The 57,497-nt window shown below is 51.7% G+C and carries 58 protein-coding genes, 1 other RNA gene and 1 pseudogene (1 of these 60 running past the window's edge); 22 read left to right on the top strand and 38 right to left on the bottom strand.

Annotation, left to right across the window (positions count from 1 at the left end; translation table 11 throughout):
* The 3 genes in view from recJ to xerD are tightly spaced (at most 24 nt apart) and all read right to left on the bottom strand, a layout consistent with a single transcriptional unit that may run on beyond the window.
* Positions 1-1,189: the 5' portion of a single-stranded-DNA-specific exonuclease RecJ gene (recJ, locus tag AACU94_RS01705; protein WP_130217944.1), read on the bottom strand. Its footprint begins 545 nt before the window's first position; only the first 1,189 of its 1,734 coding nucleotides appear in the window; it begins with the start codon at positions 1,187-1,189; its stop codon lies off the left edge, out of view.
* Between the two features lie 5 nt (positions 1,190-1,194).
* Positions 1,195-1,905, bottom strand: coding sequence for a bifunctional protein-disulfide isomerase/oxidoreductase DsbC (dsbC, locus tag AACU94_RS01700; RefSeq protein ID WP_130207826.1), 711 nt, complete (start codon positions 1,903-1,905; stop codon positions 1,195-1,197).
* A gap of 24 nt (positions 1,906-1,929) precedes the next feature.
* A complete protein-coding gene (gene xerD / locus AACU94_RS01695; RefSeq protein WP_064529792.1) occupies positions 1,930-2,826 on the bottom strand; it encodes a site-specific tyrosine recombinase XerD in 897 nt (298 codons plus the stop codon).
* A gap of 111 nt (positions 2,827-2,937) precedes the next feature.
* Between xerD and fldB the strand changes: the two genes are divergently transcribed.
* Positions 2,938-3,459: a flavodoxin FldB gene (fldB, locus tag AACU94_RS01690; protein ID WP_130207828.1), complete on the top strand. Its 522-nt coding sequence runs from the start codon at positions 2,938-2,940 to the stop codon at positions 3,457-3,459.
* A gap of 39 nt (positions 3,460-3,498) precedes the next feature.
* On the opposite strand, the gene AACU94_RS01685 is transcribed toward fldB, so the two are convergent.
* Both AACU94_RS01685 and sdhE read right to left on the bottom strand, forming a co-directional pair.
* Positions 3,499-3,906: a protein YgfX gene (locus AACU94_RS01685; protein WP_135488816.1), complete on the bottom strand. Its 408-nt coding sequence runs from the start codon at positions 3,904-3,906 to the stop codon at positions 3,499-3,501.
* A complete protein-coding gene (sdhE, locus tag AACU94_RS01680; protein ID WP_000354046.1) occupies positions 3,887-4,153 on the bottom strand; it encodes an FAD assembly factor SdhE in 267 nt (88 codons plus the stop codon). Before sdhE ends, AACU94_RS01685 begins: the two co-directional genes overlap by 20 nt.
* Before the next feature lie 251 nt (positions 4,154-4,404).
* Between sdhE and ygfZ the strand changes: the two genes are divergently transcribed.
* Positions 4,405-5,385: a tRNA-modifying protein YgfZ gene (gene ygfZ / locus AACU94_RS01675; protein ID WP_135488815.1), complete on the top strand. Its 981-nt coding sequence runs from the start codon at positions 4,405-4,407 to the stop codon at positions 5,383-5,385.
* Positions 5,386-5,579: 194 nt separating this feature from the next.
* Here ygfZ and trhA read toward each other — a convergent pair whose 3' ends face one another.
* Positions 5,580-6,239 carry a PAQR family membrane homeostasis protein TrhA gene (gene trhA / locus AACU94_RS01670; protein WP_130217956.1) on the bottom strand — a complete coding sequence of 220 codons (660 nt, stop codon included), beginning with the start codon at positions 6,237-6,239 and terminating at the stop codon, positions 5,580-5,582.
* A gap of 163 nt (positions 6,240-6,402) precedes the next feature.
* Positions 6,403-6,714 (bottom strand): N(4)-acetylcytidine aminohydrolase, encoded by a 312-nt coding sequence (gene yqfB / locus AACU94_RS01665; RefSeq protein WP_135488814.1) that lies wholly within the window; start codon positions 6,712-6,714, stop codon positions 6,403-6,405.
* Positions 6,715-6,758: 44 nt separating this feature from the next.
* Here yqfB and bglA point away from each other — a divergent pair, with 44 nt between their 5' ends.
* Positions 6,759-8,192, top strand: coding sequence for a 6-phospho-beta-glucosidase BglA (gene bglA, locus AACU94_RS01660; protein WP_167856175.1), 1,434 nt, complete (start codon positions 6,759-6,761; stop codon positions 8,190-8,192).
* A 56-nt stretch (positions 8,193-8,248) separates the two neighbouring features.
* On the opposite strand, the gene AACU94_RS01655 is transcribed toward bglA, so the two are convergent.
* The 4 genes from AACU94_RS01655 to gcvT form a co-directional block, all read right to left on the bottom strand.
* Positions 8,249-8,992 (bottom strand): SDR family oxidoreductase, encoded by a 744-nt coding sequence (locus AACU94_RS01655; protein WP_135488812.1) that lies wholly within the window; start codon positions 8,990-8,992, stop codon positions 8,249-8,251.
* Between the two features lie 233 nt (positions 8,993-9,225).
* Complete coding sequence (gene gcvP / locus AACU94_RS01650) at positions 9,226-12,099, bottom strand: aminomethyl-transferring glycine dehydrogenase (protein ID WP_135488811.1); 2,874 nt, start codon at positions 12,097-12,099, stop codon at positions 9,226-9,228.
* A 118-nt stretch (positions 12,100-12,217) separates the two neighbouring features.
* Positions 12,218-12,607: a glycine cleavage system protein GcvH gene (gcvH, locus tag AACU94_RS01645; RefSeq protein WP_001295377.1), complete on the bottom strand. Its 390-nt coding sequence runs from the start codon at positions 12,605-12,607 to the stop codon at positions 12,218-12,220.
* A gap of 23 nt (positions 12,608-12,630) precedes the next feature.
* Positions 12,631-13,725 (bottom strand): glycine cleavage system aminomethyltransferase GcvT, encoded by a 1,095-nt coding sequence (gene gcvT / locus AACU94_RS01640; protein ID WP_135488810.1) that lies wholly within the window; start codon positions 13,723-13,725, stop codon positions 12,631-12,633.
* Positions 13,726-13,983: 258 nt separating this feature from the next.
* Between gcvT and AACU94_RS24670 the strand changes: the two genes are divergently transcribed.
* Positions 13,984-14,097 carry a hypothetical protein gene (locus tag AACU94_RS24670; RefSeq protein WP_445298347.1) on the top strand — a complete coding sequence of 38 codons (114 nt, stop codon included), beginning with the start codon at positions 13,984-13,986 and terminating at the stop codon, positions 14,095-14,097.
* A 72-nt stretch (positions 14,098-14,169) separates the two neighbouring features.
* On the opposite strand, the gene ubiI is transcribed toward AACU94_RS24670, so the two are convergent.
* The 4 genes from ubiI to ygfB are packed head-to-tail and all read right to left on the bottom strand — an operon-like array spanning position 14,170 to position 18,499.
* Entirely contained in the window at positions 14,170-15,372 is a 1,203-nt protein-coding gene (gene ubiI / locus AACU94_RS01635) for an FAD-dependent 2-octaprenylphenol hydroxylase (RefSeq protein WP_135488809.1), read from the bottom strand.
* A 22-nt stretch (positions 15,373-15,394) separates the two neighbouring features.
* Positions 15,395-16,573, bottom strand: coding sequence for a 2-octaprenyl-6-methoxyphenyl hydroxylase (gene ubiH, locus AACU94_RS01630; protein WP_135488808.1), 1,179 nt, complete (start codon positions 16,571-16,573; stop codon positions 15,395-15,397).
* A complete protein-coding gene (gene pepP, locus AACU94_RS01625) occupies positions 16,570-17,895 on the bottom strand; it encodes a Xaa-Pro aminopeptidase (RefSeq protein ID WP_130258053.1) in 1,326 nt (441 codons plus the stop codon). The genes ubiH and pepP overlap by 4 nt, the downstream gene beginning before the upstream one ends.
* 25 nt (positions 17,896-17,920) lie before the next feature.
* Complete coding sequence (ygfB, locus tag AACU94_RS01620) at positions 17,921-18,499, bottom strand: UPF0149 family protein YgfB (RefSeq protein WP_001295378.1); 579 nt, start codon at positions 18,497-18,499, stop codon at positions 17,921-17,923.
* A gap of 167 nt (positions 18,500-18,666) precedes the next feature.
* On the opposite strand from ygfB, the gene zapA reads away from it, so the two are divergent.
* The 3 genes from zapA to AACU94_RS01605 all read left to right on the top strand — a co-directional run bounded on the left by zapA (position 18,667) and on the right by AACU94_RS01605 (position 19,844).
* Positions 18,667-18,996 (top strand): cell division protein ZapA, encoded by a 330-nt coding sequence (gene zapA, locus AACU94_RS01615; RefSeq protein ID WP_001276008.1) that lies wholly within the window; start codon positions 18,667-18,669, stop codon positions 18,994-18,996.
* Positions 18,997-19,037: 41 nt separating this feature from the next.
* Positions 19,038-19,221, top strand: a non-coding RNA gene (gene ssrS, locus AACU94_RS01610) — 6S RNA.
* Between the two features lie 20 nt (positions 19,222-19,241).
* On the top strand, positions 19,242-19,844 hold the full coding sequence (locus AACU94_RS01605; RefSeq protein ID WP_135488807.1) for a 5-formyltetrahydrofolate cyclo-ligase: 603 nt from the start codon (positions 19,242-19,244) through the stop codon (positions 19,842-19,844).
* A 100-nt stretch (positions 19,845-19,944) separates the two neighbouring features.
* Here AACU94_RS01605 and AACU94_RS01600 read toward each other — a convergent pair whose 3' ends face one another.
* From AACU94_RS01600 to rpiA, 3 genes are all read right to left on the bottom strand, one after another.
* Complete coding sequence (locus AACU94_RS01600) at positions 19,945-20,004, bottom strand: type I toxin-antitoxin system Ibs family toxin (protein ID WP_100635201.1); 60 nt, start codon at positions 20,002-20,004, stop codon at positions 19,945-19,947.
* Positions 20,005-20,243: 239 nt separating this feature from the next.
* Positions 20,244-21,476 carry a phosphoglycerate dehydrogenase gene (gene serA / locus AACU94_RS01595; RefSeq protein ID WP_130258051.1) on the bottom strand — a complete coding sequence of 411 codons (1,233 nt, stop codon included), beginning with the start codon at positions 21,474-21,476 and terminating at the stop codon, positions 20,244-20,246.
* Between the two features lie 254 nt (positions 21,477-21,730).
* Positions 21,731-22,390 carry a ribose-5-phosphate isomerase RpiA gene (gene rpiA / locus AACU94_RS01590; RefSeq protein WP_000189743.1) on the bottom strand — a complete coding sequence of 220 codons (660 nt, stop codon included), beginning with the start codon at positions 22,388-22,390 and terminating at the stop codon, positions 21,731-21,733.
* A 392-nt stretch (positions 22,391-22,782) separates the two neighbouring features.
* Here rpiA and argP point away from each other — a divergent pair, with 392 nt between their 5' ends.
* From argP to scpC, 5 genes and pseudogenes are all read left to right on the top strand, one after another.
* On the top strand, positions 22,783-23,676 hold the full coding sequence (gene argP / locus AACU94_RS01585; RefSeq protein WP_000828349.1) for a DNA-binding transcriptional regulator ArgP: 894 nt from the start codon (positions 22,783-22,785) through the stop codon (positions 23,674-23,676).
* A gap of 195 nt (positions 23,677-23,871) precedes the next feature.
* Complete coding sequence (scpA, locus tag AACU94_RS01580) at positions 23,872-26,016, top strand: methylmalonyl-CoA mutase (RefSeq protein WP_135488806.1); 2,145 nt, start codon at positions 23,872-23,874, stop codon at positions 26,014-26,016.
* Positions 26,009-27,008 (top strand): annotated as a pseudogene (gene meaB, locus AACU94_RS01575) (methylmalonyl Co-A mutase-associated GTPase MeaB). Before scpA ends, meaB begins: the two are co-directional and overlap by 8 nt.
* 10 nt (positions 27,009-27,018) lie before the next feature.
* A complete protein-coding gene (gene scpB / locus AACU94_RS01570; protein ID WP_130258048.1) occupies positions 27,019-27,804 on the top strand; it encodes a methylmalonyl-CoA decarboxylase in 786 nt (261 codons plus the stop codon).
* A gap of 25 nt (positions 27,805-27,829) precedes the next feature.
* Positions 27,830-29,308, top strand: a complete 1,479-nt coding sequence (gene scpC / locus AACU94_RS01565) for a propionyl-CoA:succinate CoA transferase (RefSeq protein ID WP_130217987.1) — start codon at positions 27,830-27,832, stop codon at positions 29,306-29,308.
* Here scpC and srsR read toward each other — a convergent pair.
* The 3 genes from srsR to argO all read right to left on the bottom strand — a co-directional run bounded on the left by srsR (position 29,305) and on the right by argO (position 31,840).
* Positions 29,305-30,201 (bottom strand): LysR family transcriptional regulator SrsR, encoded by an 897-nt coding sequence (gene srsR / locus AACU94_RS01560; RefSeq protein ID WP_130207863.1) that lies wholly within the window; start codon positions 30,199-30,201, stop codon positions 29,305-29,307. The two genes, scpC and srsR, sit on opposite strands and share 4 nt — an antisense overlap.
* A 170-nt stretch (positions 30,202-30,371) precedes the next feature.
* Positions 30,372-31,112: an oxidative stress defense protein gene (locus AACU94_RS01555; RefSeq protein WP_064529765.1), complete on the bottom strand. Its 741-nt coding sequence runs from the start codon at positions 31,110-31,112 to the stop codon at positions 30,372-30,374.
* 92 nt (positions 31,113-31,204) lie between these two features.
* Positions 31,205-31,840 (bottom strand): arginine exporter ArgO, encoded by a 636-nt coding sequence (argO, locus tag AACU94_RS01550; protein ID WP_130217989.1) that lies wholly within the window; start codon positions 31,838-31,840, stop codon positions 31,205-31,207.
* Between the two features lie 214 nt (positions 31,841-32,054).
* On the opposite strand from argO, the gene AACU94_RS01545 reads away from it, so the two are divergent.
* Positions 32,055-32,984 carry a hypothetical protein gene (locus tag AACU94_RS01545; RefSeq protein ID WP_135488805.1) on the top strand — a complete coding sequence of 310 codons (930 nt, stop codon included), beginning with the start codon at positions 32,055-32,057 and terminating at the stop codon, positions 32,982-32,984.
* Positions 32,985-33,023: 39 nt separating this feature from the next.
* Here the strand turns inward: AACU94_RS01545 and mscS are convergent, their stop codons facing one another.
* From mscS to epd, 4 genes are all read right to left on the bottom strand, one after another.
* Positions 33,024-33,881 (bottom strand): small-conductance mechanosensitive channel MscS, encoded by an 858-nt coding sequence (gene mscS / locus AACU94_RS01540; protein WP_130259410.1) that lies wholly within the window; start codon positions 33,879-33,881, stop codon positions 33,024-33,026.
* 525 nt (positions 33,882-34,406) lie between these two features.
* A complete protein-coding gene (gene fbaA / locus AACU94_RS01535) occupies positions 34,407-35,486 on the bottom strand; it encodes a class II fructose-bisphosphate aldolase (RefSeq protein ID WP_000034372.1) in 1,080 nt (359 codons plus the stop codon).
* Positions 35,487-35,627: 141 nt separating this feature from the next.
* Positions 35,628-36,791 carry a phosphoglycerate kinase gene (gene pgk, locus AACU94_RS01530; RefSeq protein WP_000111269.1) on the bottom strand — a complete coding sequence of 388 codons (1,164 nt, stop codon included), beginning with the start codon at positions 36,789-36,791 and terminating at the stop codon, positions 35,628-35,630.
* Positions 36,792-36,840: 49 nt separating this feature from the next.
* Positions 36,841-37,860, bottom strand: coding sequence for an erythrose-4-phosphate dehydrogenase (gene epd / locus AACU94_RS01525; RefSeq protein WP_130217999.1), 1,020 nt, complete (start codon positions 37,858-37,860; stop codon positions 36,841-36,843).
* 371 nt (positions 37,861-38,231) lie between these two features.
* On the opposite strand from epd, the gene AACU94_RS01520 reads away from it, so the two are divergent.
* Genes AACU94_RS01520 through AACU94_RS01500 form a run of 5 tightly spaced genes read left to right on the top strand, consistent with a single transcriptional unit; the run spans position 38,232 to position 41,308 of the window.
* Positions 38,232-38,663: a PPC domain-containing DNA-binding protein gene (locus AACU94_RS01520; RefSeq protein WP_135488804.1), complete on the top strand. Its 432-nt coding sequence runs from the start codon at positions 38,232-38,234 to the stop codon at positions 38,661-38,663.
* 22 nt (positions 38,664-38,685) lie between these two features.
* Positions 38,686-39,264, top strand: coding sequence for an ECF transporter S component (locus AACU94_RS01515; protein WP_000113903.1), 579 nt, complete (start codon positions 38,686-38,688; stop codon positions 39,262-39,264).
* Positions 39,265-39,972: an energy-coupling factor transporter transmembrane component T gene (locus AACU94_RS01510; protein ID WP_135488803.1), complete on the top strand. Its 708-nt coding sequence runs from the start codon at positions 39,265-39,267 to the stop codon at positions 39,970-39,972.
* Positions 39,960-40,637, top strand: coding sequence for an ABC transporter ATP-binding protein (locus tag AACU94_RS01505; protein ID WP_135488802.1), 678 nt, complete (start codon positions 39,960-39,962; stop codon positions 40,635-40,637). Before AACU94_RS01510 ends, AACU94_RS01505 begins: the two co-directional genes overlap by 13 nt.
* Positions 40,631-41,308, top strand: a complete 678-nt coding sequence (locus AACU94_RS01500; protein ID WP_135488801.1) for an ABC transporter ATP-binding protein — start codon at positions 40,631-40,633, stop codon at positions 41,306-41,308. Before AACU94_RS01505 ends, AACU94_RS01500 begins: the two co-directional genes overlap by 7 nt.
* On the opposite strand, the gene AACU94_RS01495 is transcribed toward AACU94_RS01500, so the two are convergent.
* From AACU94_RS01495 to cmtB, 6 genes are read right to left on the bottom strand one after another with little or no spacing between them, the layout of a single operon-like run.
* Positions 41,280-41,993: a nucleoside/nucleotide kinase family protein gene (locus tag AACU94_RS01495; RefSeq protein WP_135488800.1), complete on the bottom strand. Its 714-nt coding sequence runs from the start codon at positions 41,991-41,993 to the stop codon at positions 41,280-41,282. The genes AACU94_RS01500 and AACU94_RS01495 overlap by 29 nt on opposite strands.
* A complete protein-coding gene (gene fumE / locus AACU94_RS01490) occupies positions 41,990-42,499 on the bottom strand; it encodes a fumarase E (RefSeq protein WP_135487300.1) in 510 nt (169 codons plus the stop codon). The genes AACU94_RS01495 and fumE overlap by 4 nt, the downstream gene beginning before the upstream one ends.
* A 21-nt stretch (positions 42,500-42,520) precedes the next feature.
* Positions 42,521-43,486 (bottom strand): class II fructose-bisphosphatase, encoded by a 966-nt coding sequence (gene glpX / locus AACU94_RS01485; protein WP_135488799.1) that lies wholly within the window; start codon positions 43,484-43,486, stop codon positions 42,521-42,523.
* The gene (locus AACU94_RS01480; RefSeq protein ID WP_135488798.1) at positions 43,483-44,760 is read right to left on the bottom strand and encodes a zinc-binding dehydrogenase; all 1,278 of its coding nucleotides are present in this window, start codon (positions 44,758-44,760) and stop codon (positions 43,483-43,485) included. Before AACU94_RS01480 ends, glpX begins: the two co-directional genes overlap by 4 nt.
* Before the next feature lie 14 nt (positions 44,761-44,774).
* Positions 44,775-46,163 carry a PTS mannitol transporter subunit IICB gene (gene cmtA, locus AACU94_RS01475; RefSeq protein ID WP_135487297.1) on the bottom strand — a complete coding sequence of 463 codons (1,389 nt, stop codon included), beginning with the start codon at positions 46,161-46,163 and terminating at the stop codon, positions 44,775-44,777.
* A 27-nt stretch (positions 46,164-46,190) separates the two neighbouring features.
* Positions 46,191-46,634 carry a PTS mannitol transporter subunit IIA gene (gene cmtB, locus AACU94_RS01470; RefSeq protein ID WP_135405562.1) on the bottom strand — a complete coding sequence of 148 codons (444 nt, stop codon included), beginning with the start codon at positions 46,632-46,634 and terminating at the stop codon, positions 46,191-46,193.
* Positions 46,635-47,011: 377 nt separating this feature from the next.
* On the opposite strand from cmtB, the gene AACU94_RS01465 reads away from it, so the two are divergent.
* Positions 47,012-47,920, top strand: a complete 909-nt coding sequence (locus AACU94_RS01465) for a prohibitin family protein (RefSeq protein WP_000646923.1) — start codon at positions 47,012-47,014, stop codon at positions 47,918-47,920.
* Positions 47,921-48,139: 219 nt separating this feature from the next.
* On the opposite strand, the gene tkt is transcribed toward AACU94_RS01465, so the two are convergent.
* On the bottom strand, positions 48,140-50,131 hold the full coding sequence (gene tkt / locus AACU94_RS01460) for a transketolase (protein WP_130218023.1): 1,992 nt from the start codon (positions 50,129-50,131) through the stop codon (positions 48,140-48,142).
* A gap of 277 nt (positions 50,132-50,408) precedes the next feature.
* On the opposite strand from tkt, the gene loiP reads away from it, so the two are divergent.
* Positions 50,409-51,167 carry a metalloprotease LoiP gene (loiP, locus tag AACU94_RS01455; RefSeq protein WP_130218025.1) on the top strand — a complete coding sequence of 253 codons (759 nt, stop codon included), beginning with the start codon at positions 50,409-50,411 and terminating at the stop codon, positions 51,165-51,167.
* Between the two features lie 91 nt (positions 51,168-51,258).
* Here loiP and speB read toward each other — a convergent pair whose 3' ends face one another.
* From speB to AACU94_RS01425, 6 genes are all read right to left on the bottom strand, one after another.
* Positions 51,259-52,179 (bottom strand): agmatinase, encoded by a 921-nt coding sequence (gene speB, locus AACU94_RS01450; RefSeq protein WP_000105566.1) that lies wholly within the window; start codon positions 52,177-52,179, stop codon positions 51,259-51,261.
* A gap of 135 nt (positions 52,180-52,314) precedes the next feature.
* Positions 52,315-53,046, bottom strand: a complete 732-nt coding sequence (locus tag AACU94_RS01445; protein WP_115204397.1) for a hypothetical protein — start codon at positions 53,044-53,046, stop codon at positions 52,315-52,317.
* Between the two features lie 145 nt (positions 53,047-53,191).
* Positions 53,192-55,168 carry a biosynthetic arginine decarboxylase gene (gene speA / locus AACU94_RS01440; RefSeq protein WP_010347927.1) on the bottom strand — a complete coding sequence of 659 codons (1,977 nt, stop codon included), beginning with the start codon at positions 55,166-55,168 and terminating at the stop codon, positions 53,192-53,194.
* Between the two features lie 8 nt (positions 55,169-55,176).
* Positions 55,177-55,308, bottom strand: a complete 132-nt coding sequence (gene yqgB, locus AACU94_RS01435; protein WP_130218031.1) for an acid stress response protein YqgB — start codon at positions 55,306-55,308, stop codon at positions 55,177-55,179.
* Between the two features lie 93 nt (positions 55,309-55,401).
* A complete protein-coding gene (gene yqgG / locus AACU94_RS01430) occupies positions 55,402-55,545 on the bottom strand; it encodes a protein YqgG (RefSeq protein WP_001297404.1) in 144 nt (47 codons plus the stop codon).
* A 110-nt stretch (positions 55,546-55,655) separates the two neighbouring features.
* A complete protein-coding gene (locus AACU94_RS01425; protein WP_130218033.1) occupies positions 55,656-55,907 on the bottom strand; it encodes a hypothetical protein in 252 nt (83 codons plus the stop codon).
* Positions 55,908-55,962: 55 nt separating this feature from the next.
* On the opposite strand from AACU94_RS01425, the gene metK reads away from it, so the two are divergent.
* On the top strand, positions 55,963-57,117 hold the full coding sequence (gene metK, locus AACU94_RS01420) for a methionine adenosyltransferase (RefSeq protein WP_130207895.1): 1,155 nt from the start codon (positions 55,963-55,965) through the stop codon (positions 57,115-57,117).
* 122 nt (positions 57,118-57,239) lie between these two features.
* On the top strand, positions 57,240-57,497 hold a 258-nt coding region (locus AACU94_RS01415; RefSeq protein WP_021579516.1), incomplete at its 3' end, for an IS4 family transposase.

The raw sequence follows: 57,497 nt of genomic DNA, 5'->3' as shown, positions 1-57,497 counted from the left end.
TTAACGTACCGTCTCCCGCTGGCGCAAACGCAATAACCGGACGGTGAAAACGCTCTTTAATCCGCGAAGCCAGAATACCGACAACCCCCTGATGCCATTCAGGATGATACATTGCCAGCCCGCCGGGCAGCGTGTCGCGACTTCGCTCCAGTTTCTCGCACAGAGTCAGCGCCTCAACCTGCATTCCCTGTTCAATCTCTTTGCGCGTCTGGTTTAGCGCATCGAGTTCATTTGCCAGCACACGCGCTTCGCCGATGTTGTCGCACAGCAACAGCGCCACACCGACGGACATATCATCCAGTCGCCCGGCAGCATTGAGACGTGGCCCCAACGCAAAACCTAAATCGCTGGCGGCGAGTTTTTGCGGATCGCGGTTTGCCACTTCCAGCAGAGCTTTAATCCCAGGGCGGCACTTCCCGGCGCGGATTCGGCTCATGCCCTGCCAGGTCAGGATACGGTTATTCGCATCCAGCGGCACCACGTCCGCCACCGTCCCGAGCGCCACCAGATCCAGCAATTCCGCCAGATTAGGGATTGCAATGCCACGGTCATCAAACCAGCCCTGATCGCGCAAAAAGGTGCGCAGCGCCAGCATCAGATAAAATGCGACGCCTACGCCTGCCAGTGACTTCGATGGAAAGCCGCAGTCACGCAAGTTAGGGTTAATAATGGCTTCCGCCGCAGGTAACGTATCGCCCGGCAAATGGTGATCGGTAACAATAACCGGAATGCCCAGCGTGCGAGCGTGTTCAACGCCCGCGTGAGAGGAAATGCCGTTATCTACCGTCACAATCAGCTGCGCGCCACGGGCATGCGCCTGCTCAACCACTTCCGGACTTAAGCCGTAACCGTCTTCAAAACGGTTCGGCACCAGGAAGTCGATGTTGGCGCAGCCAAGCGAACGCATCGCCAGCACGCTAAGGGCGGTACTGGTGGCGCCGTCGGCGTCGAAATCTCCGACCACAATTATCCGCGTTCCTTCGCGAAAAGCGTTGTAAAGGATCTCAACGGCCTTTTCGACGCCGCTCAGTTGCTGCCAGGGCAGCATGCCTTTAACACCGCGTTCCAGTTCCTGCGCGCTACGCACGCCCCGGCTGGCGTATAAACGACGCAGCAAGGGCGGCAGATCAGCAGGCAGGTCTGCCGTTTCATCGATTTCACGGCGACGAAGTTTTATCTGTTGTTTCACGCGAATTATTTACCGCTGGTCATTTTTTGGTGTTCGTCGAGGAATTCTTTCATGTCTTTCGGCGGCTGGTAGCCCGGCACCAGAGTACCGTTGCTCAGCACAATCGCCGGAGTACCACTGACGCCAAGCTGGACGCCAAGCGCGTAATGGTTGGCAATATCCACGTCGCAACTGGCTGGCGCGACGCTTTTACCCGCCATCACATCATCAAACGCTTTATTTTTATCTTTCGCACACCAGATGGCTTTCATTTGTTGCTCAGCCTGGCTCTCCAACCCCTGGCGCGGGAAAGCGAGATAACGCACGGTGATCCCCAGCGCGTTGTAGTCTGCCATCTGCTCATGCAGCTTGTGGCAGTAGCCACAAGTAATATCGGTGAACACGGTGATGACGTGTTTTTCCTGCGGCGCTTTATAAACAATCATATCTTTTTCAAGCGCGTTCAGTTGCTTTAACAGCATCTTATTGGTGACATTGACCGGAGCCGTGCCGCTAACGTCATACATTGGCCCCTGAATGATATGTTTACCATCATCGGTGATGTACAGCACACCGCTGTTAGTCAGAACTGTCTTCATACCAGCCACGGGTGCGGGCTGAATATCGCTGCTTTTGATGCCCATTTTGGCTAACGTTTGTTGAATTGCCGCGTCATCCGCCTGAACAAAGCCTGAAAACGCCGCCAACAAAGTAAACAACATAAAACCTTTCTTCATAAATCTTCCCGTTCTTTTCAGACATCACGCCCGTGGGTGATGCTGTTGATGAAGTTGCCGCAGACGCTCGGTAGCGACATGCGTATAAATTTGCGTGGTGGAGAGATCGCTATGGCCCAACAACATCTGCACCACGCGTAGGTCCGCACCATGATTTAACAAATGAGTGGCAAAGGCATGACGCAACACATGCGGTGACAGCTTTTCGCTATCGATACCCGCCAGCACGGCATAATGTTTAATGCGGTGCCAAAAGGTCTGGCGCGTCATCTGCTGAGCGCGCTGGCTGGGAAACAGCACGTCAATCGACACACCGTTCAATAGCCATGGTCGCCCGTGTTCCAGATAGTTTTCCAGCCAGTAGACCGCCTCTTCACCTAACGGCACAAGACGCTCTTTGTTGCCTTTACCAATGACCCGTACCACGCCCTGGCGCAGACTAATGTCGCTCATTGTCAGCCCAACCAGTTCCGAGACACGCAGCCCGGTAGCATACAGCACTTCGAGCATCGCTTTATCGCGAAGCTCCAGAGGCTGATCGACTAAAGGTGCCTGTAATAATCTTTCAACCTGCGCTTCGCTTAAATCTTTCGGCAAACGCTGGGGCAATTTCGGCGAAGCCAGATGCGCACTGGGATCGTCTTCACGAAATTTTTCGCGATAAAGATACTGGAACAATCGGCGCACTGCACTCAGCAAACGCGCTGAACTGGTGGCTTTATACCCGCCCTCCAGCCGTTCTGCCAGTAATGCCTGCAAATCGTCACTTTGTGCCGTTGCCAGCGTCAGCCCACGATGATGCAACCACTCCACCATCATTGACAGATCGCGACGGTATGCGTTCAACGTATTTTCGGCGAGATTTTTTTCCAGCCACAGGGCATCCAGAAACTGCTCGATGCGTGCCAGATCTTGTTTCACTTGCGCCCCTTATCGTTACTCGTTTGATCCATTATGCCTTATTGTGCCGTGACTAAAGCGATTCTGATACACTAGCCGCAAAAGCCACAGCAGAATCGAGAAGCTTACGTTATGAATATGGGTCTTTTTTACGGTTCCAGCACCTGTTACACCGAAATGGCGGCGGAAAAAATCCGCGATATTATCGGCCCAGAACTGGTGACCTTACATAACCTCAAGGACGACTCCCCGAAATTAATGGAGCAGTACGATGTGCTCATTCTGGGTATCCCGACCTGGGATTTTGGCGAAATCCAGGAAGACTGGGAAGCCGTCTGGGATCAGCTCGACGACCTGAACCTCGAAGGTAAAATTGTTGCGTTATATGGGCTTGGCGATCAGCTGGGATACGGCGAGTGGTTCCTTGATGCGCTCGGCATGCTGCATGACAAACTCTCGACCAAAGGCGTGAAGTTCGTCGGCTACTGGCCAACGGAAGGATATGAGTTTACCAGCCCGAAACCGGTGATTGCTGACGGACAGCTGTTCGTGGGTCTGGCGCTGGATGAAACTAACCAGTATGACCTTAGCGACGAGCGTATTCAGAGCTGGTGTGAGCAAATCCTTAACGAAATGGCAGAGTATTACGCCTGATGTGACTGACGGCTTTGCGCATTAGCGTTGCCGTCATGTTTACCTTTGCGTCTCTTGTTGCAACAAAATTCGCCGTAAATCCCGCCATTCGGCTTCGTCCATGCTGTCTGCTGCCAGCCATAAATGTTGCCGTTTACCGCTGTCAGAACGTAAACGCAGCATCATGCCGCTTTTAATCATCCACGGCGCTTTGACGATGCTCCACTCTTGCCCTTGCCAACGCAAACGCCCGTTCATCAACAGGCGAATCTCCCCCTGACGAGCATTAATGCGCCGCTGGCTGCGAACGCAATCAAACACCACCAGCGAAAGCAACACCATCCATAACGGGGTGTAACTGAGCGGCCAGGGCATGAGTAAAATAACAGCGGCAACCAGCCCATGAATCAGCAAGGAAAGCCACTGTGCGCGCCAGGAGACGCGCAAATCAGATTGCCACAGGACCACGTTCCCGGTTCCGTGTCTGGATAAGTCGGACCATCATTTCCAGTTCTGCATCGGCCGGTTTACCGTGATTCATCAGCCAGTTGAACAGGTCCGGGTCGTCGCATTCCAGCAGACGAATAAAGATGCGTTTTTCGTCATCACTTAAGCTGTCGTACTCATGTTCGAAAAACGGCATGATTGAAATATCGAGTTCGCGCATACCACGGCGGCATGCCCAATGAATGCGGGCTTTGTTGTTAATGTCCATCTTCTTCCTGTCTCACGAAAATCCAGTACCTGGCTATTGTAACGTGTTTTTCGACTTCTTTTGCGGGAATATCGGTAAACACAATCGCGATCGCGAAATTAATCCGCAACAATTCAATGGCTTCATTTTTTTGGATGTCGCCTCGCAAAGCATATCAGAAGGCACAGATCGCGTAGTGAAAGCACTTGCATTGCCTCATAGCTCTTTTACCATTAGTCATTAATACGCCGTTTGTTACACAGGACTCCATTATGGCTTTTACACCTTTTCCTCCCCGTCAGCCTACGGCTTCTGCCCGTTTACCACTGACGCTGATGACGCTTGATGACTGGGCGCTTGCCACCATTACTGGCGCGGACAGCGAAAAATATATGCAGGGTCAGGTGACAGCAGACGTCAGCCAGATGACAGAAGACCAGCATTTGCTCGCCGCGCATTGCGACGCCAAAGGTAAAATGTGGAGCAATTTACGTCTGTTCCGCGACGGCGATGGCTTTGCGTGGATTGAACGCCGCAGCGTGCGTGATTCGCAGCTGACTGAACTGAAAAAATATGCGGTGTTTTCTAAAGTGACCATCGTGCCGGACGATGAACGCGTGCTGCTCGGTGTTGCCGGTTTTCAGGCACGCGCCGCGCTGGAAAATCTCTTCAGCGAAATGCCTTCGAAGGAAAAACAAGTAGTCAGAGAAGGTGCGACCACACTGCTATGGTTTGAACACCCGGCAGAACGTTTTCTGATCGTAACCGATGAAGCTACCGCTAATACTTTGACCGATAAACTGCGCGGTGAAGCGGAACTGAATAATAGCCAACAGTGGCTGGCATTAAACATTGAAGCGGGTTTCCCTGTTATTGACGCTGCTAACAGTGGGCAGTTTATCCCGCAGGCGACTAACCTTCAGGCGCTGGGCGGTATCAGCTTTAAGAAAGGCTGCTATACCGGGCAAGAGATGGTGGCACGAGCTAAGTTCCGCGGAGCCAACAAACGCGCGCTCTGGTTGCTGGCGGGTAGCGCCAGCCGTTTGCCGGCAGCTGGTGAAGACTTAGAGCTGAAAATGGGCGAAAACTGGCGTCGTACCGGTACGGTGCTGGCTGCGGTAAAACTGGAAGATGGTCAGGTCGTGGTTCAGGTCGTCATGAATAACGATATGGAACCGGACAGCATCTTCCGCGTTCGTGATGATGCGAATACATTGCGTATCGAACCGCTGCCGTATTCGCTGGAAGAGTAAACGCTGTATCGCTTCGGGCATCTATTGCCTGATGCGACGCTGGTGCGTCTTATCAGGCCTGGGACTTGGTGCCTTTTTCACAAGTGGGAAGCGGCCCGTAGGCCGGATAAGGCGTTCACGCCGCATCCGGCAGTTGCGCTCCGATGCCTGATGCGACACTTGTGTGTCTTTTCAGGCCGACAAAGGCACAGCCATTACGGCTGTCCAATATACAAATAGATCGCCAGGAAATGGCACACACTGCCGCCGAGCACAAAGCCGTGCCAGATGGCGTGGTTGTAGGGGATGCGTTTGCAGACGTAGAAAATCACCCCAAGCGAGTAAACCACTCCGCCTACCGCCAGTAAGGTAACGCTGCCCGCCGCGAGCTTAACTGCCATTTCATAAATTACCACCAGCGACAGCCAGCCCATCGCCAGATAGGTCACCAGAGATAAAATTTTGAATCGGTGCGCGATGGTCAGTTTGAACAGAATCCCCAGCAAAGCCAGGCTCCAGATAACAATCATCAACCCACGCGCTAACGGAGAATCCAGCCCCACCAGCAAAAACGGCGTGTAGGTTCCGGCAATCAACAGGTAAATTGCGCAATGGTCAAATTTCTTCAGCCACATTTTTGCCCGTTGATGGGGAATCGCGTGATAGAGCGTCGAAGCGAGGAACAGCAGGATCATACTGCCGCCATAAAGGCTGTAACTGGTTATCGCCGTGGCGCTGGCATTAAGATCCACCGCCTGAACCAGTAGCAACACCAGCCCAACGATACCAAACACCAACCCAATGCCGTGACTGATGCTGTTGGCAATTTCCTCTGCCAGCGAATATCCCTGCTTAATGAGAGGCTTCTGAACCATAACTTACTCCGGAGAAACGTACACGCACGTGAACACTTCTCCAGCGTAACTGAGAATAGTTCCAGTGAACACCTGTTAGCTAAAATAAATTCTGATTTGAGAGTAATCTCCGAAAAATCATGAAATTAAATGTGAAATTTCAACTAACAGGCGTGAGTTCAATTTAAAGACATTTAAATTCAATCACATAAAACTGTGTCTGACCGGGATAGATATCGGTAATGACCGTTTTCAGTTCAGCCAGAGTCATATTTTCCTGTTGTGCATGTTTTTCTGTGAGAGTATCCAGCGTTACGGTTGAAGTTGCGGTGACTTCAATGGTGCAAAAATAGCCGTCATCTTCAAAGCGCCCGACGCGAAGCACATCGCCCGATTTAAAGTGCGATTCAGACTCGTCGCGAATAGTGATGGTTTTACGCCCAGCCAGAATGTCATCCTGGAAACGTTGAAAAAAAGTGATGTCGTTTGGCTGCATGGTACTATTTCCTGTAAGAATTGACTCATTTGGAGCCTATGATAGTGAAAAAACTCACCTTACCGAAAGATTTCTTATGGGGCGGCGCAGTAGCCGCTCATCAGGTCGAAGGCGGCTGGAACAAAGGCGGCAAAGGGCCGAGTATTTGTGACGTACTGACTGGTGGCGCACACGGCGTGCCGCGCGAAATCACCAAAGAAGTCTTGCCGGGCAAATACTATCCGAACCATGAAGCCGTTGATTTTTATGGTCACTACAAGGAAGACATCAAACTATTTGCCGAAATGGGCTTCAAATGTTTTCGGACTTCCATCGCCTGGACACGCATTTTTCCAAAAGGCGATGAAGCTCAGCCAAACGAAGAAGGGCTGAAGTTCTACGATGATATGTTCGATGAACTGCTGAAATACAACATCGAACCGGTGATCACCCTCTCCCACTTTGAAATGCCGCTGCATCTGGTGCAGCAATACGGTAGCTGGACCAACCGTAAAGTGGTTGATTTCTTTGTCCGTTTCGCGGAAGTGGTATTTGAACGCTATAAGCATAAAGTCAAATACTGGATGACCTTCAACGAAATTAACAACCAGCGTAACTGGCGTGCGCCGCTGTTCGGTTACTGCTGCTCCGGCGTGGTTTATACCGAGCATGAAAACCCGGAAGAGACGATGTATCAGGTGCTGCATCACCAGTTTGTCGCCAGCGCCCTGGCGGTGAAAGCCGCGCGTCGCATTAACCCGGAGATGAAAGTCGGCTGTATGCTGGCGATGGTGCCGCTCTATCCTTACTCCTGTAACCCGGACGATGTGATGTTCGCTCAGGAGTCGATGCGCGAGCGCTACGTCTTTACCGATGTGCAGCTGCGTGGCTATTACCCGTCCTATGTGTTGAACGAGTGGGAGCGTCGCGGATTTAACATCAAGATGGAAGATGGCGATCTGGATATACTGCGCGAAGGCACCTGCGATTATCTTGGTTTCAGCTATTACATGACCAACGCAGTGAAGGCCGAAGGCGGCACCGGCGATGCCATCTCTGGTTTTGAAGGCAGCGTACCAAACCCGTATGTGAAAGCATCTGACTGGGGATGGCAGATTGATCCGGTGGGTCTGCGCTATGCACTATGCGAATTGTATGAGCGTTATCAGAAGCCGCTGTTTATTGTCGAAAACGGTTTTGGCGCTTACGACAAAGTGGAAGAAGACGGCAGCATCAACGACGACTACCGCATTGATTACCTGCGCGCCCATATCGAGGAGATGAAAAAAGCGGTGACTTACGATGGCGTAGATCTGATGGGCTACACACCGTGGGGCTGCATCGACTGCGTGTCATTCACTACCGGGCAGTACAGCAAACGCTACGGCTTTATCTATGTGAATAAACATGACGACGGTACTGGCGATATGTCGCGTTCACGTAAGAAGAGCTTTGACTGGTACAAAGAAGTGATTGCCAGCAACGGCGAGAAGCTTTAAGTCGATGAAGTACCGGATGCAATACTCGTTGCATCCGGTCAGATAACTTTCCTGTTTTATTTTCCACCCGCCAAATCGATAAAACTTCCCGTGACATAAGAGGCTTTATCACTTAACAGCCAGACGATGGCCTGCGCGACCTCTTCCGCCTGTCCGCCGCGCTGCATGGGGATGTTCGACTTGACGCGATCTACGCGTCCGGGTTCACCGCCGCTGGCGTGCATTTCGGTATAAATAAACCCTGGCCGCACGCCGTTAACGCGAATTCCTTGCGCAGCGACTTCCAGAGACAGTCCGGTGGTTAACGTATCAATCGCCCCTTTCGATGCCGCATAATCAACGTATTCTCCCGGCGATCCCAGCAGTGAGGCCACTGAAGAGACATTGACGATAGCACCGCCATTACCGCCGTTTTTTAGCGCCATACGCTTTACTGCTTCGCGGCAGCAGAGAAAAAAACCCGTCACGTTGGTGGAAAGTACCCGGTTGATTCGCTCTGCGGTAAGGTTTTCTACGGTGCACTGGGTAAACAAGATCCCGGCGTTATTGACCAGCGCGGCTAGCGGTTCATCGTGCTGATCGATTGCTGTAAACATCGCGACGACCTGGTTTTCGTCGCTGATATCCGCCTGGAGTGCAAATGCCTTGCCACCGGCTTGCGTTATTAAGTTCACCACTTCCTGCGCCGCGTGGAGGTTTTGTTGATAATTAACCGCCACCGTATACCCTTCTTGCGCCAACAGTAATGCAGTTGCCCGCCCGATGCCGCGACTGCCACCGGTCACAAGTGCTGTAGCCATTTGTTTTTCCCAAAAAATAAAGGCGCCAAAGCGCCTTTCAAATTATTGATGACAAAGTACTTTTATTATGCCGGATGCGGCGTGAACGCCTTATCCTGCCTACAAGATCGTGCAAATTCAATACATTGCACAGACTATGTAGGCCTGATAAACGAAGTGCATCAGGCAATGTTGAGTTTGACATCAGTGTCAAAGGCGCCGAAGCGCCTTTAGAAGATAGTCGAATCAGTAAATTACTGGTATTCGCTAATCGGTACGCAGGAGCAGAACAGGTGACGGTCGCCGTAAACATCATCCAGACGTTTCACCGTCGGCCAGTATTTGTCTGCCACGCCTGCCGGGAATACTGCAACTTCACGGCTGTACGGATGCGCCCACTCGGCGACCAGTTCGCTCTGAATGTGCGGCGCGTTCACCAGCGGGTTATCTTCCAGCGGCCAGACACCGGCTTTCACCTGGTCGATTTCTGCGCGGATAGCCAGTATCGCGTCGATAAAGCGATCCAGTTCCACTTTGCTTTCAGATTCAGTCGGTTCAACCATCAGCGTACCCGCCACCGGGAATGACATCGTCGGCGCGTGGAAACCGTAGTCGATCAGGCGCTTGGCAATATCCAGCTCGCTGATGCCGGTTTCGTCTTTCAACGGACGAATATCGAGAATACATTCGTGCGCCACGCGACCGTCGCGACCGGTATACAGCACCGGGAAGGCATCCTGCAGGCGGCTGGCAATATAGTTGGCGTTAAGAATTGCCACCTGGCTTGCTTTTTTCAGCCCTTCTGCGCCCATCATGCGGATGTACATCCAGCTGATTGGCAGGATAGAGGCGCTACCGAACGGTGCCGCAGAAACCGCGCCCTGACGGGTTAACATGCCTTCGATTTGCACCACGCTATGACCCGGTACAAACGGTGCCAGATGCGCTTTCACGCCGATCGGTCCCATACCCGGACCACCACCGCCGTGCGGAATGCAGAAAGTTTTATGCAGGTTGAGGTGCGAAACGTCTGCGCCAATAAAGCCCGGCGAGGTGATGCCAACCTGAGCATTCATGTTCGCACCATCAAGGTAAACCTGACCGCCGAACTGATGCACGACTTCACACACTTCACGGATCGTTTCTTCATACACGCCGTGGGTGGACGGATAGGTCACCATGATACAGGAGAGGTTATCGCCCGCCTGTTCCGCTTTCGCGCGCAGATCAGCCAGATCGATGTTGCCGTTTTTATCACACGCCACAACCACCACCTGCATTCCTGCCATATGTGCAGAAGCGGGGTTAGTTCCGTGCGCAGAAGCCGGGATCAGGCAGATATCGCGATGCCCTTCGTTGCGGCTTTCATGATAATGACGAATCGCCAGCAGGCCCGCGTATTCGCCCTGTGCGCCAGAGTTCGGCTGCATACAGACGGCGTCGTAACCGGTCAGTTTCACCAGCCAGTCAGCCAGCTGCGCAATCATCTGCTGATAACCTTCGGCCTGTTCCGGCGGGCAGAACGGGTGCAGTTCTGCAAATTCCGGCCAGGTGATTGGGATCATCTCGGCGGCGGCGTTCAGTTTCATGGTGCAGGAACCCAGCGGGATCATCGCCTGATTCAGCGCCAGATCTTTACGCTCCAGCGAGTGCATATAGCGCATCATTTCGGTTTCGCTGTGGTAGCGATTAAACACCGGATGGGTGAGGATTTCGTCGTCGCGCAGCATCGCAGGCTGAATAGAGCGGCTGTCGTGAGCCACGTCTTTGTCCAGCGTGTCGATCTCCAGCCCGTGGTTATCGCCCAGCAGCACGCTGAAAAGCTGCATCACGTTTTCGCGCGTGGTGGTTTCATCAAGGGTGATCCCAACCGCGTTCAGAATATCGCTACGCAGGTTGATTTCAGCCGCTTCGGCACGCGCCAGTACGCCCGCTTTGTCTGCCACTTCCACACACAAAGTGTCGAAATAGTGCGCATGGCGCAGCTTCAGACCTTTTTGTTGCAGGCCCGCCGCCAGAATATCGGTCAGACGGTGGATGCGATTAGCGATACGTTTCAGGCCAACCGGGCCGTGATAAACGGCATACAGGCTGGCGATGTTTGCCAGAAGTACCTGGGAAGTACAAATGTTGGAGTTCGCTTTCTCACGGCGAATATGTTGCTCGCGAGTCTGCATCGCCATGCGCAGCGCGGTATTGCCAGCTGCATCTTTCGATACACCGATAATACGGCCCGGCATTGAGCGTTTGTATTCATCTTTCGCCGCAAAGAATGCCGCGTGCGGGCCACCGTAGCCCATCGGCACACCAAAGCGTTGCGCCGAACCAAAAACAATATCCGCGCCCTGTTTACCCGGCGCGGTTAACAGCACCAGCGCCATAATATCGGCGGCGACGCTGACCACAATTTTGCGTGATTTCAGTTCGCTGATAAGCGCAGTGTAGTCATGGATTTCGCCCGTCGTACCGACCTGCTGTAACAGCACGCCGAACACCTCCTGGTGATCGAGCACTTTTTGCGCGTCATCGACAATCACTTCAAAACCAAAGGTTTCGGCACGGGTGCGAACCACATCCAGCGTTTGCGGATGAACGTCAGAAGCAACGAAGAAGCGGTTGGCATTTTTCAGTTTGCTGACGCGTTTCGCCATCGCCATTGCTTCGGCGGCAGCAGTGGCTTCGTCAAGAAGAGAAGCCGAAGCCATATCCAGCCCGGTTAAATCCAGCGTTACCTGCTGGAAGTTGAGCAGTGCTTCGAGGCGGCCCTGGGAGACTTCAGGTTGATACGGAGTATACGCGGTATACCAGCCCGGATTTTCCAGCATGTTACGCAGAATAACCGGCGGCAACTGCACGGCGGTGTAACCCATGCCAATGTAAGACGTGAAGCGTTTATTGCGACTGGCAATAGCCTTGAGTTCCGCCAGCGCGGCGTATTCGGTCGCCGGTGCGCCAACCTGCGGCGGAGTCGCAAGCTGAATATCTTTCGGCACAATCTGGCCGGTCAGCGCGTTTAACGATTGTGCGCCAACGGCATTCAGCATTTCTTGCTGTTGCGCGGCGTCCGGTCCGATATGGCGTTCAATAAAAGCGCCGCTGTTTTCAAGCTGGCTTAACGTCTGTGTCATGAGCGATGGTTCCTGAAACGTGCAGTGAATTGTGAACCTCTCTCCTTGCGAAGAGAGTGAGGGTGAGGCGTAAATTTCCCTCACCCTGATCCTCTCCCGCAGAAGAGGATTAAAGCCGTTACTCGTCTTCTAACAATGCTTCGTATGCGGTCGCATCCAGCAGTGATTCCAGTTCGCTTTCATCGCTGGCTTTGATTTTAAAGATCCAGCCGCCTGCATACGGTTCGCTGTTCACCAGTTCCGGGGAATCGCTCAGTGCGTCGTTTACCGCCACGATTTCACCGCTTACTGGCGCATAAATGTCTGACGCTGCTTTTACTGATTCGGCAACCGCGCAGTCATCGCCCGCGCTAACCGTTGCGCCGACTTCCGGCAGGTCAACAAACACCATATCGCCTAACAGCTCCTGAGCGTGCTCGGTGATGCCAACGGTGTAAGTGCCGTCAGCTTCTTTACGCAGCCATTCGTGTTCTTTGCTGTATTTCAGTTCTGCTGGTACGTTGCTCATCAATCAATCTCCAAAAAAGTAAATCACGCGACGGCTTTGCCGTTACGCACAAAAACAGGTTTCGTCACTTTAACCGGCATTTCACGGTTGCGAATTTGCACAATCGCTGTTTCACCAATACCTTCCGGCACGCGCGCCAGCGCAATGCTGTAACCCAGCGTCGGTGAGAAAGTACCGCTGGTGATAATGCCTTCATGCTGGTTGCCCTGCGCGTCGGTAAAACGTACCGGCAGTTCATTACGCAGCACGCCTTTTTCGGTCATCACCAGACCAACCAGTTTTTCTGTGCCATGCTCACGCTGCACTTCCAGAGCTTCACGGCTGATAAAGTCACGATCTGCCGGTTCCCAGGCGATAGTCCAGCCCATGTTGGCGGCTAAAGGAGAAATGGTTTCGTCCATCTCCTGACCATAAAGATTCATGCCCGCTTCCAGACGCAGCGTGTCACGCGCGCCCAGGCCGCATGGCTTAACGCCCGCTTCCACCAGCGCGCGCCAGAAATCCGCCGCTTTTTCATTGGGCAGCGCAATTTCGTAGCCCGCTTCACCGGTATAACCAGTGGTGGCAATAAACAGATCGCCCGCCTGCACGCCAAAGAACGGTTTCATCCCTTCCACCGCCTGACGCTGGGCGTCATTAAACAGTGTGGCAGCTTTTGCCTGCGCATTCGGCCCTTGTACGGCAATCATGGAAAGGTCATCACGAACGGTAATTTCGATGCCGAAAGGTTCAGCGTGTTGGATAATCCAGGAGAGGTCTTTTTCGCGGGTGGCGGAGTTAACAACGAGGCGGAAGAAATCTTCAGTGAAGTAGTAGACGATGAGGTCATCTATCACACCGCCAGAGGCATTCAGCATCCCCGAGTAAAGGGCTTTGCCGCTTTTGGTGAGCTTCGCCACATCGTTCGCCAGCAGATAACGCAGAAACTCCCGGGTGCGGCTGCCGCGGAGATCGACGATGGTCATATGCGACACATCAAACATTCCGGCATCGGTACGTACCGCATGATGTTCGTCGATTTGCGAACCGTAATGCAGCGGCATCATCCAGCCGTGGAAATCCACCATGCGAGCGCCGCAAAGCGTGTGTTGTTCGTACAAAGGAGTCTGTTGTGCCATCTTGTCCTCATTGAATAAGCGGGGCTGACAACTTTTCGCGGTGAAATTGTCACCACGAAACCCAGCACTGGAGCCACTCCCGGTCCCCAACGCAATCGTTCTCTTTTCCCTGAACTTACCACCGAAACAGACGGTTAACCATAAGGAAAAATTGATCATCACATTAGCTTATGGTTAAAAATTGCAAAAATGACAACAGGACAAAAAACCAAATAACGCTGTACCTGCAAACAAACATAACGAGTTAATAAAACAGTTTTGAATAAATCGATATTAAGAACTAAAAAATTGTCAAAAATCACTAAATCAAAAATTCACGACATTAGAAAATATAATGCGAAATTGCGGGTGAAATTAGTTTATTTCAAATGAGGAAAATCTCCCGGCGAAAAACCGGGAGATGAAAGTGTGATGGGTATCAAATAAACAAAAGATGAGAAATTTTTAACGCAGCCATTCAGGCAAATCGTTTAATCCCATTGCCTGACGGATAAGCTGGGGCTTAACGCCAGGAAGCGTGTCGGCCAGTTTCAGACCAATATCACGCAGCAGTTTTTTCGCAGGATTAGCTCCAGAAAACAGATCGCGGAATCCCTGCATACCTGCCAGCATCAGCGCCGCGCTGTGCTTGCGGCTACGCTCATAGCGACGCAGGTAAATGTACTGCCCGATGTCTTTACCCTGACGATGCAACCGTTTCAGTTCAGCAATCAGCTCTGCAGCATCCATAAAGCCGAGATTTACCCCCTGCCCCGCCAGCGGGTGGATGGTATGCGCGGCGTCGCCCACCAGCGCCAGACGGTGCGCGGCAAACTGGCGCGCATAACGCCCCGTCAGCGGAAACACCTGACGCTCGCTCTCAACCTTGCATAAGCCCAGGCGATTATCAAAAGCGATATTTAACGCGCGATTAAATTCGTCTTCCCCTGCCTGCTGCATCCGCTGCGCTTCCTCTGGCGACAGTGACCAGACAATCGAGCAAAGATGCGGATCGCTAAGCGGTAAAAAGGCCAGAATGCCTTCGCCATGGAAAACCTGCCGCGCCACCGCATCATGCGGTTCTTCCGTGCGAATGGTCGCCACCAGCGCGTGATGCTGATAATCCCAGAAAGTCAGCGGAATATCGGCCTTGTTGCGCAACCAGGAATTAGCGCCGTCCGCACCAATTACCAGACGCGCCGTTAACATGCTGCCATCTTTCAGCGTCAGGAAGGTTTCGTTTTCCCCCCAGGCAACCTGTTGTAATTCTGCGGGGGCCAGCAGGGTGATATCTGACGACTGCAGCGCTTTGTTCCACAGCGCGTAGTGAATCACTGAGTTTTCAACGACATGCCCAAGATGGCTATAGCCCATGCTTTGATCGTCAAACGAGATGTGACCAAAACTGTCTTTATCCCACACTTCCATACCGTGATAACAGCTGGCTCGGCGAGAGAGGATGTCCTGCCAGACGCCAAGACGGGTGAGTAATTTTTCGCTGGCGGCATTGATAGCCGAAACGCGCAGTTGTGGTGGTGCATCCGCCGCCAGAGGTTCCGGTACGCGCTGCTCCAGTACGGCAACGCGTAAGCCGCTCCCCTGTAAGCCGCAGGCAACCGCCAGCCCCACCATGCCGCCGCCAACAATGGCTACATCAACACTTTGCATTGTTTATTCCTTAAAACCGCCTTCAACGCGCCACCCAACCGAGGGTGCGCTGCGCCAGCACATCGCGTGCCGGGGTGAATAATTCCATCGTCATCAGTCCGATGTTGCGCCCGACAACCAGCGGCGCCCAACGGTTGGCAAAAAGATGTACCAGACTGTCCGTGACGCCGATGGTTGCTTCGCGATCGCTCTGTCGACGCTGCTGATAACGGCATAATACGCCGTAATCACCAATGTCTTCTGCGCGCTCCTGCGCCTGGGTCAGGGTTTCCGCAAGGCTCATCACATCACGCATACCGAGGTTAAATCCTTGCCCGGCAATCGGGTGCAGGGTTTGCGCCGCATTGCCCACCAGCACGGTGCGATGGGTAATCGGTCTGGCGGCGCGGGTTAACGCCAGCGGATAAGCACTGCGTTTACCGGCGTGGGTAATTTGCCCCAGTCGCCAGCCAAAGGCAGACTGGAGTTCATGGCAAAACTTCTCGTCGCTCCACGCCAACACTTCTTCGCGCCGTTCCAGTGGATGACACCAGACCAGCGAACAGCGTCCTTCAGACATCGGCAACATCGCCAGTGGACCATGTTGCGTAAAGCGTTCAAAAGCGCGGCCTTCGTGCGCAACGGAAGTCGCAACGTTCGCAATCACAGCCAGTTGTTCGTAGGGCTCCTGCTGCCAGTCAACGCCGCACACAGTGGCTAACGCTGAATGGGTGCCATCAGCGGCTATCAGCACGCGGCCCGTCAGCGTCTCGCCACTCTCCAGCGTCACTTCAACGTTAGCTGGGGTACGAACAACATTAGCAATGCGATCCGGGCAATGCACCGTTACGCCAGGCGCTTTGCGCAACAGCGAAAACAGCCGCTGCCCGACATTATGCAATTCGACAACCTGCCCCAGCGCCGCCAGTTGGTAATCTTCTGCGGCGAGGGTGACGAATCCGGCATGACCGCGATCACTGACATGCACGGTGGTGATGGCGGTTGCGCAATCAGCCAGAGATTGCCAGACGCCAATGCGCGCCAGTTGCTGGCAGGTACCCGCCGCCAGCGCAATCGCTCGCCCATCAAAGCCCGGATGAGCATGTGACTCTGGCGCGGTCGCTTCAATCAAATGTACCGGCAGCGCCCCGTGACTTAACCGGGAAATAGCCAGCGCCAGCGTCGCGCCCGCCATGCCGCCACCGACGATGATTACGCTCATTGCTTTCTCGCAGCTGCCATCAACGCTTCAATTTCTTCCGGCTTTTTCACCACGCTGGCGGTGAGGTTTTCGTTGCCGTTTTCGGTAATCACAATGTCGTCTTCAATACGAATGCCGATCCCACGATATTGTTCTGGTACATCCGCATCCGGCGCAATATACAGACCAGGCTCTACGGTCAGCACCATACCCGGTTCAAGAATGCGCGAGCGCTCCTGGCCATAAACGCCCACATCATGGACATCCAGTCCTAACCAGTGGCTAAGGCCATGCATAAAGAAAGGACGATGGGCGTTCTGAGCGATCAGTTCATCGACTTCACCTTTGAGGATGCCGAGTTTTACCAGGCCGCTAACCATGATACGCACAACTTCCCCGGTGACTTCCTGAATGGAGGTTCCCGGACGATACAGACGCAAGCTGGTTTCGAGAGATTCCAGCACAATGTCGTAGATTTCGCGCTGGGCCTGGGTGAATTTGCCGTTGACCGGGAAGGTACGGGTGATATCGCCCGCGTAACCTTTATATTCACAACCAGCATCAATCAACACCAGGTCGCCGTCGCGCAGTTCACACTCGTTTTCGGTGTAATGCAGAATGCAGCCGTTTTCACCACTGCCGACAATGGTGTTATAGGAAGGATAGCGCGCACCGTGGCGGTTGAATTCGTGGTGAATTTCGCCTTCCAGATGGTACTCGAACATCCCCGGACGGCATTTTTCCATCGCCCGGGTATGCGCCAGTGCGGTGATTTCACCCGCGCGGCGAAGTACGGCAATCTCTTCCGGCGATTTGAACAGGCGCATTTCATGAACAATGGGACGCCAGTCGATCATCGTTGCTGGCGCGGTGAGATTTTGCCGCGAGCCTTTACGCAGTTTTTCCAGCGCACTATTCACGATTTCATCAGCATATGCATATTCGCCCTGGGCGTGGTAAACCACATCCAGACCATTAAGTAGTTGATAAAGTTGCTGATTGATTTCGCTGAACGCCAGAGCGCGATCAACGCCCAGTTTCTCTGGCGCGGCATCCTGACCTAAACGACGGCCAAACCAGATCTCCGCCGTCAGGTCGCGCACGCGGTTAAACAAAACGCTGTGGTTATGAGTGTCATCGCTTTTAATCAGCACCAGCACCGCTTCCGGTTCATTAAAGCCGGTGAAGTACCAGAAGTCGCTGTTCTGACGATAGGGGTATTCGCTGTCGGCGCTACGGGTCACTTCTGGTGCCGCAAAAATCAGCGCGGCGCTGCCGGGTTGCATTTGCTCCACCAGGGCCTGACGGCGGCGCTGAAATTCCTGCTGAGATATCTCACTCATAACACTCTCCTTACGTTTTTTGTTTTTAGTGTAGAGTTGGTTTTTGTACTTCTGGTGCGGTCGGTTGCGGATGAGTAAAGGTGTCGTGGCATAACAGCGCGGCAACACGGACGTACTCGATGATCTCTTCAAGCGACATTTCCAGCTCTTCTTGATCTTCGTCTTCGTCGTAGCCCAGTTGCGCGATGTTACGCAGATCGTCAATGGCTTCGCCAGTTTCACCGGTCACTTTATCCAGCTTCGGCTGAGTGACGCCAAGACCGAGCAGGAAGTGATTTACCCAGCCTGCCAACGCATCAGCGCGATCGAAAACGCTAACGTCATCGCCATCAGGCAGATAAAGCTGAAAAAGGAAGCCGTCATCTTGCAAGGCATCACTGGTGGCAGAGTGCATTTTGCGCAATGCCTGGGCAAGTTCATGCCCGAAAGCCATACCTTCGTTCGTCAGGTCGTGAAGCAGCGGCAGCCAGGAGCTGTCATCATTACCGCCACATATCATCCCACTGATTAAACCATGCATCTCAGCAGGGGTCAGACCTGTCCCTTGTTGGTTCAGATACTGGTTCATTTCATTGTAACCAGGCATTTCGTTCTGTATTGACATAAGCATTCGGCATCAAAGGGAGGAAGATTCATGATATGCTATCACTTTGGACCCTGGTGGACCAGAAAAGGGCTTGTCTCATTGCACCAGGGTAGCTATAGTTTCGCCCCTTCGCAGACCAAAGGTCTGAAGGCGAAGGCAGCGCAGTCAATCAGCAGGAAGGTGGCATGTCTGCACAACCCGTCGATATCCAAATTTTTGGCCGTTCACTGCGTGTGAACTGCCCGCCTGACCAAAGGGATGCGTTGAATCAGGCTGCGGACGATCTGAACCAACGGTTGCAAGATCTGAAAGAACGCACTAGAGTCACAAATACTGAACAGTTGGTCTTCATTGCCGCATTGAATATCAGCTATGAGTTAGCGCAAGAAAAAGCGAAGACTCGTGACTACGCGGCAAGTATGGAACAGCGTATTCGGATGCTGCAACAGACCATAGAACAAGCGTTACTTGAACAAGGTCGCATCACCGAAAAAACGAACCAAAACTTTGAATGACACTTTCCGGTTTACTGTGGTAGAGTAACCGTGAAGACAAAATTTCTCTGAGATGTTCGCAAGCGGGCCAGTCCCCTGAGCCGATATTTCATACCACAAGAATGTGGCGCTCCGTGGTTGGTGAGCATGCTCGGTCCGTCCGAGAAGCCTTAAAACTGCGACGACACATTCACCTTGAACCAAGGGTTCAAGGGTTACAGCCTGCGGCGGCATCTCGGAGATTCCCTTCTTATCTGGCACCAGCCATGACACAACTACCAGAACTCCCACTGACATTATCCCGACAAGAAATCCGTAAAATGATTCGGCAGCGTCGTCGTGCGTTAACGCCGGAGCAACAACGTGAAATGGGCCAGCTGGCTGCCATGCGGATGATGAGTTATCCCCCTGTTGTGATGGCGCATACGGTCGCTATATTTCTCTCTTTTGATGGCGAACTCGACACCCAGCCGCTCATAGAGCAACTCTGGCGCGCAGGTAAGCGCGTGTATCTTCCAGTTTTACATCCCTTTAGTGCCGGTAATTTACTGTTCCTGAATTACCATCCTAAGAGTGAACTGGTGATGAACAGGTTGAAGATCCACGAGCCAAAACTGGACGTGCGTGACGTGCTACCCCTTTCCCGATTAGACGTCCTGATAACGCCGCTGGTCGCCTTTGATGAGTTCGGTCAACGCCTCGGAATGGGCGGTGGATTTTATGATCGGACATTGCAAAACTGGCAGCACTACAACATGCAGCCAGTAGGTTATGCCCATGATTGCCAGTTGGTGGAAAAACTCCCCGTAGAAGAATGGGACGTCCCGCTGCCTGCGGTGGTTACGCCATCGAAAATCTGGGAGTGGTGAGGGCGACACACCTGCATCGCCCTGATTGACATCGTTGATTCTTTGACCTAATTTAGTGAGTAAGGGTAAGGGAGGATTGCTCCTCCCCTGAGACTGACTGTTAATAAGCTGGCAAACTTATCAGTAACAGTACAATCAGTATGATGACAAGTCGCATCATAACCCTTCTCCTTTAAGCCCTCGCTTCGGTGAGGGCTTTACCGTTACAGCCCTGTGCTGCCCCGTCATCGTAAATCCTCTTTGAATAAACACAACGCATTGATCTGGCTTTAATTTATTTCTTCGAGCAGGCTCGCAAAGGCGATTACACAGCGATGCAAATGCCGTAATTAGCGCGGTAAAAGGGATAAAAAAACGGGCAAGTCAGTGACCTGCCCGTTGATTGTCAGAGAAGGAAAATTAGTACAGCAGACGGGCGCGAACAGTACCCGGAATAGCTTTCATGGCCTGTAACGCTTTTTCAGCAACGTCTTCGTCAGCTTCAATATCAATAACGACGTAACCCATCTGTGCAGAAGTTTGCAGATATTGCGCGGCAATGTTGACGCCCTGCTCGGCAAATATTTTGTTCAGCGCAGTCAGCACGCCCGGGCGGTTTTCGTGAATGTGCATCAGACGGCGTCCACCATGCAGCGGCAGCGAGACTTCCGGGAAGTTCACCGCAGAGAGTGTGGAGCCATTGTCAGAGTACTTGATTAATTTGCCCGCAACTTCCAGGCCGATATTCTCCTGCGCTTCCTGAGTCGAACCGCCAATGTGTGGCGTCAGAAGGACGTTGTCGAATTCGCACAGCGGAGAGGTAAACGGATCGCTGTTAGTCGCCGGTTCCGTCGGGAACACGTCGATTGCGGCCCCTGCCAGATGTTTGCTCGCCAGCGCGTCACACAGCGCCGGAATATCGACCACCGTTCCGCGCGAAGCGTTAATCAGTAGCGAGCCGGGCTTCATCAGCGCGATCTCTTTCGCGCCCATCATATTTTTAGTAGACGCATTCTCTGGCACATGCAGACTCACTACATCGCTCATATTCAGCAGGTCGGAAAGATGTTGCACCTGAGTGGCGTTGCCCAACGGCAGTTTGTTTTCAATATCATAGAAGTAAACATACATCCCCAGCGATTCCGCCAGAATGCCCAGTTGTGTACCAATATGACCATAACCAATAATGCCCAGCTTTTTGCCGCGCGCTTCAAAAGAGCCTGCGGCCAGCTTGTTCCATACGCCACGGTGCGCTTTGGCGTTGGCTTCCGGCACTCCGCGTAATAGCAGCAGAAGTTCGCCAATCACCAGCTCAGCAACGGAACGCGTATTTGAAAACGGGGCATTAAATACCGGGATCCCGCGTTTTGCCGCAGCATTCAAATCAACCTGGTTGGTCCCAATGCAGAAACAGCCAATAGCGACCAGTTTTTCAGCAGCGTTGATCACGTCTTCGGTCAGATGGGTACGGGATCGCAAGCCGATGAAGTGGGCATCGCGGATGGATTCTTTTAATTGTTCATCATCCAGCGCGCCTTTGTGAAATTCGATGTTGGTGTAACCTGCCGCGCGAAGGCTTTCGAGCGCCTTTTGATGCACACCTTCTACCAGCAGAAACTTAATCTTGTCTTTCTCCAGCGATACCTTTGCCATTTACCCAATCCTGTCTTTGAAATGTTGTGTGCGGATTTGCGTCCGCCTTTCAACATATCAAAAAATAATATTGCGGCAATATGAACGTTTGCGTCGCGATGTTGAGGAAATATCACGCAAAGGTATTTCTTGGATGAATATGCTGGTTTAGAGGATTTATTTAGAGCAATCGACAATAGCCTGGTAAAAACGTGACACATGTCACCAAATTTAATGAAGAGAATTTTTTTAACGGGGGAGGTTCCCCCGTCAGATCATTTCACAATGGTTTTGACACCGTCAGGTGTGCCGATCAGCGCAACGTCCGCGCCACGGTTAGCAAACAAGCCAACGGTCACCACGCCAGGAATCGCATTTATAGCGTTTTCCATCGCGATCGGGTCAAGGATTTCCATGCCGTGGACGTCGAGGATCACGTTGCCATTATCGGTCACCACGCCCTGACGGTATTCCGGACGACCGCCCAGTTTCACCAGCTGGCGCGCCACTGCACTACGTGCCATCGGGATAACTTCTACTGGCAGCGGGAATTTGCCCAGAATATCAACCTGCTTGGAAGCATCTGCAATACAGATAAATTTTTCCGCAACCGAAGCAATGATTTTTTCACGAGTCAGCGCCGCGCCGCCGCCTTTGATCATTTGCATGTGGCCGTTGATTTCATCTGCGCCATCAACGTAGATGCCAAGGCTGTCGACTTCATTGAGATCAAAAACGTGAATGCCGAGGCTTTTCAGTTTTTCAGTGGAAGCATCTGAACTGGAAACGGCCCCTTCAATCTGGCCTTTCATTGTACCGAGCGCGTCAATAAAGTGTGCGGCGGTGGAACCTGTACCTACACCAACAATGGTGCCGGGCTGAACATACTGAAGTGCCGCCCATCCTACTGCTTTTTTCAATTCATCCTGCGTCATGATCGTTTCGCCTGTGGTATGAAATTTCACACGCATTATATACAAAAAAAGCGATTCAGACCCCGTTGGCAAGCCGCGTGGTTAACTCATCCATAAAATAACGGGCAATGTTGCTCTTCAGGAAAAAGATAGACAAGGGGCCTGATATTCAGCTCCACTGCATAAACCGTTGCACCAACTCTCCGTTCTCCCGCGCAGACGCAATGGGATTATTGGCCGATAAACCAACCTTTACAACACACGGCCTGGGTACTTCACAAAGGCTTAGAAAGCACGGTATTGCCAACCAAAATGTCCACTATGACCGCTTTTGTATGCGTTAAATACTCTGTAACCAAAGCAAAATTATGTCATAGTTCGGCATGAGAATATTTGAGGAGCAGGTTAGAGAAATGAAACGCCCGGACTACAGGACATTACAGGCACTGGATGCGGTGATACGTGAACGAGGATTTGAGCGCGCGGCACAAAAGTTGTGCATTACGCAATCAGCCGTCTCACAGCGCATTAAGCAACTGGAAAATATGTTCGGGCAGCCGCTGTTGGTGCGAACAGTTCCCCCGCGCCCGACAGAACAAGGACAAAAATTACTGGCACTGCTTCGCCAGGTCGAGCTGCTGGAAGAAGAGTGGCTTGGCGATGAACAAACCGGTTCCACCCCACTACTGCTCTCGCTGGCAGTCAACGCCGACAGTCTGGCAACCTGGTTGCTTCCGGCACTGGCTCCTGTACTGGCTGATTCGCCTATTCGTCTGAACTTACAGGTAGAAGATGAAACTCGCACCCAGGAGCGTCTGCGCCGAGGTGAAGTGGTCGGCGCGGTGAGTATTCAACATCAGGCGCTGCCTAGTTGCCTGGTCGATAAACTTGGCGCGCTCGACTATCTGTTCGTCAGCTCCAAACCATTTGCCGAGAAATACTTCCCCAACGGAGTAAGCCGCTCTGCGCTGCTCAAAGCACCAGTAGTCGCGTTTGACCATCTTGACGATATGCACCAGGCATTTTTGCAGCAAAACTTCGATCTGCCGCCAGGTAGCGTACCGTGCCATATCGTTAACTCGTCCGAAGCCTTCGTGCAGCTCGCTCGCCAGGGTACAACCTGCTGTATGATCCCACACCTGCAAATTGAAAAAGAATTGGCCAGCGGAGAGTTGATTGATCTGACGCCCGGGCTATTCCAACGGCGAATGCTTTACTGGCATCGCTTTGCCCCAGAAAGCCGCATGATGCGTAAAGTCACTGATGCTTTGCTCGACTATGGTCACAAAGTGCTTCGTCAGGATTAATCAATCAGTTAACGCCTGGTAGCACATATCAGGCGTTTTTCTTTTTTATTCTTTGAATAACATCACAAAACAGACAAATCTCACACGGCAAAAAACGACGCCCCATTCCATTTTTTTTGCTGGCGACAAACCCGTATAAAAAGCTCACCGTAAGCGCAAACACCCTCATTTTTATTGCGTTTTATGGAGCAAATAATGTCAAACGTGCAAGAGTGGCAACAGCTTGCCAACAAGGAGTTGAGCCGTCGGGAGAAAACCGTCGACTCACTGGTTCAGCAAACGGCGGAAGGGATCGCCATCAAGCCACTGTATACCGAAGCCGATCTCGACAATCTGGAAGTGACCGGTACCCTTCCTGGCTTGCCGCCCTATGTTCGTGGTCCCCGCGCCACCATGTATACCGCCCAACCGTGGACCATCCGTCAGTATGCCGGTTTCTCGACCGCCAAAGAGTCCAACGCTTTTTATCGCCGTAACCTGGCTGCCGGGCAAAAAGGTCTTTCCGTGGCGTTTGACCTTGCCACCCACCGTGGCTACGACTCCGATAACCCGCGCGTGGCGGGCGATGTTGGCAAAGCGGGCGTCGCTATCGATACCGTAGAAGATATGAAGGTGCTCTTCGACCAAATACCGCTGGATAAAATGTCGGTTTCGATGACCATGAACGGCGCAGTCCTGCCAGTGCTGGCCTTTTATATCGTGGCGGCAGAAGAGCAAGGCGTTCCCCCCGATAAACTGACGGGTACAATTCAGAACGATATCCTCAAAGAGTACCTCTGCCGCAATACCTATATTTACCCACCGAAACCTTCTATGCGCATTATCGCTGACATTATCGCCTGGTGTTCCAGCAATATGCCGCGCTTCAATACCATTAGCATCAGCGGCTACCACATGGGCGAAGCCGGTGCGAACTGTGTGCAACAGGTGGCGTTTACTCTCGCCGATGGGATTGAGTACATCAAAGCCGCTCTCTCTGCTGGCTTAAAAATTGATGACTTCGCCCCGCGCCTGTCGTTCTTCTTTGGTATCGGCATGGACCTGTTTATGAACGTCGCCATGCTGCGCGCCGCACGCTATCTCTGGAGCGAAGCAGTAAGCGGGTTTGGTGCCAAAGATCCGAAATCGCTGGCGCTACGCACCCACTGTCAAACCTCCGGCTGGAGTCTCACCGAACAGGATCCGTATAACAACGTTATCCGCACCACCATTGAAGCGTTGGCAGCTACCCTTGGCGGAACCCAGTCGCTGCATACAAATGCCTTTGATGAAGCGCTTGGTTTGCCGACCGATTTTTCGGCACGTATTGCCCGTAACACCCAGATCATTATTCAGGAAGAGTCAGAACTCTGTCGCACCGTCGATCCGCTGGCCGGTTCTTATTACGTTGAGTCACTAACCGATCAGATCGTGAAACAGGCCAGAGCCATCATTGATCAGATCGACGAAGCCGGAGGCATGGCGAAGGCGATCGAAGCAGGTCTGCCAAAAAGGATGATCGAAGAAGCGTCTGCTCGTGAACAGTCGTTGATCGACCAGGGCAAACGCGTGATCGTCGGCGTCAACAAGTACAAACTGGATCACGAAGATGAAACTGATGTCCTTGAAATCGACAACGTGATGGTGCGTAACGAGCAAATTGCTTCGCTGGAACGCATTCGCGCCACCCGTGATGATGCCGCCGTAACCGCCGCATTGAACGCTCTGACTCACGCTGCACAGCATAACGAAAACCTGCTGGCTGCCGCTGTTAATGCGGCTCGCGTTCGCGCGACGCTGGGTGAAATATCCGATGCGCTGGAAGCCGCTTTTGACCGTTATCTGGTACCGAGCCAGTGTGTTACCGGCGTCATTGCGCAAAGCTATCATCAGTCGGAAAAATCAGCCTCCGAGTTTGATGCAATTGTTGCGCAAACGGAGCTGTTCCTTGCCGACAATGGTCGTCGCCCGCGCATTCTGATCGCCAAAATGGGACAAGATGGACACGATCGCGGAGCGAAAGTCATTGCCAGCGCCTATTCCGATCTTGGTTTCGACGTTGATTTGAGTCCCATGTTCTCCACGCCGGAAGAGATCGCCCGCCTGGCAGTGGAAAACGACGTTCATGTGGTGGGCGCATCCTCGCTTGCAGCAGGACATAAAACGCTGATCCCGGAACTGATTGAAGCCCTGAAAAAATGGGGGCGCGAAGATATTTGCGTGGTCGCCGGTGGCGTTATTCCGCCGCAAGATTATGCCTTCCTGCAAGAGCGTGGCGTGGCGGCGATTTACGGTCCTGGTACTCCCATGCTTGACAGCGTGCGTGATGTGCTGAACCGGATTAGCCAACATCATGATTAACGAAGCCACGCTGGCAGACAGCATTCGACGCCTACGTCTGGGTGAGCGAGCCACGCTCGCTCAGGCCATGACGCTGGTTGAGAGCCGTCACCCTCGCCATCAGGCACTCAGCACTCAACTGCTTGATGCCATCATGCCGTTTGTGGTGAACTGACCCTGCGACTGGGCGTTGCTACGGCACGCCAGGAGCAGGAAAAAGTACCTTTCTTGAAGCCTTTGGCATGTTACTGATTCGCCAGGGGCTTAAGGTCGCGGTTATCGCGGTCGACCCCAGCAGTCCAGTAACCGGTGGCAGCATCCTTGGGGATAAGACTCGCATGACCGAACTGGCGCGTGCCGATGCAGCATTTATTCGCCCGGTTCCGTCATCTGGTCACCTTGGCGGCGCCAGCCAGCGGGCGCGGGAGTTAATGCTGTTATGTGAAGCGGCGGGTTATGACGTGGTGATCGTTGAAACCGTCGGCGTCGGGCAGTCAGAAACGGAAGTCGCCCGCATGGTGGACTGCTTTATCTCGCTACAGATTGCTGGTGGCGGCGATGATCTCCAGGGCATTAAAAAGGGTTTGATGGAGATGGCAGATCTGATTGTCATCAACAAAGATGATGGTGATAACCACACGAATGTCGCCATTACCCGCCATATGTACGAAAGCGCTCTGCATATTCTGCGCCGCAAATATGACGAATGGCAGCCACAGGTCCTCACCTGTAGTGCACTAGAAAAATGCGGTATCGATGAGATATGGCGCGCAATTATCGATTTCAAAACCGCACTGACTACCAGCGGTCGTTTACAACAGGTGCGGCAACAACAATCGGTGGAATGGCTGCGTAAACAGACCGAAGAAGAGGTGCTGCACCACCTGTTCACTAATGAAGATTTCGATCGCTATTACAGCCAAACGCTATTAGCGGTCAAAAATAATATGCTCTCGCCGCGCACAGGTTTGCGGCAGCTCAGTGATTTTATCCAGACTCAGTATTTTAATTAAGGGAATTTTTATGTCTTATCAGTATGTTAATGTAGCCATCATCAACAAAGTGGCGGTCATTGAGTTTAACTATGCCCGCAAACTCAATGCGTTAAGTAAAGTCTTTATTGATGACCTGATTCAGGCATTAAACGATCTCAATCGTCCAGAAATCCGCTGCATCATTCTGCGCGCCCCAAGTGGTTCCAAAGTCTTTTCCGCAGGTCACGACATTCATGAGTTGCCGTCAGGAGGTCGCGATCCGCTCTCTTACGATGATCCGCTACGTCAAATTACCCGCGTGATCCAAAAATGCCCCAAACCGGTAATTTCGATGGTCGAAGGTAGCGTCTGGGGGGGCGCATTTGAAATGATCATGAGCTCTGATCTGATCATCGCCGCCAGTACTTCTACCTTCTCAATGACGCCAGTCAATCTGGGCGTACCGTATAACCTGGTGGGGATCCACAACCTGACTCGTGACGCGGGCTTCCACATTGTCAAAGAGCTGATTTTTACCGCTTCGCCAATCACCGCTCAACGCGCGCTGGCTGTTGGCATTCTCAACCACGTTGTTGAGGCCGATGAACTGGAAGATTTCACCTTACAAATGGCTCACCACATTTCCGAAAAAGCGCCGTTAGCCATTGCAGTAATCAAGGAAGAGCTGCGCGTGTTGGGTGAAGCGCACACCATGAATTCAGATGAATTTGAGCGTATTCAAGGGATGCGCCGGGCGGTTTATGACAGCGAAGATTATCAGGAAGGTATGAACGCCTTCCTGGAAAAACGTAAACCTAATTTCGTCGGTCATTAATGATCCACGAACTAAGGAGCAAAGGATGAATATTACCCGGACAAGGATGACCGCCGATGAAGCGGCGGAAATAATCCAGCACAACGATATGGTGGCATTCAGTGGTTTTACTCCTGCGGGTTCGCCCAAGGCTCTTCCTGTCGCCATTGCCCGTCGCGCCAATGAACAACATGAGGCGAAAAAACCGTATCAAATTCGCCTGCTGACCGGAGCGTCGATTAGCGCCGCCGCCGATGACATACTCTCTGAAGCTGACGCCGTTTCATGGCGCGCGCCATACCAGACATCATCGGGATTACGTAAAAAGATCAATCAGGGATCGGTTAGTTTTGTTGATCTGCATTTGAGCGAAGTTGCGCAAATGGTCAACTACGGCTTTTTCGGCGACATCGATGTTGCGGTAATTGAAGCCTCAGCCCTCGCTCCGGATGGGCGCGTCTGGTTAACCAGTGGGATCGGTAATGCACCAACCTGGTTGCTGCGTGCAAAGAAAGTGATCATTGAACTCAATCATTATCACGATCCGCGCGTTGCAGAACTGGCGGATATTGTGACTCCTGGCGCACCACCGCGACGTAATAGCGTGTCGATCTTCCATGCGATGGATCGCGTCGGTACCCGCTATGTACAAATCGATCCGAAAAAAATTGTCGCCGTCGTGGAAACCAACTTACCTGATGCAGGTAACTCGCTGGATAAACAAAATCCCATGTGCCAGCAAATCGCCGACAATGTGGTCACCTTCTTGTTGCGCGAAATGGCGCAGGGGCGCATTCCGCGGGAATTTCTGCCACTGCAAAGCGGGGTAGGCAACATCAATAATGCGGTAATGGCGCGTCTGGGGGAAAACCCGGAAATTCCTCCGTTTATGATGTATTCAGAAGTGCTACAGGAGTCTGTGGTTCATCTTCTGGAAACCGGCAAAATTACCGGGGCCAGCGCCTCCAGTCTGACAATTTCTGCCGATTCACTGCGCAAGATTTACGCCAATATGGATTACTTCGCCAGTCGCATTGTGTTACGTCCGCAAGAGATTTCCAATAACCCAGAAATTATCCGCCGCCTTGGTGTTATCGCTCTGAATGTCGGCCTCGAGTTTGATATTTACGGCCACGCCAACTCAACGCACGTAGTCGGCGTTAATTTAATGAATGGTATCGGCGGTAGCGGTGATTTTGAACGCAACGCGTATCTGTCGATCTTTATGGCACCGTCGATTGCTAAAGAAGGCAAGATCTCAACCGTCGTGCCTATGTGCAGCCATGTTGATCACAGCGAACACAGCGTGAAAGTGATCATCACAGAGCAAGGGATCGCCGACTTGCGTGGCCTCTCTCCACTTCAGCGCGCGCGCACTATCATCGATAACTGCGCACATCCGATGTACCGTGACTATCTGCATCGCTATCTGGAGAATGCACCCGGCGGGCATATTCACCACGATCTTAGCCACGTTTTCGATCTGCATCGCAATTTGATCGAAACGGGCTCAATGCTAGGTTAATCGCTCGTACCGTCACGATCTTCAGCAATTTGCTGTAGCAGCGTGGCGGTATAGCGATGATTTTTCAGTGAATAAAGGTATTCCTGCATATACATTGGCGTATGCGGTGCGTCAAAATATTTCAACGTAGCTGGGTTCACCAGCCGCCATGCAAAATGTGGGATCACCGTAAGAAAATGTCCGTGCTCAACGGCGCTGATTTTGGCCATAAAACTGTATGGGCGATAAATAATTGTTGGATTGATCCCACAAGGGCGCATGTTCGCATCAATCATCGCTTCATAATTAGCACGGTTTTGAAAGCGCATCTGTAACCAGGGCAACTCCTGTAACAACTCCTGCTCCTGACGCTCTTCATAACGGCGAGAAACGAGAAACCCCAGTCGCAGCGGCGGCAGTTCACTCATTGTTAGATTATCCAACCCGTGTACACGAGCGGAAACATGCTGCGGAGAAATAATAAAATCAAGCTGACGATAGAAGAGATTGTCGATAACCTCATTTTCGCTGAATTCAACCGGCTGGGCCGTCACGCCTTCGTACTTATCACCCAGGCTAATTAACTGATCAAAAATAATCGTCGGATAGGTATTATCGATACCAATCACAATTTCACGAGAACGACGTCCAGAATTATGAATTTCATTATCGATAGCAGAAAGCCGTTGGTAAACCGGGAAAAGCTTTTGATAAAGCTCCTGCCCGGCTTTATTAAGGCTGATGTTATTATCTTTACGGGTAAATAATGTATAACCAATTTGCTCCTCTAGCGCGGCAATACTTTTGCCGAACGGCGAAGCTGTCATATGTAGCTTTTCTGCCGCTCGGGCAATATTATTGGTTTGCGCTAATAAAATAAAATTGCGCATCTTTTTCGAAATAAAAATATCCATCGCCGCTTCCTCCAAACATCCCTGTCCGCTTAACCGTTTCAGTAAGCTAATCCTTAATGAAATCGCAAGCAAAGATAGGTGCTTATGTCATGGTTTTACAGAAAATTACAGAAAAATGAGGCGATATCAGATAAAGACATTAGCCCGACAAATGAGTCGGGCTACAAGTATTATTGTGCGGCAGGTGTTTTAGCGGGTTGTTGATCCACTGGTTCTAACTGGAAGACCACATCGACCTGATCATCAAACTGAATAGCGGCCTGCTCGTAAGTTTCCTGGGCGGAAACCGGTGCGGCATCGGCTTTCATCATGCGTACCATTGGGCTGGGCTGATAATTGGAAACATGGTAGCGCACGCTATATACCGGCCCCAGTTTGCGATTAAAGCCGTTCGCCAGCTCCTGAGCCTGATGAATCGCGTTATCAATCGCTGCCTTACGCGCTTTGTCTTTATAGGCATCTGGCTGTGCCACGCCCAACGACACAGAACGAATTTCGTTGAGTCCGGCCTTCAGCGCGCCATCCAGCAAGGAATTCAGTTTGTCTAACTGACGAAGCGTGACTTCCACCGTTCTCACGGCACGATAGCCTTTCAGGATACTTTTACCATCCTGGTAATCGTAGTCTGGCTGGGTACGCAAATTCGCGGAACTGATATCTTTTTTCGCGATCTGATTGAGTTCAAGGAAAGAGATATATTGCGCGACGCGCTCATCCGCCTGCTTCTTGGCAGAAGCGGCATCCTTCGCCGTCACGTTAACTTCAATAGCAAGAATAGCGATATCTGGCACCGCATCAACGCTTGCCGTTCCTGAAGTGACAATGTGCGGACCATCCGGTAGTTCATTGGCCTGCACAGCCATCCCGCTGAAACCCATCAATGCCGCCAGGGCGATAACTTTGAACTTCACGTTAGTCTCTCCGTGTTAATTGACTTGCCCAAAACTCAGGACCTCTGGAGGCAAGCTTAGCGTCTCTGTTTTATTTTTCCATCAGATAGCGCCTAACTGAACAAGGCTTGTGCATGAGCAACACCCTCTTTCGCCAGTTGTAGGGCGATAATCCACATAACGCAGCCCACCACGAGATTGATAATGCGCTGCGCTTTGGCGGTACGCAAACGCGGCGCCAGCCAGGCGGCTAATAACGCCAGACCAAAAAACCACAGGAAAGAGGCACTGATCGTCCCGAGCGCAAACCAACGTTTGGGATCTGGCTCAAGTTGCCCGCCCAGACTGCCCAATACCACAAAGGTATCCAGGTAAACATGCGGATTCAGCCAGGTTACCGCCAGCATAGTGGCAATAATTTTCCAACGTCCCTGCTTCATCACTTCAGCACTAACCAGCTCAATATTGCTGCTCATCGCCGTTTTAAAAGCACCAAAGCCATACCACAGCAAGAAGGCCACACCGCCCCAGGTCACCAGCGCCAGCAACCACGGTGACTGCATCAATAACGCGCTACCACCAAAAATCCCGGCGCAAATCAGGACCAAATCGCTTATCGCGCAGAGCAAAGCAATCATAATGTGGTACTGACGACGAATGCCCTGATTCATCACAAAAGCATTTTGCGGACCAAGCGGCAGAATCATAGCAGCACCAAGAGCAAGCCCTTGAAAATAATAAGAAAACACGTTGAACATTCCGAACTAATTATCTGATAAAGAGACTATAGCGCGGGATTGTTATTAGATAAAATTTATAATGCTAATAGCATATAAATAATTTTAATAAAAAAATAAATAATTCTATTCGGTAACTGATTTTAGGATAAAGATCTCATCATTCCCCATAACATAAACGGCGTTATGGCTCTCTTTCCTGCTCGCGTTGTAAAGGACTAACACTGTGCAAGCCTATGATCTCACTCTTCTCCCCTACCCTATCCACGAAAATATGCCGCGCCAACAAGGTTGGTGCTTTGGCCTACCGCCAGGCATAACGCCCGAACAGTGGCCGCTGGATCCAAATAATGGTTTCCCATTGAATCATGGATTTACCCTGCTGTTGCCGGAAGATTATCGGATTTATGGGCCAGAGATTGTCGCGTTATCTTTCTTTGCTGTTGCGCCCGAGCACAACGATGGCGGAACACCCTGTACAGAAGCAATATTGGATGTGTTTGAGAATTTTGAATCCTGCCCCCCACCTGAAGATCCAGATCTTTATGTTTTCTGGCAGGCAGAAAAGCAACGACATCCACGGCTATTTCGGATGGAAGATATATTAGGCTGTTCTTATGCGGTGATTTTACTCACCCAGCACGAGTTCAACGGCCCATTTTGTGAGCCGCCTGAACTTATACCTAACCACTATCGCGACCAGCAAGATACGCCAGAATGGCTGACTATCGGCAGTGCTTTTAGTTATTTTCAGGCTAACGTCAGGCCAAAAGATACGCCTGAAAGCAATTTTGTATACCGTAAAATGGGCACCATTCCTGAGCAGTCGCTGGCTTTCAATCTGGCGATTTCATGCGAGCCGCGCGCTTTTGATCCTAATGCGGGAATTAGCCCCACAGAAAGAAATAATACGGAATATCAGTCCATTCGATATTTTTCTAAAGATGCAGAGGGAAAAAGTAAATGTGAAACTCACCAGTGGCATAGTGCACATTTGCCCAATCATCTCGGTGGTTCAATGGCGCCCGTGCAGTCTATACCAAACGGAATGTCGCCTTATTATATTGAGTTTGAAGAGTATTTCGGTGGATATAATTTCGGTGCAGGTAATGCCTGGCTGGACTTTAAAAATATGCAGTTTGATTTTAGTTGTTAAAAATGAGGGCTTATCACCTTGATAAGCCCTCGTACATAATTAGCTATTGCTCTCTTTCACCCGCTTGAAGTTCACATCCATTTGCGGATACGGGAAGCTGATGCCAGCAGCATCAAATTCACGTTTAATACGTTCCAGCACATCCCAGTACACGTTTTGCAGATCGCCACTGTTGCTCCAGGCACGCACGACGAAATTAATCGACGATGCGCCCAGTTCGTTCAGGCGTACGGTAATTTCACGATCTTTTAAAATACGATCTTCGGACTGAATAATATCGGTCAGGATCTGCTTAACCTGATCGATATCAGAATCATACGCTACGCCAATAATAAATTCGTTACGGCGCGCCGGCTCACGAGAGAAGTTAATAATATTACCGGCAATAATTTTACCGTTCGGAATAACAATTATTTTACCGTCTGCGGTACGCATGGTGGTGGAGAAAATCTGCACACTCTGCACAGTACCAGCAACGCCGCCGAGGTCAACATATTCTCCTGCACGGAACGGGCGGAACATAACCAGCAAAACGCCAGCAGCCAGGTTAGACAGTGAACCCTGCAAGGCCAGACCTACAGCTAAACCTGCGGCACCGAGTACGGCAATGACCGATGCGGTTTGTACGCCCACGCGGCCCAGTGCTGCAATTAACGTAAAGGCGATAATTGCGTAACGGATTAATGCAGAAAGAAAATCAGCAACGGTGGCATCTATGTTACGGGAGATCATCAGGCGATTCACCGCGTTGGAAATCATCCGCGCGATAATCAAACCAACGATGATGATCGCGAGTGCCGCCACGATGTTTACAGCATAACTCAGCAACAGCGCCTGGTTATTTACCAACCAGGATCCTGCGCCGTTTATGCTATCGACAACTTTCAAATCTTCCATTCAATATTCCTTTTCAACTGACTTAAATTGGAGAAACATACTCCGCCGCCTTACGACGGGCAGTCTGACAAGGGTAAACAATAAAGCATAATTTTGCCAAATAGATCACAGATTTCTTAAGTACATCACCTTGCTTTTGGCGAAAAAAGGTCCGCAGAGCGGGCCTCAGACAGATGACAATGTGCGCTTTGTCATGCCGGATGCGGCGTGAACGCCTTATTCGGCCTACAAAAACCTGCAAATTCAATATATTGCAGGATACGTGTAGGCCTGATAAGCGTAGCGCATCAGGCAATTTTGCTTTTGGCGAAAAAAAGACCCGCAGAGCGGGTCTCAGACAGATGACAATGTGCGATTTGTCATACCGGATGCGGCGTGAACGCCTTATTCGGTCTACAGAAATCTGTAAATTCAATATATTGCAGGATACGTGTAGGCCTGATAAGCGTAGCGCATCAGGCAATTTTGCTTTTGGCGAAAAAAAGACCCGCAGAGCGGGCCTTGAGATAAGCAGAAAGGAATATCTTACAGAACGTCGATCGCGTTCAGTTCCTGGAATGCTTTTTCCAGACGAGCGATCATCGAAGTCTGACCGGCACGCAGCCATACGCGCGGATCGTAGTATTTCTTGTTCGGCTGATCTTCGCCTTTCGGGTTGCCCAGCTGGCCCTGCAGGTAAGCTTCGTTCGCTTTGTAGTAGTTCAGAACACCTTCCCAGGTCGCCCATTGGGTGTCGGTATCGATGTTCATTTTAACTACACCGTAGCTTACGGAGTCTTTGATTTCCTGAGCAGTAGAACCGGAACCACCGTGGAATACGAAGTTCAGGCTGTTGTGCGGCAGATTGTGTTTCTTAGAAACATATTCCTGAGAATCACGCAGGATGGTCGGGGTCAGAACAACGTTACCCGGCTTGTAAACACCGTGTACGTTACCGAAGGACGCTGCGATGGTGAAACGCGGGCTGATTTTGCTCAGCTCGGTGTATGCGTAATCAACGTCTTCCGGCTGGGTGTACAGTGCAGAAGCGTCCATGTGGCTGTTGTCCACGCCGTCTTCTTCACCACCGGTGCAACCCAGTTCGATTTCCAGAGTCATGCCGATTTTGGACATGCGCTCCAGGTATTTAGAGCAGATTTCGATGTTCTCTTGCAGAGATTCTTCAGACAGGTCGATCATGTGAGAAGAGAACAGCGGCTTACCGGTAGCAGCGAAGTGTTTTTCACCCGCGTCCAGCAGACCGTCGATCCACGGCAGCAGTTTCTTCGCGCAGTGGTCGGTATGCAGGATAACCGGAACACCATAGTGTTCAGCCATCTGGTGAACGTGATGCGCACCAGAGATCGCACCCAGGATAGCAGCGCCCTGCGGAACGTCAGATTTCACGCCTTTACCAGCGATAAAGGAAGCACCACCGTTGGAGAACTGAACGATAACCGGCGCTTTAACTTTAGCAGCGGTTTCCAGTACGGCGTTGATGGAGTCAGTACCGACGCAGTTTACTGCTGGCAGTGCGAAGTTGTTTTCTTTTGCTACCTGGAAAACTTTCTGTACGTCATCACCAGTGATTACGCCAGGTTTTACGAAATCAAAAATCTTAGACATGTCTCTTGTCCTGTATCGTCGGGCCTTATACTCGCCATACCTCAAGTTGCTGTGCTGCAACTCGAATTATTTAGAGTATGAAAAAGTGCGTGCTTTAAAAGCGCGCTGCAACAAGGGCAGGTTTCCCTGCCCTGTGATTTTTTACTTCTTAGCGCGCTCTTCGAGCATCGCTACTGCAGGCAGTACTTTACCTTCCACGAATTCGAGGAATGCGCCGCCGCCAGTGGAGATGTAGGAGATTTTGTCAGCAATGCCGAACAGGTCGATTGCTGCCAGAGTGTCGCCGCCGCCAGCGATGGAGAACGCTTCGCTGTCTGCGATAGCGTTAGCCACGATTTCAGTACCTTTGCGGAAGTTCGGGAATTCGAACACGCCAACCGGACCGTTCCACAGAATGGTTTTCGCATTCTTCAGGATTTCAGCCAGTTCCTGAGCGGAAGCATCACCGATATCCAGGATCTGCTCGTCAGCTTTCACATCGTTAACAGATTTCAGAGTAGCCGGAGCGGTTTCAGAGAACTCAGTCGCTACGCGAACATCAGACGGAACCGGGATGTTGCAGGTGGTCAGCAGACGTTTTGCTTCGTCAACCAGGTCAGCTTCGTACAGGGATTTACCCACATCGTGGCCTTGTGCCGCGATAAAGGTGTTAGCGATCCCACCACCTACGATCAGCTGGTCAGCGATTTTAGACAGGGAGTCCAGAACGGTCAGTTTGGTAGAAACTTTAGAACCACCAACGATAGCCACCATCGGGCGAGCAGGTTCTTTCAGTGCTTTACCCAGCGCGTCCAGTTCAGCTGCCAGCAGCGGGCCTGCGCACGCAACATCAGCGAATTTACCGATACCGTGAGTAGAAGCTTGCGCGCGGTGAGCAGTACCGAATGCGTCCATTACGAACACGTCACACAGTGCAGCGTATTTTTTGGACAGGGTTTCGTCGTCTTTCTTCTCGCCTTTGTTGAAGCGAACGTTTTCCAGAACAACCAGTTCACCTTCAGCAACGTCAACGCCGTCGAGGTAATCTTTAACCAGACGAACCGGGTTAGACAGTTTGTCTTTCAGGTAGTTAACAACCGGCAGCAGAGAGAATTCTTCATTGTACTCGCCTTCGGTAGGACGACCCAGGTGGGAAGTTACCATCACTTTTGCGCCTTGTTTCAGGGCCAGTTCGATGGTTGGCAGAGAAGCACGGATACGCGCGTCGCTGGTTACTTTCCCGTCTTTTACTGGTACGTTCAGATCCGCACGGATAAATACACGTTTCCCAGCAAGATCCAGATCGGTCATCTTAATTACAGACATGGTGAATCCTCTCGTTGATTCTAAAAGTTTTGCAGACGCTGCTTGCGTCTTACCTGAAAGCAACAGTAGCCATAGCTAACGTCGTGTCGAGCATTCGGTTAGCAAAGCCCCATTCGTTATCGCACCAGACCAACGTTTTGATCAGGTGTGCGCCACTGACCCGGGTTTGGGTGCCATCGACAATGGCACTGTGCGGATCGTGGTTAAAATCTACAGAGACCAACGGTAATTCCGTATAGTCAACTATACCATGAAATGCACCTTGTGCTGCTTTTTGCAGCAACAGGTTGACTTCATTGGCTTTTACAGGTTTCTTCACCGTCACGCTTAAATCGATTGCCGTCACATTTATGGTTGGCACACGTACCGCAATCGCTTCAAAGCGATCGTTAAATTGCGGAAAAAATCGTGTGATACCGGCGGCCAGTTTGGTATCGACCGGAATGATCGACTGGCTGGCTGCCCGGGTGCGGCGCAGGTCAGGATGGTATGCATCAATAACCTGTTGATCGTGCATGGCGGAGTGAATTGTAGTCACAGTGCCGGTCTCAATACCGTACGCATCATCCAACAATTTGATGACAGGAATTATGCAATTCGTGGTACAGGAAGCGTTAGAAACGATGCGGTGTTCCGCACGAAGTTGATCCTGATTGACGCCGTAAACAACGGTCGCGTCGAGATCGTTACTGCCAGGATGTGAAAAGAGCACTTTTTTGGCCCCGGCGGCAATGTGCGCTTCGCCATGCTCGCGGGTGCCATATACGCCGGTGCAGTCGAGAACCACATCAACGCCTAGTTCACGCCAGGGAAGCGATTGCAGTGAACGTTCATGCAATACGCGGATGGCATCATCACCAACAAAAAGTTGATCACGCTCCTCACGGACTTCCCATGCAAAACGGCCATGACTGGTGTCATATTTCAACAAATGCGCCATGCCCGCAGCATCCGCCAGTTCGTTGATTGCCACCACGGTAATTTCCGCACGGCGTCCTGATTCATACAAAGCACGAACCACATTACGCCCGATGCGACCGAAGCCATTTATCGCTACGCGTACGGTCATAGATCTCCTGCAAGGCTTTCCCTGAGCAAATTTGCCAGACAGAGTAATCCAGCAAATCGTTCGGGGAAACCTTACCTGTCGCAAACTGCGACTGATTGGTTAATTGTCGAACATTTAATCGACTGAAACGCTTCAGCTAGGATAAGCGAAACATGGAATAAAAGGAATGATTGTCCAGTCAAAGAAGACAATTATCTGACTTGCGTCACGTTTTCCGGCCTGATGCGTTGGAATTTATTCCACTTTGCAGAATCACGAATAAGCGTAGCAAAATCTTTTCGTTGTGCCGTCACAAACCCTGACTTATATCAGAATATGACTGATGCAGCGTCGATATTATCCGCAATACGTCCGAGTTTCGGAGTACTCCAATGATGACATTGCCCTACCCATATTCTTCCTCCGCACGCTTTTACGCGCTGCGCCTGCTCCCCGGGCAGGAAGTTCTCTCCCAATTACGCGCCTTCGCGCAACAACAACAACTCCACGCCGCGTGGATTGCAGGTTGTACCGGCAGTCTGACTGACGTCGCCTTACGCTATGCCGGGCAAGAAAACACGGCCCTACTAAGCGGCAAGTTCGAAGTGATCGCACTGAACGGCACGCTGGAACACACTGGCGAGCATCTTCATCTCTGCGTTTCTGACCCACGCGGCGCGATGCTTGGCGGTCATATGATGCCCGGCTGTACCGTGCGGACCACGCTTGAACTGGTGATCGGCTGCCTTGAGGAACTGGCGTTTAGCCGCCAACCTTGCGCACTTTCTGGTTACGACGAGTTGCATATTTCCCCCGTTAAATAACTATTTGCAGAGAGGTTTTCTTATGGCGCGTCGCCACTTTTCCAGTCAGGCACTGGTGTTGATCGTTATATCTATCGCCATCAATATGATCGGCGGGCAACTGGCCAGCATGGTTAAATTACCTATTTTTCTCGACTCAATCGGTACGCTCATTAGCGCGGTACTACTTGGCCCGGTTATTGGCATGTTGACCGGCTTACTGACCAATTTACTCTGGGGATTGCTAACCGACCCGATCGCCGCCGCATTTGCGCCCGTCGCGATGGTCATCGGCCTGGTCGCCGGTTGGCTGGCGCGGGCGGGTTGGTTTCGCACTCTGCCAAAAGTCGTTGTCAGCGGCGTGATTATTACGCTTGCGGTAACGGTCGTCGCTGTACCGCTGCGTACTGCGCTGTTCGGCGGCGTGACAGGAAGCGGAGCCGATTTGTTCGTTGCCTGGATGCACTCTATGGGGCAAAACCTGGTGGAGTCGGTGGCGATTACGGTGATAGGCGCAAACCTGGTCGATAAAATTCTTACAGCAGTGATTGTCTGGCTTTTACTGCGCCAGCTGCCGATTCGCACCACGCGCCATTTTCCGGCAATGGCTGCCGTGCGCTAAATGCATCCATTTACCTCATTAACACTGTGGGCATTGGCGGCCTGCACCACGCTTATCCTGCCCACACAGACAATATTGCCAGTCTATAGCGCGGCGACCTTTTTCTGCCTTACTGCGCTAAAGGCCACGCGGCGGCGGGCAAAATATGTCGTCTGGCTGATGTTCTCACTGGGAGCCGGGCTGTGGCTGGTACACGGTGGCTGGCTGACAGAATGGCTTAGCGGCACGCCGCGTTCGCCGGAACGTTGGACGTATGCCATTACGCTCTGGTTGCGGATTCTGGCGATTGTTTCAACCTCGCAGTTGTGGATGCAATTCGTCCCCGTGCAACATTTTATCCGCGCTCTGTTTGCTTCTCGCCTACCGCCGGGCGTCGCTTATCTGTTCGCCGGGCCGTTATTGGTCGTCGAGCAATTAAAACGGCAATTAGCGATTATTCATGAAGCACAGCGCGCCCGCGGCGTGCCGCTGGATGAGGGCTGGTATCAGCGTTTACGTGCGATGCCCGCGTTAATTATTCCGCTAACACACAATGCGCTAAACGATCTTGCTGTCCGTGGTGCGGCGCTGGATATGCGGGCATTTCGGATCCACAACCGACGAACAACGTTATGGGCACCAGCCGATAGCACCCTACAACGCGTAGCGCGTTACACCATGATCTTGCTGATGCTGGCAGAATTCGGAGCGTGGCTATGGTTACGTTAGAACAGTTTCGCTATTGCCCGACACACTCAACAAATCCTCCGTTCTGTTATGACTTTCACTATGCCAAACCGGGGATGGTCGCGATCTTTGGTGACAACGGCAGTGGCAAAAGTACGCTGGCACAGCTGATGGCGGGCTGGTATCCGGACTTTCTGCCAGGAGAGATAGCCGGCACGGGGACGCTTCTCGGTACGCCCATTGGACAGATCCCGCTTAATGAGCAATCCGCCACCATCCAGCTCGTTCAGCAATCACCCTATTTGCAGCTCTCCGGCTGTACCTTTAGCGTGGAAGAAGAAGTTGCCTTTGGGCCAGAAAATCTGTGTCTTGCTGAAGAAGAGATTATGGCGCGGATTGATGCCGCCCTGACTCTGACCGAGTGCCAGCCGTTGCGCCATCGTCACCCGACAACACTCTCCGGTGGAGAGACACAGCGCGTGGTCGTTGCCTGCGCCATCGCGATGCAGCCAAAGCTCTTAATTCTTGATGAAACCTTTAGCCGCCTGACGCCGCAGGCCAGCGAAATGCTGTTGCAGCGCTTACAACACTGGGCGTTTGAACGTGGTTCGCTGATTATTCTTTTTGAACGTCATCGCACGCCTTTCCTGAACTACTGCCAGCAGGCGTGGCACCTGCAAAACGGAGCGATCCAGCCACTATGTTAACGTTAAATCAGGTAACTTATCGCTGGCCAGGTGCAGTAACGGATTGTCTTTTCGACATTTCTCTGCAACTCAAACAAGGTGAATGGTTGGCACTGACCGGCGACAATGGCGCGGGAAAATCGACGCTGTTGCGGATAATGGCAGGTCTTCTTACGCCCACAGCCGGTACGGTTATGCTGCAACAACAGGCGATGAAAAACCTGAAAAACCGCCAGCGCGCGGCAAAGATTGGCGTACTGTTTCAGGAAGCGGAAAACCAACTGTTTCACAGCACCGTCGCCGACGAGATCGCATTTGGTTTAAAACTGCAAAAATGCCCGGCGGATGAAATCACTCAACGTACCAATGCTGCCCTGCAATGCTGTCAATTAGCAGATGTTGCCAGTGCGCATCCGTTAGATCTGCACAGTGCGCAGCGACGGATGGTCGCCGTCGCCTGCCTGGAAGCACTCTCTCCGCCACTATTGCTGCTGGACGAGCCGAGTCGGGATTTTGACGAAAATTGGTTGAGCGTGTTTGAAAGCTGGCTGGAAAAGTGCCGCCAGCAAGGCACAAGCGTCGTAGCAATCAGTCATGACGCCGCATTTACCCGGCGTCATTTCTCTCGTGTGGTGCGACTGGAAGGCGGTGTAGTGAAAGATGTTAATCCACCAGACGATATTCACCCGTAGCGGTCATCATTAAGATCAAATTTGCAGGCAGGCTCTCTTCAAGCACCCGGCGAACATTCGGCCCGTCGGTACGGTCATAAAAAGCTTCTGCGTCTGCCAGCGATAACCCTCCCGCCAGCTTTCGCCCCACCAGTCGTTCCCGCAACGCAGTAGCTGGCGCGTTGATAAAGATCGCGAAATCACAAAATTGCGCAAGCTGGCACCACTTCTCATCGTCCAGCAACAACCAGTTTCCTTCGACGATGACGAGTGGTGCGGTAACGTGCAACGCATCTTCAACAGGATCATGCTTTTGTCGATCGTACTGCGGCCACGTACAATCCCCTTCCACTACCTGGCGCAGATTTTCCGCCAGTTTCGCCACATCGAATGTCTCTGGTGCGCCTTTGAAGGGGCGCAATTGATGCGCATCCAGCCAGCTATTGTAATGGTGAAAACCATCCATCGGGAGCGTCTGAATAGCGGGCAGTTCGGGATCCTGTTGTGCGAGATATTCCCAGAAGGTGGTTAGGGTCGATTTTCCCGTCCCCGGCGGAGCGCAAAGAAAAACCACCGTACGTCGCTGCGGATTTACCGCCTGTAAGGCCGCCAGCATACGCAGTAGCGGTTTATGAACATTCTCAATTTCATCATCAGAGTACTGCGCCTGTACTTTTAGTCCATTCACCGTCAGTTCGATTTTCACGGCGTTAATTCCTTTAAAGTTGTCGTTACTGCCAGCGTCAGCGCCGTTTTGACCATCCCACTAAAACGCGCCTCTGACCAGACGGCGAAATCGGCGAACTTCATCGCTTTTAACGCATCGTAGAGCGTCGCATTGCGAGTTATACTGTTGACATTGCTGATAAAATCCCAGGTTATATCATCGGTAAATCCGGGCGTTTCATCCTGTTCGTTCAGGTAATGCCAGTACTGGGAAAAGTGCGTGATATCGGCATACAGCCATTTATCCATTTTCCCCAGCGCATAAATCAAACGCAGCGCAACATCAATATCGTCAAGCGGGCCGCTTTGGGCGAGTAACGGCTTCACTGCATATTCGACGATCTCTTCATCGTTATCGACAAACAGCGACGGCAGAAACTGGCGTATCCCCTGGAGCAAAATAGAATGCGCAGTTTTCATAAATGACAATAAATTGTCCTGTGCATCCAGTTGCTCAAGCACATCATCTTCTGTCAGCGTCGCCATTGGTCTTCCGATAGATCACCATCAATGCAGGGAGTCTATTATATTACACGTTTGGTCCGCGCCGCCGATCAGTAATGTCTGCGTCCGCACCCCATTCGCCGTCTGTTGGATACCGTTCACCAACTCGCCGCCCGTCACGCCCGTAGCGCTAAAGAGGATATCGTTCCCCCTCACCAGTTCGTCGAGCGAGTACACACGGTTGACTTCAACACCCATCTCCTTACAACGCTTACGCTCCTGTTCTGCGATTTGCCGATTTTCGGTGTAGTCACCTTTGGCCTGGCAAAAATCGATTAATTCCGCCTGCATATCTCCACCTAACGCTTTGACTGCACAGGCAGAAATAACGCCTTCCGGTGCGCCACCGATGGTGTACATCACATCGTAAGGATTATCCTGCCAGCAGGTCAGCACGCTGGCGGCGACATCGCCATCCGGCAGGGCGAAAACCTTAACGCCCAGCTGTGTTGCTTCTTCAATCGCGGCACTCAGACGCGGTTTATCCAGCGTAACCATGCGCAGCTTGTCCAGCGGTTTACCTAACGCCCGCGCCACGTTACGCAAGTTGTCCGCCAGAGGCAAAGACAGATCAATCGCCCCGGCAGCCAGTCGATTAACAACCAGCTTTTTCATATACATATCGGGCGCATGTAACAGGCTATCTCGAGGGGCGAAAGCCATGACCGCCAGCGCATTGCTCTGCCCCATCGCCACCATCCGCGTGCCTTCAATCGGGTCAACCGCGATATCGACTTCTGGCCCATCGCCTTTGCCCACCTCTTCGCCAATCCACAGCATTGGCGCATGGTCAATTTCTCCTTCGCCGATAACCACTCGCCCACGAAAAGCGACGTCGTTTAATGCCTGGCGCATCGCGGTGACCGCCAGGCCATCAATTTTATTTTTGTCGCCACATCCGGTTTGCGGCCAGGCAGCCAACGCTGCCTGTTCCGTAACGCGAAATAATGGCCACGCCAGGGACATCATTGCGCGGCCTCCCCGATATCAACGCCAAATTGCGCCAGCAGATATTTCTCGGCCTGTTCATTCCAGATGCCGTGCGTTTCCTCAACCAGCCGCGCCAGCTCTTTAAACAGCGGATCGGTTTTGCCTTTTTCGGCAAAATCGGCAATGGCAGTAAGCGGCATGGTCACGCCGTTATAAATGAGTTTTTTACCGCCTGGGATATCCGGCAGATTGAGCACGGTTTCTGGCACCGCATCCAGCCCACCGATATGGGTCACCATAAACGACGGCTGCAACTGCCCCGTGGCGCTAAGGGCTATCGCCTCTTTCATGTCGTCCGTTGAACCACCGGATGTACCGACGACGTGCGTGCTATTGTAATGGACGTTGTAGAAATTAAACGGCACTTTGAAGTTTTTATCTGTCGGCCCGGCGAAGAAATTCAGACAACCATCTTCCGCCAGCAATTCATCCGCCATTTCAACAACAGCAGGCACCGCCGCATAAACAAAAATGTCATCGAACCCGGCATCATCCGTCAGCGCCCGCAGCATCTGGACAGGATCGCTCATCCCTTTAGTATTCACATACACCAGTTCAATGCCTTTACTGGCCGCCAGCTCCACTGGCAGCAGCTTCTCTACCTGCGCCAGGCGTTTGTCGTCGATATCGACCACTACCACCCGCGACGGTTGTATGCCGCCGTTAATGGCGTAATCGATAGCGCCAATGCCCATCGGACCTGCACACGCCAGCAGCGCAATATTGCCGCCAGGTTTGACGCCCATACGATGCTCATAAACATATTGCGTAGTGTGATAATTGGCATGATAAGCGCCAATAATGCAGCACATAGGCTCTGCCAGCGACGCCGCAGCAAAATAAGAGCCGTGATACGGTAATACGCAGCCCAGGTTAATGGCGATCTCGGGAATAATCATATTGGTGGCGTTACCGCCAAAATATTCGTAGCTGTAGCCCGCTGAATATCCGCTTGGTAACCCCATCGCCGGTTGCAATACAAAACGCTGACCTTTTTTATATTTGCCAGTGAGATTTTTACCCACTTCGACAATAACCCCGGCACATTCATGCCCGGTAATGACCGGATGATTTTCTAAATCGTCGGGTACGCGTTTATGTTCACTACCGAGTAACGCCGCTTTCCAGGTCGATAAACAGACGCTGTCAGAAATTACACTCACCAAAAGTTCGTTATCAGTAATTTCTGGCAATTCAAATTCGCGCAGACGGACATCCCGCTTGCCATAAATAGCAGCAACTTTGGTTTTCATTTTTACCTCTGCAATCAGTTTTTATGTTCGGCGGTTAATTGATTAAATAAAGTGTCGAGTTTTGGATCGCCAATATAGTTATTAATCAATATCAGCGGTTTATCCGTCACACGCTTCACGCGCCCTTCCAGACTGGCATGAGTGACAACGATATCCGCATCCGCAGGCACGTTTTCTATCGCGTAATGTTTTACTTCAATTGCCAGTCCTGCTTTTTCCAGGCGTTTACGGAAGGTGGTTGCGCCCATCGCGCTGGAGCCCATCCCTGCATCGCAAACAAAGGCAATACGCTTAACACGGCTTAACGAGAATGCGCCTTCCTGCTTCATTGCTTTAACCGCATTGGCTGACTCGGTAAATTCATCTTCGCTCTCAGTCTCCACTGTTTTTTCCATCTTCAGTATCAGGGAAGTGATGACAAAGGACACCAGCGTGCCTACCGTAACTCCGGCAATTGTCGCCAGGAACGAGCCTTTCGGCGTCAGCGCCAGGTAAGCAAAGATAGAACCTGGGCTTGGGCCTGCAACCAGACCACCGTCCAGTAAGTTAAACATCCAGGTGCCAGACATACCGCCCGCAATCATGGCGATAATGGTCAACGGCTTCATCAGCACATACGGGAAATACAGTTCGTGGATCCCACCGAGGAAGTGAATAATCATCGCCCCGGGCGCAGAACGTTTACTCATTCCTTTACCAAACAAGGTAAACGCCAGCAGCAGCCCCAGACCAGGACCTGGGTTGGAGGCCACCATAAAGAAGATGGATTTACCGTTAACCGAAGCCTGTTGCATTCCCAACGGGTAATAGACGCCCTGATCGATCGCATTATTGAGGAAAAGCACTTTCGCCGGTTCATTGATGACTGACAGCAGAGGCAGATAACCCGCATGTACCAGCGCCTCAATACACTCTTTGACGAAAGTATTGGCAATTAACACCGCCGGGCCGATAACTTCAAAACCCAGCAGACAAAGGAGCATCCCCGCGATACCTAATGAGAAGTTATTGATAACCATCTCAAAACCAGCAGGTATGCGTTTTTCCAGTGCCTTATCGACATATTTTATGACCAGCCCACCTAACGGTCCCATGATCATTGAGCCAAGGAACATCGGGATTTCAGCGCCGACGATAACACCAATCGTACCGATTCCGCCCATGACCGCGCCGCGTTTACCGCCGACCAGATGACCACCGGTAGAACCAATCATCACGGGCAATAAATAGGTAATCATCGGGCCGACAATTTTGGCGAAATGTTCATTCGGCAGCCAACCGGTGGGAATAAATAACGCAGTTATAAAGCCCCAGGCAATAAAAGCACCGATATTGGGGATGACCATTGCCGTCAAAAAGCCCCCAAAAGCCTGGACCTTTGCACGAGCAGACTTGTTTTCCATAATATTATCCTGTAGAGGAGAGAGTAATTATCCGCGGTTGATTATGTCCGCTAATTGTTTTTCTGATGTTGCTGTTAAGAGTTGTTCGAGTATTTCCTCTTCGCACAGTAATTCACTTAACGCCTGAATAGCGCCAATGTGCGAATCGGCATCGGCAGCCGAAAGCCCGATGAGTAAATTGATCGATTCATCATTTCCCGGAAAATACACTGGTCGTTCAAGTAATGTCAGTGACATCCCGGTTTTAAGCGCCCCACATTCCGGTCGCGCATGAGGCATCGCCACGCCTGGTGCGAGAATATAATAAGGACCGTTGCTAATGGTGGAATCTTTAATAGCCTGAATGTAATTCTCGCTGATATAGTTTTTATCCAGCAATGATGCCATCGAAAAATCGATAGCTTCCTGCCAGTCTTTTGCTGAATGTATAACTGAGATTGATGACTCTGGAAAATAATCAATAAGCCGCATAAATCATCCTTATTTTATTTTTACGGTACCGTCCGGCGGTAAAAATAAAATACTCGTGCGGTTTAATGAAAGCAATTGGGTACGCGAGAAGAAAAACCCCATAAACCAAAATAATAAAACCTTAAATAACAACAAGATGAAATTGATATTTTTAAAGTCAACTTTGTATTTGTTATGTTTATCACAAAATCAATATTTTGTTTGTTATTGTATTTGTGATGCATATCTCTATTTATTTATTGAATGTTCGAAAACATACTTTTCTAATGCAATGTTTTTTCGCTATACCCCTTTATAGATTCTGAATTCTCACCTGTCGGCTGTTTTCCCCTCACCTCATGTGACATATTCCCACACTTTACTCAAGGAAGATTGTCATGAAAGCACCTGTTTCTATAACCTCATTTCGCCCACAAAAATCTATTGCTATCGCCATTGGCGTGCTTGCCGTGGTTGTGCTGCCATTTCTCTCGTATTACACCGTTAATGAAGGTGAACGCGGCATTTTGCTGCGCTACGGAAAAATAGTAAAAGTCGCCGAGCCGGGCCTGGGTTTTAAGATCCCGTTTATGGAAAGCGTGGAGAAAATTTCTACGCGTAATCAGGCCGTGGTCTATCAGGGATTACAGGCATACAGCCGCGACCAGCAACCTGCACAAATGACAGTATCAGTCAGCTTCCACATTAAACCTTCAGAAGCAGGCGCGGTTTATACCACCTACAACACCATTGAAGCATTAAAAGATCGCCTGATTGTTCGCCAGTTGCCAACCCAACTGGAGAACGTTTTCGGTCAATATACCGCCATCAGCGCGGTACAGGATCGCACGAAACTGGTTCAGGATCTGCAAAATGCCATGCGCAAAGCCGTTGTTGGGCCAGTGGTAATTGACGGGGTCCAGATTGAGAATATTGATTTTTCTGACGCTTATGAAAAGTCGATTGAAGATCGAATGAAAGCGGAAGTCGCCATTGCCACTCGTAAGCAAAATCTGGAAACAGAGAAAATCCAGGCGCAAATTGCGGTAACTCAGGCCCAGGCAGAAGCAGACAGTAAACTGGCGGCAGCCAAAGCAGAAGCTGAGACTATTCGCGTAAGAGGCGCGGCAGAGGCTGAAACTATTCGTTTAAAAAGTGCGGCTGAAGCAGAAGCTATCCGCCTGCGCGGTGAAGCTCTGCGGGATAATCCCGGCCTTGTAGCCCTCACCACCGCCGAACGTTGGGACGGTAAGCTGCCCGATACCATGATCCCCGGCAGCACAGTTCCGTTTATCTCTACTAAGTAAAAAAAGGGCCGCTTTCGCGGCCCTTAAGAGTAATGGCAAAGGCAAAACTACCTGATGCGCTACGCTTATCAGGCCTACATACTTCCTGCAATATATTGAATTTGCACGATCTTGTAGGTCGGATAAGGCGTTCACGCCGCATCCGACATGAACAACGCGCACTTTGCCAACAATCTGAAGGGCCGCTTTCGCGGCCCTTCTCACAAAGCATCTTACCGATTACAGCAACGCTTTTGCTTTCGCAACAACGTTGTCAACGGTGAAGCCGAACTCTTCAAACAGCAGCTCAGCCGGAGCAGATTCACCGAAGGTGGTCATACCGACGATAGCACCGTTCAGGCCAACATACTTGTACCAGTAGTCAGCAATGCCTGCTTCTACTGCAACACGAGCAGTAACCGCTTTCGGCAGTACAGATTCGCGGTAAGCCGCGTCCTGCTTGTCGAATGCGTCGGTAGACGGCATGGAAACCACGCGCGCTTTCACGCCTTCGGCAGTCAGTTTTTCGTAGGCAGCAACCGCCAGTTCAACTTCAGAACCGGTAGCGATGAAAATCAGTTCCGGCTGACCAGCACAGTCTTTCAGCACATAACCACCGCGCGCGATGTTTGCCAGCTGCTCTTCAGTACGTTCCTGCTGCGCCAGGTTCTGACGGGAGAGGATAAGCGCAGTCGGGCCGTCCTGACGCTCAACGCCGTATTTCCACGCTACTGCGGATTCAACCTGGTCACACGGACGCCATGTAGACATGTTCGGGGTCACGCGCAGAGAAGCGATCTGTTCTACCGGCTGGTGAGTCGGGCCATCTTCGCCCAGACCGATGGAGTCGTGGGTGTAAACCATCACCTGACGCTGTTTCATCAGCGCAGCCATACGTACGGCGTTACGTGCGTATTCCACGAACATCAGGAAGGTGGAGGTGTACGGCAGGAAACCACCGTGCAGAGAGATGCCGTTAGCAATCGCAGTCATACCGAACTCGCGAACACCGTAGTGGATGTAGTTACCCGCAGCATCTTCGTTGATTGCTTTAGAACCAGACCACAGGGTCAGGTTAGACGGCGCCAGGTCAGCAGAGCCGCCGAGGAATTCCGGCAACAGCGGACCGAATGCTTCGATAGCATTCTGCGACGCTTTACGGCTGGCGATTTTCGCCGGGTTAGCCTGCAGTTTAGCGATAAACTCTTTCGCTTTGGCGTCGAAGTCAGACGGCATTTCGCCTTTCATACGGCGGATAAATTCAGCGGCTTCCTGCGGATAAGCTTTCGCGTAAGCAGCGAATTTCTCGTTCCATGCGGATTCTTTCGCCTGGCCTGCTTCTTTCGCATCCCACTGAGCATAGATTTCAGACGGGATTTCGAACGGTGCATATTTCCAGCCCAGCTGTTCGCGGGTCAGGGCAATTTCAGCGTCGCCCAGCGGCGCACCGTGGGAGTCGTGGGTACCGGCTTTGTTCGGGGAACCGAAACCGATGACGGTTTTGCACATCAGCAGGGACGGTTTGTCGGTCACTGCGCGCGCTTCTTCTACTGCGCGTTTGATGGATGCTGCGTCATGACCGTCGATGTCGCGAATAACGTGCCAGCCGTAGGCTTCGAAACGCATTGCGGTATCGTCGGTGAACCAGCCTTCAACGTGACCATCGATAGAAATACCGTTGTCATCGTAGAACGCAATCAGTTTACCCAGCTTCAGCGTACCCGCCAGAGAGCAAACTTCGTGGGAGATGCCTTCCATCATGCAGCCGTCGCCCATGAAGGCGTAGGTGTAGTGGTCGACAATGTCGTGACCCGGACGGTTAAACTGCGCCGCCAGCGTTTTTTCTGCAATCGCCATACCGACTGCGTTGGCAATACCCTGCCCCAGCGGACCAGTGGTGGTTTCCACACCAGCGGTGTAACCCACTTCCGGGTGGCCCGGAGTTTTAGAGTGCAGCTGACGGAAGTTTTTCAGTTCTTCCATCGGCAGATCGTAACCGGTGAGGTGCAGCAGGCTGTAGATCAGCATGGAGCCGTGGCCGTTGGACAGCACGAAGCGGTCACGGTCAGCCCAGGACGGATTCTGCGGGTTGTGTTTCAGGAAATCACGCCACAGGACTTCGGCAATGTCAGCCATACCCATCGGGGCGCCCGGGTGACCGGATTTGGCTTTCTGTACTGCGTCCATGCTCAGCGCACGAATAGCATTGGCAAGCTCTTTACGTGAGGACATTTTGACTCCAGATCGGATGATGAAGGGCACGCCCTTAACGACTTGACGACAGCGCGTTTTGGGCTACGCCGGAAAATTTGCCAACAATTTACCGCAAGCCGCGCGTCATGTACATGGAACATCCTTTTGCCGTTTCAGAAATCTCTGGATCATGCTCGCATGTTGCGCAATCTGCTCGCCCGTCCGCTGCGCTTTTTCTTATACTTAGGACGAGCGTCGATTCACCTGCAAACGGCGCATTTTTAGAATAATCCTGACCTTGTGCGGAAGAGAAAACATGAAAATTCGCGCCTTATTGGTAGCAATGAGCGTGGCAACGGTGTTGACCGGTTGCCAGAATATGGACTCCAGTGGACTGCTCTCATCAGGAGCGGAAGCTTTTCAGGCTTACAGTCTGAGCGATGCGCAGGTGAAAGCCCTGAGCGATCAGGCGTGCCAGGAGATGGACAGCAAGGCGACGATTGCGCCAGACGGTAGTGAATACGCTAAACGTCTGACCACCATTGCTAATGCGCTAGGAAATAACATCAACGGCCAGCCGGTAAATTACAAAGTGTATATGGCGAAGGATGTGAATGCCTTTGCAATGGCTAACGGCTGTATCCGCGTCTATAGCGGCTTAATGGATATGATGACGGATAACGAAGTCGAAGCGGTGATCGGTCACGAAATGGGGCACGTGGCGTTAGGCCATGTGAAGAAAGGGATGCAGGTAGCACTTGGTACCAACGCAGTGCGAGTTGCGGCGGCCTCTGCGGGCGGGATTGTCGGCAGTTTATCGCAATCACAACTCGGTGACTTGGGGGAAAAATTAGTCAATTCGCAATTCTCCCAGCGCCAGGAAGCAGAGGCGGATGATTACTCTTATGATCTTCTGCGCCAACGCGGCATCAGCCCGGCAGGTCTTGCCACCAGCTTTGAAAAACTGGCGAAACTGGAAGAAGGCCGCCAAAGCTCAATGTTTGACGACCATCCTGCATCCGCCGAACGCGCCCAGCATATTCGCGATCGTATGAGCGCGGATGGAGTTAAGTAAAGCCAGGTAGTGCCGAACGTAGGTCGGATAAGGCGTTCACGCCGCATCTGACATTAATGGCACGTTACCCCGTGCGCATCTTATCCTGCGCTTACTCGCCCTTTTTCGCCGCCTGAATATACAGCATCTCCAGCGCCAGCGTCGCCGCAGCCAGAGCGGTGATTTCCGACTGATCGTATGCCGGAGCCACTTCCACTACGTCCATCCCAACAATGTTGAGATCTTTCAGGCCGCGTACCAGTTTAATGGCGCGATCGGAGGTCAGGCCGCCAATTACCGGCGTACCGGTTCCCGGCGCAAATGCAGGATCCAGGCAGTCGATATCAAAGGTCAGGTAAACCGGCATATCACCCACAATCTGTTTCACCTGGGCGATAACGTCATCCACGCTGCGATCGTTCACCTGGCAGGCGTCCAGCACGGTAAAGCCGTTGTCTTTATCAAACTCGGTACGAATACCAATCTGCACGGAATGATTCGGGTCGATCAGACCTTCTTTCGGCGCGGTATAGAACATGGTGCCGTGGTCAAATTCACAACCGTTAGCGTAGGTATCGGTGTGGGCGTCAAAGTGTACCAACGCCATTTTGCCGAAATGCTTCGCATGTGCACGCAGCAGCGGCAGCGTAACAAAATGGTCACCACCGAAGGAGAGCATACGCTTACCAGCAGCCAGCAGCTTCTCGGCGTGCGCCTGCAGCTTCTCGCTCATCTCACGGGCATCGCCAAAGGCATATACCAGATCACCGCAGTCCACCACGTTCAGACGCTCACGCATGTCGAAATTCCACGGGAAGCGGTTGTGTTCCCAGGCCAGATTCGTCGAAACCTGACGGATAGCTGCCGGACCGTGGCGACCACCCGCACGACCAGAAGTGGCCATATCGAACGGCACGCCAGTAATCACCCAGTCAGCATCGCTGTCATACGGCTGGAAGTTCATCGGCAGGCGTAAAAAACCAAAGGCGTTGGAAACCAGTGAGTTATCGTATTGATGACCTAAGGTGCTCATGGATGGACTCCTATTACAAAGTCGATATAAAAAAACCCTTCCGCGTCGTTAGGCCCGACGAGGAAGGGTTGGATTTGCGAAACACAAGTTTGTGCTAATTATCGCCCTAAATGGGCGAGGCATCAAGCAAGGTTACTATTTCCGACACGGTGGCGGCGCATAGCCATTGTTGTCCGCCGGAAACGCTTGTCCAGAGCACGGCGGCAGCTCGTTTTGCGCCGGGCCTTGTAATTCAAAGGCGGCAAAGCCGATTACACCGGTATTACGCACATCGCCTTGCGCCGAATTGGCTGCGTAGGAATCAGCAACGTTGGCGAACTGAAAAGCCGCTTCGGTATGTTTATCTTTGCGGAATCCTTTAATCGCTAACGAATCTCCGGCATTCACAATATAACCGTTGTTATTCAGCGAACCTTGTTTACCATTCAGAACATCCAGGCCATCAACCGTAGCAACGATCTCGTAGTTGGTGTTACGACTGTAATTGCGGACATATAATTGATAATTCATTCCTACTCTGGCATGGACAATATAGCGTGGTTCATTATTGGATGAATCATAAACCCGCGTAATAGGTAGAGAATTAAAATTACCATCGCGAATAGCATATTCCAGTTCGTTAATACGAATGCTATAAACGCGGTCGTAGCCGGAAGGAACATTAGTCGAATAACTAATAACGATCATCTCCGCCGGATCGCGCCAGGCTCGCTCAGCAGATACGCCCTGAACCGTTGAGTGCACATCCCCACCCCAGGCGGTGCCGACATTGCCAGATGCACTGCTATTATACTGCGCATTACTGGAACAACCAGCCAGCAGCACGATTAATGCCACCAACGCGCTACGTACTTTCCATTTTTTCATAACCGTTCCCTCTGCATTTAATTAATGCAGCGATTGTAGGGAGATTATTTAATAAGAAAAGCAGCTAAATTATTTTTAAGAATATATAAAAAGAAAGCGGGCCGATTTACGTAAATAAATCGACCCGCCAGCGGAATAATCTTAATTATTCATCTTCAAGATAGGTATAACCGTACAAACCTGCCTCGAACTCTTCCAGGAACTGTTGTTGCAGTTCAGCATCAAGATCGGTTTTCTTCACTTGATCACGGAACTGAGTTAACAGCGTTTTCGGATCGAGTTGTACATATTGCAGCATGTCCGCCACGGTATCGCCTTCGTCAGACAGTTCCACTTCCACGCTACCGTCAGGGAAGACGAACACGTCAACCGCTTCGGTATCACCGAACAGGTTGTGCATGTTGCCGAGGATCTCCTGATATGCGCCGACCATAAAGAAACCGAGCATCGGCGGATTCTCCGGATCGTACTCCGGCATTGGCATTGTCGTGGCAATACCGTCACCATCGATATAGTGGTCGATAGCACCGTCAGAGTCACAGGTAATATCCAGCAGCACAGCGCGGCGTTCCGGCACTTGATCCAGCCCTTCCAGCGGCAGAACCGGGAACAACTGGTCGATCCCCCATGCGTCCGGCATCGACTGGAACAGCGAGAAGTTGACGTACATTTTGTCCGCCATACGTTCCTGCAATTCATCGATAATCGGGCGATGGGCGCGGTTTTGCGGATCCAGCTGCTTTTGCACTTCATGGCACATGCTCAAATAAAGCTGCTCAGCCCATGCGCGTTCTTGCAGGCTAAAGGTGCCGGAAGAGTAGCCGATATGAATATCGTGCAGATCCATCTGGCTGTCGTGTAACCATTCACGCAAAGAACGGCGAGTTCCCGGTTCGTGCATCTCCTGCCAGGTTTCCCACATGCTTTGCAGCGCGCGCGGCGCATCTTCTGCGGGCGCGGTCGGCACCGTGTATTCGTTACGTTCCACGCCGATGATATTCGACACCAGCACGGTGTGATGCGCAGTCACCGCACGACCCGATTCGGTGATTACCGTCGGATGCGGCAGACCATTTTCTTCACACGCATCGCCAATCGCCCAGATGATGTTGTTGGCGTATTCATTGAGGCCGTAGTTCACCGAACAGTCGGACTGCGAACGAGTACCTTCATAATCCACGCCCAGACCGCCGCCGACGTCGAAGCACTGAATATTGACGCCCAGCTTGTGCAGTTCCACATAGAAACGCGCGGATTCACGAACGCCCGTGGCGATATCGCGAATATTCGCCATCTGCGAACCAAGGTGGAAGTGCAGCAGTTGCAGGCTGTCGAGACGCCCGGCTTCACGCAACGTTTCAACCAGTTGCAGTACCTGAGTCGCAGCCAGGCCGAACTTCGATTTTTCCCCGCCGGAGGACTGCCATTTCCCCGAGCCCTGCGAAGCCAGACGTGCACGCACACCCAGACGAGGAACGACATTCAGACGTTCTGCTTCATCCAGCACAATGGCGATTTCTGACATCTTCTCAATGACCAGATAGACCTTGTGGCCCATCTTCTCGCCAATTAATGCCAGGCGGATATATTCGCGGTCTTTATAACCATTACAGACGATGACGCTGCGGGTCATGCCAGCATGCGCCAGCACCGCCATCAACTCTGCTTTCGAGCCTGCTTCCAGCCCCAACGGTTCGCCAGAATGAATCAGGGACTCAATCACGCGGCGGTGCTGGTTAACTTTAATTGGATAAACGAGGAAGTAATCGCCGTTATAGCCGTAGGATTCCCGCGCACGTTTAAACGCGGCGTTTATGGAACGCAAACGGTGCTGCAGGATCTGCGGGAAACAGAACAGTGCAGGCAGACGCTGGCCCTGTGCTTCGCGGGTTTTCACCAACTGCGCGAGATCGACGCGAGCTTCCGGGACGTCCGGGTCCGGGCACACGCTGATGTGGCCCAGTTCGTTAACGTCATAGTAGTTATTGCCCCACCAGGCAATATTGTAAGTACGCAGCATCTTGCTGGCTTCCTGGGAGCTCATTGCAACCTCCTGCATGGAGCGTAGTACACCGTGTTCGCCCGCTGACGAAGGCAAACTCATAGACATGTCGTCAGACATAGCGAACCTCAAATTATTTTATTAAGTGTAAAACAGTTAACCACTATCGCAGCCTGAAACTGCGATAACAACCCATAAGCACATGGATTTTCCAGCAGTGTATGCTGACGCTCCGACTGCGCAATCGGTTTCTTTTTCATAACATTATTAAGCACATAACCGAACGTAAGTGTGACAGTTCGGCGAAACCACGAGAAAACTCTTGTTTTTACAAGAGCGCCCTTGTTCAGTCCTCAGTAACTGTAACCAGCTCTTGAATCCTGAGAAGCGCCGAGATGGGTATAACATCGGCAGGTATGCAAAGCAGAGATGCAGAGTGCGGGGAACGAATCTTCACCAGAACGGTGAGACAGGTTAAGCAGCAGACAACGGTTCATTATTTCGTATCACCTCCACGGCCGCCCGTTAAGACGAACCCACAAGCCAAAACTCTGATTTCAACCCGGCTGGAAGTGGCAACACGAAAGAAACGTCGTGTGCTTTTTATTTAAGCCGCGCGCCGCGTTTTATACCCCACAATGGCAGAAAATTGCAAAAGATAAATACGAAGAATGCCAGCATTGTCAGGAAAAATTTCCAGCCACGTTTCTAACAGAATGAGACACGATTCAAAAAAAAGTGGAAATCGGGTGAAGGATTGACCTAAAATAGCCATCCAGATGTTAATCCATCCATACTGATTAACACTCAGACTGCCAGTGTTTTTAACCTGTCGAGTCGTGGTAGGATCCGCTACCACAGAAAATCCACACAACAGTTTGAGCTAACCAAATTCTCTTTAGGTGATATTAAATATGGCAAAACACCTTTTTACGTCCGAGTCCGTCTCTGAAGGGCATCCTGACAAAATTGCTGACCAAATCTCTGATGCCGTTTTAGACGCGATCCTCGAACAGGATCCGAAAGCACGCGTTGCTTGCGAAACCTACGTAAAAACCGGCATGGTTTTAGTTGGCGGTGAAATCACCACCAGCGCCTGGGTAGACATCGAAGAGATCACCCGTAACACCGTTCGCGAAATTGGCTATGTACATTCCGACATGGGCTTTGACGCTAACTCCTGTGCGGTCCTGAGCGCTATCGGCAAACAATCTCCTGACATCAACCAGGGCGTTGACCGTGCCGATCCGCTGGAACAGGGCGCGGGCGACCAGGGTCTGATGTTTGGCTACGCAACCAACGAAACCGACGTGCTGATGCCAGCACCTATCACCTATGCACACCGTCTGGTACAGCGTCAGGCTGAAGTGCGTAAAAACGGCACTCTGCCGTGGCTGCGCCCGGACGCGAAAAGCCAGGTAACTTTCCAGTATGACGACGGCAAAATCGTCGGCATCGATGCTGTCGTGCTTTCCACTCAGCACTCTGAAGATATCGACCAGAAATCGCTGCAAGAAGCGGTAATGGAAGAGATCATTAAGCCGATTCTGCCCGCTGAATGGCTGACTTCCGCCACCAAATTCTTCATCAACCCGACCGGACGTTTTGTTATCGGTGGCCCGATGGGTGACTGCGGTCTGACTGGTCGTAAAATCATCGTTGATACCTACGGCGGCATGGCGCGTCACGGTGGCGGTGCGTTCTCCGGTAAAGATCCATCAAAAGTGGACCGTTCCGCAGCCTACGCAGCACGTTATGTCGCGAAAAACATCGTGGCTGCTGGCCTGGCTGACCGTTGCGAAATTCAGGTTTCCTACGCAATTGGCGTGGCTGAACCGACCTCCATCATGGTGGAAACTTTCGGTACCGAGAAAGTACCTTCTGAACAGCTGACCCTGCTGGTACGTGAGTTCTTCGACCTGCGTCCATACGGTCTGATTCAGATGCTGGATCTGCTGCACCCGATCTACAAAGAAACCGCAGCATACGGTCACTTTGGTCGCGAACATTTCCCGTGGGAAAAAACCGACAAAGCGCAACTGCTGCGTGAAGCTGCCGGTCTGAAGTAATCTTTCTTCTCCTGCTTTCAAAGGCCAGCCTCGCGCTGTAATGCCGATCAGTTAAGGATCGGTTGACCGATCCAGTGGCTGTGTAAGAATCCGGAAATGCTCACCCGTTTCCGGATTTTTTTATGCACATTGGACAGGCTCTTGATCTGGTATCCCGTTACGATTCCCTGCGTAACCCACTGACTTCTCTGGGCGACTATCTGGACCCGGAACTGATTTCCCGCTGCCTTGCCGAATCCGGCACCGTCACCCTGCGTAAGCGCCGCCTTCCTCTTGAAATGATGGTCTGGTGTATTGTCGGCATGGCCCTTGAACGTAAAGAACCGCTTCATCAGATCGTTAACCGTCTGGATATCATGTTACCCGGCAATCGTCCCTTC

The sequence above is a fragment of the Escherichia sp. E4702 genome, from assembly GCF_963883545.1.
Taxonomy (GTDB): Bacteria; Pseudomonadota; Gammaproteobacteria; order Enterobacterales; family Enterobacteriaceae; genus Escherichia.
The sequence above is the reverse complement of the archived record's forward strand: the minus strand, read 5'-3'. Positions and strand labels throughout refer to the sequence as shown.

Coding starts and splice junctions, on each gene's coding strand:
- dsbC (WP_130207826.1), bottom strand. CDS start 1,905: ATGAAGAAAGGTTTTATGTTGTTTACTTTGTTGGCGGCGTTTTCAGGC.
- fldB (WP_130207828.1), top strand. CDS start 2,938: ATGAATATGGGTCTTTTTTACGGTTCCAGCACCTGTTACACCGAAATG.
- sdhE (WP_000354046.1), bottom strand. CDS start 4,153: ATGGACATTAACAACAAAGCCCGCATTCATTGGGCATGCCGCCGTGGT.
- ygfZ (WP_135488815.1), top strand. CDS start 4,405: ATGGCTTTTACACCTTTTCCTCCCCGTCAGCCTACGGCTTCTGCCCGT.
- trhA (WP_130217956.1), bottom strand. CDS start 6,239: ATGGTTCAGAAGCCTCTCATTAAGCAGGGATATTCGCTGGCAGAGGAA.
- yqfB (WP_135488814.1), bottom strand. CDS start 6,714: ATGCAGCCAAACGACATCACTTTTTTTCAACGTTTCCAGGATGACATT.
- AACU94_RS01655 (WP_135488812.1), bottom strand. CDS start 8,992: ATGGCTACAGCACTTGTGACCGGTGGCAGTCGCGGCATCGGGCGGGCA.
- gcvP (WP_135488811.1), bottom strand. CDS start 12,099: ATGACACAGACGTTAAGCCAGCTTGAAAACAGCGGCGCTTTTATTGAA.
- gcvH (WP_001295377.1), bottom strand. CDS start 12,607: ATGAGCAACGTACCAGCAGAACTGAAATACAGCAAAGAACACGAATGG.
- gcvT (WP_135488810.1), bottom strand. CDS start 13,725: ATGGCACAACAGACTCCTTTGTACGAACAACACACGCTTTGCGGCGCT.
- ubiI (WP_135488809.1), bottom strand. CDS start 15,372: ATGCAAAGTGTTGATGTAGCCATTGTTGGCGGCGGCATGGTGGGGCTG.
- ubiH (WP_135488808.1), bottom strand. CDS start 16,573: ATGAGCGTAATCATCGTCGGTGGCGGCATGGCGGGCGCGACGCTGGCG.
- pepP (WP_130258053.1), bottom strand. CDS start 17,895: ATGAGTGAGATATCTCAGCAGGAATTTCAGCGCCGCCGTCAGGCCCTG.
- ygfB (WP_001295378.1), bottom strand. CDS start 18,499: ATGTCAATACAGAACGAAATGCCTGGTTACAATGAAATGAACCAGTAT.
- zapA (WP_001276008.1), top strand. CDS start 18,667: ATGTCTGCACAACCCGTCGATATCCAAATTTTTGGCCGTTCACTGCGT.
- AACU94_RS01605 (WP_135488807.1), top strand. CDS start 19,242: ATGACACAACTACCAGAACTCCCACTGACATTATCCCGACAAGAAATC.
- serA (WP_130258051.1), bottom strand. CDS start 21,476: ATGGCAAAGGTATCGCTGGAGAAAGACAAGATTAAGTTTCTGCTGGTA.
- rpiA (WP_000189743.1), bottom strand. CDS start 22,390: ATGACGCAGGATGAATTGAAAAAAGCAGTAGGATGGGCGGCACTTCAG.
- argP (WP_000828349.1), top strand. CDS start 22,783: ATGAAACGCCCGGACTACAGGACATTACAGGCACTGGATGCGGTGATA.
- scpA (WP_135488806.1), top strand. CDS start 23,872: ATGTCAAACGTGCAAGAGTGGCAACAGCTTGCCAACAAGGAGTTGAGC.
- scpB (WP_130258048.1), top strand. CDS start 27,019: ATGTCTTATCAGTATGTTAATGTAGCCATCATCAACAAAGTGGCGGTC.
- scpC (WP_130217987.1), top strand. CDS start 27,830: ATGAATATTACCCGGACAAGGATGACCGCCGATGAAGCGGCGGAAATA.
- srsR (WP_130207863.1), bottom strand. CDS start 30,201: ATGGATATTTTTATTTCGAAAAAGATGCGCAATTTTATTTTATTAGCG.
- mscS (WP_130259410.1), bottom strand. CDS start 33,881: ATGGAAGATTTGAAAGTTGTCGATAGCATAAACGGCGCAGGATCCTGG.
- fbaA (WP_000034372.1), bottom strand. CDS start 35,486: ATGTCTAAGATTTTTGATTTCGTAAAACCTGGCGTAATCACTGGTGAT.
- pgk (WP_000111269.1), bottom strand. CDS start 36,791: ATGTCTGTAATTAAGATGACCGATCTGGATCTTGCTGGGAAACGTGTA.
- epd (WP_130217999.1), bottom strand. CDS start 37,860: ATGACCGTACGCGTAGCGATAAATGGCTTCGGTCGCATCGGGCGTAAT.
- AACU94_RS01520 (WP_135488804.1), top strand. CDS start 38,232: ATGATGACATTGCCCTACCCATATTCTTCCTCCGCACGCTTTTACGCG.
- AACU94_RS01515 (WP_000113903.1), top strand. CDS start 38,686: ATGGCGCGTCGCCACTTTTCCAGTCAGGCACTGGTGTTGATCGTTATA.
- AACU94_RS01510 (WP_135488803.1), top strand. CDS start 39,265: ATGCATCCATTTACCTCATTAACACTGTGGGCATTGGCGGCCTGCACC.
- AACU94_RS01505 (WP_135488802.1), top strand. CDS start 39,960: ATGGTTACGTTAGAACAGTTTCGCTATTGCCCGACACACTCAACAAAT.
- AACU94_RS01500 (WP_135488801.1), top strand. CDS start 40,631: ATGTTAACGTTAAATCAGGTAACTTATCGCTGGCCAGGTGCAGTAACG.
- fumE (WP_135487300.1), bottom strand. CDS start 42,499: ATGGCGACGCTGACAGAAGATGATGTGCTTGAGCAACTGGATGCACAG.
- glpX (WP_135488799.1), bottom strand. CDS start 43,486: ATGATGTCCCTGGCGTGGCCATTATTTCGCGTTACGGAACAGGCAGCG.
- AACU94_RS01480 (WP_135488798.1), bottom strand. CDS start 44,760: ATGAAAACCAAAGTTGCTGCTATTTATGGCAAGCGGGATGTCCGTCTG.
- cmtA (WP_135487297.1), bottom strand. CDS start 46,163: ATGGAAAACAAGTCTGCTCGTGCAAAGGTCCAGGCTTTTGGGGGCTTT.
- cmtB (WP_135405562.1), bottom strand. CDS start 46,634: ATGCGGCTTATTGATTATTTTCCAGAGTCATCAATCTCAGTTATACAT.
- AACU94_RS01465 (WP_000646923.1), top strand. CDS start 47,012: ATGAAAGCACCTGTTTCTATAACCTCATTTCGCCCACAAAAATCTATT.
- tkt (WP_130218023.1), bottom strand. CDS start 50,131: ATGTCCTCACGTAAAGAGCTTGCCAATGCTATTCGTGCGCTGAGCATG.
- loiP (WP_130218025.1), top strand. CDS start 50,409: ATGAAAATTCGCGCCTTATTGGTAGCAATGAGCGTGGCAACGGTGTTG.
- speB (WP_000105566.1), bottom strand. CDS start 52,179: ATGAGCACCTTAGGTCATCAATACGATAACTCACTGGTTTCCAACGCC.
- AACU94_RS01445 (WP_115204397.1), bottom strand. CDS start 53,046: ATGAAAAAATGGAAAGTACGTAGCGCGTTGGTGGCATTAATCGTGCTG.
- speA (WP_010347927.1), bottom strand. CDS start 55,168: ATGTCTGACGACATGTCTATGAGTTTGCCTTCGTCAGCGGGCGAACAC.
- yqgB (WP_130218031.1), bottom strand. CDS start 55,308: ATGAAAAAGAAACCGATTGCGCAGTCGGAGCGTCAGCATACACTGCTG.
- yqgG (WP_001297404.1), bottom strand. CDS start 55,545: ATGAACCGTTGTCTGCTGCTTAACCTGTCTCACCGTTCTGGTGAAGAT.
- metK (WP_130207895.1), top strand. CDS start 55,963: ATGGCAAAACACCTTTTTACGTCCGAGTCCGTCTCTGAAGGGCATCCT.